The 53294-nt window shown below is 70.8% G+C and carries 45 protein-coding genes, 1 tRNA gene and 2 pseudogenes; 28 read left to right on the forward strand and 20 right to left on the reverse strand.

Annotation, left to right across the window (positions count from 1 at the left end):
* The first annotated feature begins 189 nt into the window (after positions 1–189).
* The 3 genes from ABT025_RS27505 (at position 190) to ABT025_RS27515 (ending at position 4624) form a co-directional block, all read left to right on the forward strand.
* On the forward strand, positions 190–1134 hold the full coding sequence (locus tag ABT025_RS27505; protein ID WP_350999905.1) for a Ppx/GppA phosphatase family protein: 945 nt from the start codon (positions 190–192) through the stop codon (positions 1132–1134).
* Positions 1135–1569: 435 nt separating this feature from the next.
* Entirely contained in the window at positions 1570–2955 is a 1386-nt protein-coding gene (locus ABT025_RS27510; protein WP_350999908.1) for an NAD(P)/FAD-dependent oxidoreductase, read from the forward strand.
* Between the two features lie 364 nt (positions 2956–3319).
* Positions 3320–4624 carry a class I SAM-dependent methyltransferase gene (locus tag ABT025_RS27515; RefSeq protein ID WP_350999910.1) on the forward strand — a complete coding sequence of 435 codons (1305 nt, stop codon included), beginning with the start codon at positions 3320–3322 and terminating at the stop codon, positions 4622–4624.
* A gap of 81 nt (positions 4625–4705) precedes the next feature.
* On the opposite strand, the gene ABT025_RS27520 is transcribed toward ABT025_RS27515, so the two are convergent.
* The 4 genes from ABT025_RS27520 to ABT025_RS27535 form a co-directional block, all read right to left on the reverse strand.
* Entirely contained in the window at positions 4706–7234 is a 2529-nt protein-coding gene (locus ABT025_RS27520) for an ABC transporter permease (protein WP_350999913.1), read from the reverse strand.
* 55 nt (positions 7235–7289) lie between these two features.
* A complete protein-coding gene (locus ABT025_RS27525; RefSeq protein ID WP_350999916.1) occupies positions 7290–8060 on the reverse strand; it encodes an ABC transporter ATP-binding protein in 771 nt (256 codons plus the stop codon).
* A gap of 259 nt (positions 8061–8319) precedes the next feature.
* Positions 8320–9153, reverse strand: a complete 834-nt coding sequence (locus ABT025_RS27530; RefSeq protein WP_350999919.1) for an SDR family oxidoreductase — start codon at positions 9151–9153, stop codon at positions 8320–8322.
* Positions 9154–9283: 130 nt separating this feature from the next.
* On the reverse strand, positions 9284–10303 hold the full coding sequence (locus ABT025_RS27535) for a LacI family DNA-binding transcriptional regulator (protein ID WP_350999923.1): 1020 nt from the start codon (positions 10301–10303) through the stop codon (positions 9284–9286).
* 222 nt (positions 10304–10525) lie between these two features.
* Here ABT025_RS27535 and ABT025_RS27540 point away from each other — a divergent pair, with 222 nt between their 5' ends.
* From ABT025_RS27540 to ABT025_RS27610, 15 genes are all read left to right on the forward strand, one after another.
* Positions 10526–12262: an ABC transporter substrate-binding protein gene (locus ABT025_RS27540; RefSeq protein WP_350999926.1), complete on the forward strand. Its 1737-nt coding sequence runs from the start codon at positions 10526–10528 to the stop codon at positions 12260–12262.
* A 155-nt stretch (positions 12263–12417) separates the two neighbouring features.
* Complete coding sequence (locus tag ABT025_RS27545) at positions 12418–13413, forward strand: ABC transporter permease (protein WP_350999929.1); 996 nt, start codon at positions 12418–12420, stop codon at positions 13411–13413.
* Positions 13410–14324, forward strand: a complete 915-nt coding sequence (locus tag ABT025_RS27550) for an ABC transporter permease (protein WP_350999931.1) — start codon at positions 13410–13412, stop codon at positions 14322–14324. Before ABT025_RS27545 ends, ABT025_RS27550 begins: the two co-directional genes overlap by 4 nt.
* Before the next feature lie 83 nt (positions 14325–14407).
* On the forward strand, positions 14408–15349 hold the full coding sequence (locus ABT025_RS27555; protein WP_350999934.1) for an ABC transporter ATP-binding protein: 942 nt from the start codon (positions 14408–14410) through the stop codon (positions 15347–15349).
* On the forward strand, positions 15334–16242 hold the full coding sequence (locus ABT025_RS27560) for an ATP-binding cassette domain-containing protein (RefSeq protein WP_350999936.1): 909 nt from the start codon (positions 15334–15336) through the stop codon (positions 16240–16242). The genes ABT025_RS27555 and ABT025_RS27560 overlap by 16 nt, the downstream gene beginning before the upstream one ends.
* On the forward strand, positions 16239–18647 hold the full coding sequence (locus tag ABT025_RS27565; RefSeq protein ID WP_350999939.1) for a glycoside hydrolase family 2 protein: 2409 nt from the start codon (positions 16239–16241) through the stop codon (positions 18645–18647). Before ABT025_RS27560 ends, ABT025_RS27565 begins: the two co-directional genes overlap by 4 nt.
* Positions 18648–18895: 248 nt before the next feature.
* A tRNA-Leu gene (locus tag ABT025_RS27570) sits at positions 18896–18981 on the forward strand.
* 256 nt (positions 18982–19237) lie between these two features.
* On the forward strand, positions 19238–20266 hold the full coding sequence (locus tag ABT025_RS27575) for a helix-turn-helix domain-containing protein (protein ID WP_350999942.1): 1029 nt from the start codon (positions 19238–19240) through the stop codon (positions 20264–20266).
* A 257-nt stretch (positions 20267–20523) separates the two neighbouring features.
* On the forward strand, positions 20524–23919 hold the full coding sequence (locus ABT025_RS27580) for a S8 family peptidase (protein WP_350999945.1): 3396 nt from the start codon (positions 20524–20526) through the stop codon (positions 23917–23919).
* Positions 23920–24151: 232 nt separating this feature from the next.
* The gene (locus tag ABT025_RS27585; RefSeq protein ID WP_350999948.1) at positions 24152–25297 is read left to right on the forward strand and encodes a PP2C family protein-serine/threonine phosphatase; all 1146 of its coding nucleotides are present in this window, start codon (positions 24152–24154) and stop codon (positions 25295–25297) included.
* Between the two features lie 212 nt (positions 25298–25509).
* Complete coding sequence (locus ABT025_RS27590; RefSeq protein ID WP_350999950.1) at positions 25510–27093, forward strand: hypothetical protein; 1584 nt, start codon at positions 25510–25512, stop codon at positions 27091–27093.
* A gap of 25 nt (positions 27094–27118) precedes the next feature.
* On the forward strand, positions 27119–27709 hold the full coding sequence (locus ABT025_RS27595) for a hypothetical protein (RefSeq protein WP_350999952.1): 591 nt from the start codon (positions 27119–27121) through the stop codon (positions 27707–27709).
* A 36-nt stretch (positions 27710–27745) separates the two neighbouring features.
* Positions 27746–28201 (forward strand): hypothetical protein, encoded by a 456-nt coding sequence (locus tag ABT025_RS27600; RefSeq protein WP_350999954.1) that lies wholly within the window; start codon positions 27746–27748, stop codon positions 28199–28201.
* A gap of 10 nt (positions 28202–28211) precedes the next feature.
* Positions 28212–28628: a DUF3592 domain-containing protein gene (locus ABT025_RS27605; protein WP_350999956.1), complete on the forward strand. Its 417-nt coding sequence runs from the start codon at positions 28212–28214 to the stop codon at positions 28626–28628.
* A 49-nt stretch (positions 28629–28677) separates the two neighbouring features.
* Positions 28678–29094: a DUF4259 domain-containing protein gene (locus ABT025_RS27610; RefSeq protein ID WP_502972037.1), complete on the forward strand. Its 417-nt coding sequence runs from the start codon at positions 28678–28680 to the stop codon at positions 29092–29094.
* Between the two features lie 47 nt (positions 29095–29141).
* Here the strand turns inward: ABT025_RS27610 and ABT025_RS27615 are convergent.
* Both ABT025_RS27615 and ABT025_RS27620 read right to left on the reverse strand, forming a co-directional pair.
* Positions 29142–29488 (reverse strand): annotated as a pseudogene (locus tag ABT025_RS27615) (MerR family transcriptional regulator).
* 358 nt (positions 29489–29846) lie between these two features.
* Complete coding sequence (locus ABT025_RS27620; RefSeq protein ID WP_350999958.1) at positions 29847–30389, reverse strand: GNAT family N-acetyltransferase; 543 nt, start codon at positions 30387–30389, stop codon at positions 29847–29849.
* A gap of 129 nt (positions 30390–30518) precedes the next feature.
* Between ABT025_RS27620 and ABT025_RS27625 the strand changes: the two genes are divergently transcribed.
* The gene (locus ABT025_RS27625; protein WP_350999961.1) at positions 30519–31115 is read left to right on the forward strand and encodes a DinB family protein; all 597 of its coding nucleotides are present in this window, start codon (positions 30519–30521) and stop codon (positions 31113–31115) included.
* A 108-nt stretch (positions 31116–31223) separates the two neighbouring features.
* Here ABT025_RS27625 and ABT025_RS27630 read toward each other — a convergent pair whose 3' ends face one another.
* Entirely contained in the window at positions 31224–32873 is a 1650-nt protein-coding gene (locus ABT025_RS27630; protein WP_350999963.1) for a subtype B tannase, read from the reverse strand.
* A 326-nt stretch (positions 32874–33199) separates the two neighbouring features.
* Between ABT025_RS27630 and ABT025_RS27635 the strand changes: the two genes are divergently transcribed.
* Positions 33200–34087 (forward strand): Bax inhibitor-1/YccA family protein, encoded by an 888-nt coding sequence (locus tag ABT025_RS27635; RefSeq protein ID WP_350999965.1) that lies wholly within the window; start codon positions 33200–33202, stop codon positions 34085–34087.
* A 121-nt stretch (positions 34088–34208) separates the two neighbouring features.
* The gene (locus ABT025_RS27640; protein WP_350999967.1) at positions 34209–34526 is read left to right on the forward strand and encodes a hypothetical protein; all 318 of its coding nucleotides are present in this window, start codon (positions 34209–34211) and stop codon (positions 34524–34526) included.
* Between the two features lie 212 nt (positions 34527–34738).
* Here ABT025_RS27640 and ABT025_RS27645 read toward each other — a convergent pair whose 3' ends face one another.
* From ABT025_RS27645 to ABT025_RS27655, 3 genes are all read right to left on the reverse strand, one after another.
* Positions 34739–35608 carry a hypothetical protein gene (locus tag ABT025_RS27645; protein ID WP_350999969.1) on the reverse strand — a complete coding sequence of 290 codons (870 nt, stop codon included), beginning with the start codon at positions 35606–35608 and terminating at the stop codon, positions 34739–34741.
* 386 nt (positions 35609–35994) lie between these two features.
* On the reverse strand, positions 35995–37215 hold the full coding sequence (locus ABT025_RS27650; protein WP_350999972.1) for an acetyl-CoA C-acetyltransferase: 1221 nt from the start codon (positions 37213–37215) through the stop codon (positions 35995–35997).
* Positions 37216–37437: 222 nt separating this feature from the next.
* Positions 37438–38493 (reverse strand): SGNH/GDSL hydrolase family protein, encoded by a 1056-nt coding sequence (locus ABT025_RS27655; RefSeq protein ID WP_351000007.1) that lies wholly within the window; start codon positions 38491–38493, stop codon positions 37438–37440.
* A 210-nt stretch (positions 38494–38703) separates the two neighbouring features.
* On the opposite strand from ABT025_RS27655, the gene ABT025_RS27660 reads away from it, so the two are divergent.
* Positions 38704–40116 carry a cystathionine beta-synthase gene (locus tag ABT025_RS27660; RefSeq protein WP_350999974.1) on the forward strand — a complete coding sequence of 471 codons (1413 nt, stop codon included), beginning with the start codon at positions 38704–38706 and terminating at the stop codon, positions 40114–40116.
* 271 nt (positions 40117–40387) lie between these two features.
* Here the strand turns inward: ABT025_RS27660 and ABT025_RS27665 are convergent, their stop codons facing one another.
* A complete protein-coding gene (locus ABT025_RS27665; protein WP_350999976.1) occupies positions 40388–41263 on the reverse strand; it encodes a helix-turn-helix transcriptional regulator in 876 nt (291 codons plus the stop codon).
* A gap of 148 nt (positions 41264–41411) precedes the next feature.
* On the opposite strand from ABT025_RS27665, the gene ABT025_RS27670 reads away from it, so the two are divergent.
* Positions 41412–42173 (forward strand): SDR family oxidoreductase, encoded by a 762-nt coding sequence (locus ABT025_RS27670; protein ID WP_350999977.1) that lies wholly within the window; start codon positions 41412–41414, stop codon positions 42171–42173.
* A gap of 22 nt (positions 42174–42195) precedes the next feature.
* Here the strand turns inward: ABT025_RS27670 and ABT025_RS27675 are convergent, their stop codons facing one another.
* Entirely contained in the window at positions 42196–42624 is a 429-nt protein-coding gene (locus ABT025_RS27675) for a hypothetical protein (protein ID WP_350999979.1), read from the reverse strand.
* Between the two features lie 166 nt (positions 42625–42790).
* Between ABT025_RS27675 and ABT025_RS27680 the strand changes: the two genes are divergently transcribed.
* The 4 genes from ABT025_RS27680 (at position 42791) to ABT025_RS27695 (ending at position 45683) form a co-directional block, all read left to right on the forward strand.
* Positions 42791–43318, forward strand: coding sequence for a SigE family RNA polymerase sigma factor (locus ABT025_RS27680; protein WP_350999981.1), 528 nt, complete (start codon positions 42791–42793; stop codon positions 43316–43318).
* Entirely contained in the window at positions 43311–43994 is a 684-nt protein-coding gene (locus ABT025_RS27685; protein WP_350999983.1) for a hypothetical protein, read from the forward strand. Before ABT025_RS27680 ends, ABT025_RS27685 begins: the two co-directional genes overlap by 8 nt.
* Positions 43995–44165: 171 nt before the next feature.
* Positions 44166–45011 carry a MurR/RpiR family transcriptional regulator gene (locus ABT025_RS27690; protein WP_350999985.1) on the forward strand — a complete coding sequence of 282 codons (846 nt, stop codon included), beginning with the start codon at positions 44166–44168 and terminating at the stop codon, positions 45009–45011.
* A gap of 135 nt (positions 45012–45146) precedes the next feature.
* Complete coding sequence (locus ABT025_RS27695) at positions 45147–45683, forward strand: hypothetical protein (protein WP_350999987.1); 537 nt, start codon at positions 45147–45149, stop codon at positions 45681–45683.
* 37 nt (positions 45684–45720) lie between these two features.
* Here ABT025_RS27695 and ABT025_RS27700 read toward each other — a convergent pair whose 3' ends face one another.
* From ABT025_RS27700 to ABT025_RS27715, 4 genes are all read right to left on the reverse strand, one after another.
* A complete protein-coding gene (locus ABT025_RS27700) occupies positions 45721–46095 on the reverse strand; it encodes a hypothetical protein (protein ID WP_350999989.1) in 375 nt (124 codons plus the stop codon).
* 73 nt (positions 46096–46168) lie between these two features.
* Entirely contained in the window at positions 46169–46639 is a 471-nt protein-coding gene (locus tag ABT025_RS27705) for a roadblock/LC7 domain-containing protein (RefSeq protein WP_350999991.1), read from the reverse strand.
* Between the two features lie 38 nt (positions 46640–46677).
* Positions 46678–47457, reverse strand: coding sequence for a transcriptional regulator (locus tag ABT025_RS27710; RefSeq protein ID WP_350999993.1), 780 nt, complete (start codon positions 47455–47457; stop codon positions 46678–46680).
* Entirely contained in the window at positions 47454–47873 is a 420-nt protein-coding gene (locus ABT025_RS27715) for a hypothetical protein (protein WP_350999995.1), read from the reverse strand. The genes ABT025_RS27710 and ABT025_RS27715 overlap by 4 nt, the downstream gene beginning before the upstream one ends.
* Before the next feature lie 800 nt (positions 47874–48673).
* On the opposite strand from ABT025_RS27715, the gene ABT025_RS27720 reads away from it, so the two are divergent.
* A complete protein-coding gene (locus ABT025_RS27720) occupies positions 48674–49366 on the forward strand; it encodes an AfsR/SARP family transcriptional regulator (protein WP_350999997.1) in 693 nt (230 codons plus the stop codon).
* 216 nt (positions 49367–49582) lie between these two features.
* Here the strand turns inward: ABT025_RS27720 and ABT025_RS27725 are convergent.
* The 4 genes and pseudogenes from ABT025_RS27725 to ABT025_RS27740 form a co-directional block, all read right to left on the reverse strand.
* Positions 49583–50332 (reverse strand): annotated as a pseudogene (locus tag ABT025_RS27725) (sirohydrochlorin chelatase); the annotation flags it as partial.
* Entirely contained in the window at positions 50329–51249 is a 921-nt protein-coding gene (locus ABT025_RS27730; protein WP_350999999.1) for an ABC transporter permease, read from the reverse strand. The pseudogene ABT025_RS27725 and the gene ABT025_RS27730, both read right to left, overlap by 4 nt.
* On the reverse strand, positions 51236–52033 hold the full coding sequence (locus ABT025_RS27735) for an ABC transporter ATP-binding protein (protein ID WP_351000002.1): 798 nt from the start codon (positions 52031–52033) through the stop codon (positions 51236–51238). Before ABT025_RS27735 ends, ABT025_RS27730 begins: the two co-directional genes overlap by 14 nt.
* A 33-nt stretch (positions 52034–52066) precedes the next feature.
* Positions 52067–53134 (reverse strand): ABC transporter substrate-binding protein, encoded by a 1068-nt coding sequence (locus tag ABT025_RS27740; RefSeq protein ID WP_351000009.1) that lies wholly within the window; start codon positions 53132–53134, stop codon positions 52067–52069.
* Positions 53135–53294: the final 160 nt, after the last annotated feature.

The following is a 53294-nucleotide window of genomic DNA, read 5'->3' on the forward strand; positions in this document are numbered from 1 at the left end:
TGGCAGCAAATCCTTCGGGAGGAGCTACTACGACAGCAGTTCCTCCTCCACCTCCGGCAGCGTCGGTTACCGCCGACCCTCCCCTCGTTTCGGCAGCGCCCCCGGACCCCCGCTCCTCGATCACTGGAGGGGCTTGAAGGCACGTGCGCCGGATGGGCTTGAAGACATGCGCCGGAGAGGCTTGAAGACATGACACGTGTGGCCGCCATCGACTGCGGTACCAACTCGATCCGTCTGCTGGTCGCGGACGCCGACCCCGCCACCGGGGAGCTCGTCGAGCTCGACCGGCGGATGGAGATCGTCCGGCTGGGGCAGGGTGTCGACCGGACCGGCCGACTCGCTCCCGAGGCGCTGGAGCGGACCTTCGCCGCCTGCCGGCAGTACGCGGCGGTGATCAAGGAGCTCGGAGCGGAGAAGGTCCGTTTCGTCGCGACCTCCGCCTCCCGGGACGCGGAGAACAGGGACGACTTCGTCCGCGGGGTGCTGGACATCCTGGGCGTCGAGCCCGAGGTGATCACGGGTGGCCAGGAGGCCGAGTTCTCGTTCGACGGGGCGACCAAGGAGCTCGTCGGGCGTGACGACCTGGCGAAGCCGTACCTCGTCGTGGACATCGGCGGCGGCTCCACCGAGTTCGTCGTGGGCGACGACCGGGTCCGGGCCGCCCGGTCCGTGGACATCGGCTGCGTCCGGATGACCGAGCGCCACCTCGTGCGGGACGGCGTCGTCGGCGACCCGCCCGCGCCGGCCGCGGTCGACGCCATCCGGGCGGATGTCGAGGCCGCCCTGGACCTTGCCGAGGAGACGGTCCCGCTCACCTCGGCGGCGACGCTCGTCGGCCTCGCCGGAACGGTCACCACGATGGCGGCCATCGCGCTGGGGCTCGACGCGTACGACCCCGAGGCGATCCACCACTCCCGTATCTCTCTGGAGCAGGTCCGGGAGATCACCGGGAGGCTCCTCGTCTCGACCCACGCCGAGCGTGCGGCGATCGGTGCGATGCACCCGGGGCGGGTCGATGTGATCACCTCGGGGGCGCTGATCCTGCTGGCGGTGATGGAGCGGACCGGGGCGCGCGAGGTCGTCGTGAGCGAACACGACATTCTCGACGGCATCGCCTTCTACGCGGCTCGCTGAGACCGGCCCCGCGGCCGGTCGCGAAGGCCGCTCATCAGCACTCCGGCCTGCACTTTTGAGCCGTTGGGGCCCCTCTGCGGGCGCCTTCGGAGACGCGGCGCGACGAAGTTCGTGAACTTCTTCACAAGGAATTCGGCCCCTTGGGGCGGACTTCTGCTCCGAACGGGTCCACGGGAGGGTGTACGGGGTCGCTCGCGCCTCGTACGGGACGGTTCCGGGCGCGTTGCGGGAGTGTGAATCAGGGGGGGTGGTTCACCCTGCTCGGCGGCTCAAGGGCCAGCTCACAAGCGGTGAACAACGTTCGCCAGGGTGTTGTGGTTCCCCGGCTGGGCCATGACCTGGGTCACGTGGGCGGCGAAGTGTAGCAGAGGGTGGGGCATACCTTGTGAAGGGGCTCACGAGCGTGCCCCCCGAGGGGGGTGGATACTCGATGGCATGAGCACCACGGAGCGTCCCAGGATCCTCGTAGTAGGCGGTGGGTACGTAGGCCTGTACGCAGCTCGGCGCATCCTGAAGAAGATGCGCTACGGCGAGGCGACCGTCACGGTCGTCGACCCCCGGTCGTACATGACCTACCAGCCCTTCCTCCCCGAAGCTGCTGCCGGCAGCATCTCGCCTCGGCATGTCGTCGTCCCGCTGCGACGCGTGCTGCCCAAGGCCGAGGTCCTCACCGGCCGCGTCACGACCATCGACCAGGACCGCAAGGTCGCCACGGTTGCGCCGCTCGTCGGCGAGGCCTACGAGCTGCCCTTCGACTACCTGGTCATCGCGATGGGCGCCGTCTCCCGTACCTTCCCGATCCCCGGCCTGGCCGAACAGGGCATCGGTATGAAGGGCATCGAGGAGGCCATCGGCCTGCGCAACCACGTCCTCGAGCAGCTGGACAAGGCTGACTCGACGACCGACGAGGACGTCCGCCGCAGGGCGCTGACGTTCGTCTTCGTGGGCGGCGGTTTCGCCGGTGCGGAGACCATCGGCGAGGTCGAGGACATGGCCCGCGACGCGGCGAAGTACTACACGAACGTGAAGCGCGAGGACATGCGCTTCATCCTCGTCGACGCCGCCGACAAGATCCTTCCCGAGGTCGGCCCGAAGCTGGGCACCTGGGGCCGGGAGCACCTGGAGTCCCGCGGTGTCGAGGTCTTCCTCTCGACCTCCATGGACTCCTGCGTCGACGGTCACGTGGTGCTGAAGAACGGCCTGGAGGTCGACTCCAACACCATCGTGTGGACCGCCGGTGTGAAGCCGAACCCGGCGCTGGCCCGCTTCGGTCTGCCGCTCGGCCCGCGCGGCCACGTGGACACCTCCGAGAAGCTCCAGGTGCAGGGCACCGACTACATCTGGGCCGCGGGCGACAACGCCCAGGTTCCGGACCTGATCGGCCGCAAGGCCGGCAACCCGAACGCCTGGTGCCCGCCGAACGCCCAGCACGCGCTGCGTCAGGCCAAGGTCCTCGGTGACAACGTCATCTCCGGGATGCGCGGCTTCCCGCAGGGCGACTACAGCCACGCCAACAAGGGTGCGGTCGCCGGTCTGGGCCTGCACAAGGGCGTCGCGATGATCGTCATGGGCAAGGTGAAGATCAAGCTCAAGGGCCGTCTCGCCTGGTACATGCACCGTGGCTACCACGGCATGGCGATGCCGACCTGGAACCGCAAGATCCGGATCTTCGCCGACTGGACCCTGGCGATGTTCCTCAAGCGCGAGGTCGTCTCGCTCGGCGCCATGGAGACTCCGCGCGAGGAGTTCTACGAGGCCGCCAAGCCGGCGCCGGCCCCCGCCGCCGCCAAGCCCGTGGGCGAGAAGGCCAAGGCCTCCTAGTTCCCGCACCCGGACGGGAGGGCCCCGGCCCTCCGGACCGGTCCGCGGATCTCCGTATCCGCGACAGACAGTCGCACGACGCCCGAAGGGGCCGTCCGCCATCCGTGGTGCGGGCGGCCCCTTCGGCGTATCGGCGCAGGCCGGCGCGGCGGCCGTCGCAGGAGCGCGGGGGCCAGTGCCCCGGCGGATGCATGTGCGGTACAGGTATTTTGCCGTTCCATTGCGCAGTAGCGGGATGGCCGGGCCGCCGGAAACTGTTGAGGGGGTGTACCGCGCTGTGGCGCCAAGGGTGCCGGGGCGTGGTCCGAGACATGTGTGGGCATGTCTGGGCACGTCGGGAAACACCATCACGGAGGTGTGCGCCATGGCAGACGCCGCGTTGCGGCTGACCGCTCTCGCCCAGGAGTTGCTGGGAGAACCCCTACCGGTCCGCATCCGGGCCTGGGACGGCAGTGAGTCCGGACCCCCCGGTGCCCCTGCCCTCGTCATCAGGAACCGCCGTGCCCTGCGCCGCCTGCTGTGGAAACCGGGCGAACTGGGCCTGGCCCGCGCCTGGGTGGCCGGCGAGCTCGACATCGAAGGCGACCTGTACGCAGCCCTGGACCTGATGGCCGGGCTGCTCTGGGAGCGCGGCGGGGACACGAAGGACAGCATCCACCCGGTCCGCGACCCGAAGCTGCGTGCCGCAGCCAAGGGACTGCTGCAACTGGCCGGCCCCTGGCCCCCGCCCCCGCCTCCGCCCGAGGAGGTACGCCGCCGCTCCGGCACGCTGCACACCAAGCGCCGCGACAAGGAGGCCATCAGCCACCACTACGACGTGGGCAATGACTTCTACGAACTGGTCCTCGGCCCGTCCATGGTCTACTCCTGCGCCTACTGGGAGGACGGCGGGAACCTCGAGGACGCCCAGCGCGACAAGCTCGACCTGGTCTGCCGCAAGCTCGCGCTGAAGGAGGGCGACCGCCTCCTGGACGTCGGCTGCGGCTGGGGCTCCATGGCCATCCACGCCGCCCGTGAGTACGGCGCCCGCGTCACCGGGGTGACCCTCTCTGTCGAACAGGCCGCCTTCGCCAGGAAGCGCATCGCCGAGGAGGGGCTGACGGACCGCATCGAGATCCGGGTCCAGGACTACCGGGACGTCAGGGACGGCCCCTACGACGCCATCTCCTCGATCGGCATGGCCGAACACGTCGGCTCGGTCCGCTACCGCGAGTACGCCGACGACCTCTACGCACTCCTCAAGCCCGGCGGGCGTCTCCTCAACCACCAGATCGCCCGCCGCCCGGAGAAGGACGAGTCCGCGTACCACGTGGACGAGTTCATCGACGCCTATGTCTTCCCGGACGGCGAACTGGCCCCGGTGGGCCGGACCGTCGCGACGCTCGAAGAGGCCGGTTTCGAGACGCGCGACGTCGAGTCGCTCCGCGAGCACTACGCCCTGACCCTGCGCCGCTGGGTCGCCAACCTGGAGCGGGACTGGGACAGGGCGGTGCGGATGACCACACCCGGCCGGGCCAGGGTCTGGCGCCTCTACATGGCCGCATCCGCGCTCTCCTTCGAGCACAACAAGATCGGCGTGAACCAGATTCTCGCGGTCCGCCCGGCCGAGGGCGGGAGCGCCCGCATGCCGCTGCGTGCCCGCGACTGGAAGGCGTCCGCGACCGGCTGAGCCGGGACACGGACGTGACGGAGGGCCGGTACCCGCTGGATGCGGGGACCGGCCCTCCGTCAGTTCTGCCGCGCTCGCGTACTACTCCGTCTTGATCGCCGTCAGCATGTTCAGCTTCGCGGCGCTGCGGGCCGGCCACATCGCGGCCAGTACTCCGACCAGTCCGGCCAGCAGCAGGAAGACCGCGATCCGGCCCCACGGCACGACCAGGACGTACTGCGGGATCTCGGCCGCCACCGTCCGGCCGATCGCCCAGCCGAGGAACAGGCCGAGCGCGATGCCGACCACCGCGCCGAACAGCGAGATGACGACGGCCTCCAGCCGGATCATCCGCTTGACCTTGCGTCGGTCCAGGCCGATCGCCCGCAGCATGCCGATCTCCTGCTGCCGTTCGAAGACCGACATGGCCAGGGTGTTGACGACCCCGAGCACCGCGATGATCAGGGCCATCGCCAGCAGGCCGTACATGATGTTCATCGCGAGGTTGATGGAGCCGCCGAACATGTCGCGGATGTCGTCGCGGTCCATGATGCTCATGCCGGGGTTGTCACCCAGCGCGTCCACCAGCGCCTGCTCGTTTGCCGTGCTCGCGCCGCCGTCCGTCTTCACCCAGATCTCGCGGATGTCCGCTCGGCCCTCGTGCGGGGCCACGACATCGCGGGGGATCAGGACGGGCGACAGGAACTCGTTGTCCTTGTAGAGCGCGCCGATCTTCAGGCTGCCCTTCTTGTCGTCGCCGTACGTGACGGGAACGTTGTCCCCGGTCGTCCAGCCCTGCGACTTCGCGGTCTTGTCCGACACGGCGATCTCGCCCTTGCCGAGGGAGTCCAGCGAGCCCGAACGGGTTTCGACGGCGAGGACCTGCTGCACGTCGCCGGGGGTGACACCGGACGCCGAGAGCGAGGTGTCGCCGATGTCCAGCCAGACGGACTGCTGGGGCGAGACGGCGGTGACGCCGTCGGCCTTCTCCAGCGCGGTGAGCGCCGACTCGTCGAGCGCGTCGCCACTCGCCATCGAGACCATGTAGTCGGCCTTGATGTTGTCCGTCGTCATCTTGTCGACCGCCTGGCCGAGGGTGACGCCGAGCACCGAGATGCCGGTGACGAGGGTGAGCCCGATGGCCAGGGCGGAGGCGGTGGCGCCGGTACGCCGGGGGTTGCGGACCGCGTTCTGCGCGGCCAGCTTGCCGGAGACCCCGAACAGCCGTCGCAGCAGCGGGCGCACCAGGGCGATCGCCGGGCGGGACAGCAGCGGGATCAGGATGATGACGCCGATCAGCGCCAGGAAGGCGCCGGCCGCGATGGAGACCTGGGCGTTCGTTCCGGACTGCGCCGCTCCGGCCACGACCGCCGCCCCGCCGAGCAGGGTGATGACCGCACCGAGCGAGTTGCGCAGCACCAGGGACTTCACCGTGGCCGCCGCGTACAGGCTGTTCATCGCCGCGACCGGCGGGATCTTCGCGGCCCGGCGGGCGGGCAGCCAGGCGGCGAGCACGGTGATCAGGACGCCGACGCCGAAGGCGGCGGCGACGGTGAGCGGCGCGACCACGAGGGGTCCGGCGGGGATCTTCCCGCCGATCAGGCTCATCGCGGAGCGCAGCCCGGTCGCGAGGCCGAGGCCCAGGGCGAAGCCGATGACGGAGGCGATCAGGCCGACCACGGCCGCTTCGAGCAGCACCGAGCGCTTGACCTGGCGGCGCGAGGCGCCGACGGCGCGCAGCAGCGCCAGCTCCTTGGTGCGCTGGGCGACCAGCATGGTGAAGGTGTTGGCGATCAGGAAGATGCCGACGAAGAGAGCGATGCCCGCGAAGGCGAGCAGCAGCTTGTTGAGGCTGCTCAGGCCGGACTCGATCTGCTCGGCCTGTTCGTCGGCGAGCGCCTTGCCGGTCTTGGCCTCGGCGTCCTCGGGCAGCAGCGGCTTCACCGCGGTCAGGAGCTGCTGGTCGGAGGCGCCCGGCGCGGCGGTGACGGAGACGTTCCGGAACTCGCCGGGGCGCAGGAAGAGCTGCTGGGCTACGGGGGTGTCGAAGAGGACCAGGCTGCCGCCGGCGTTGACCGCGCCGTCCTCGGTGGTGAAGACCCCGGACAGGGTGTACTCCTTCACCGGCCCGTTGGTGGCGACCCGTACCTTGTCGCCGACCTTGTACTCGCCCTTCTTCGCGGTGTCCTTGTCCAGGGCGACGCTCCCTGCCGCGGTGGGCCCGGTGCCGTCGGTGAAGGTGTACTGGGAGTCCTTGCCGTCCTTGCCGGGGGCGAAGTTGGCGCCGGTGTTGGACCAGCCGTTGCCGATCAGCTTGCCGTCGGGGTCGGCGACCCCGGCGAAGCCGTCGACGCGCCCGGCGGCGGTGCCGACGCCGTCCAGCGCCTCGATCTTCTTCAGGGTGGCGGCGTCGATGCCGCGGGACTTCGGGTCGCGCTGGTCGGCGTGGGTGGTGACCGCGACGGCGACGTCGTCGTAGTTCTTCGCCGACTGGTTGCGGAAGGCGTTGCCGAGGGTGTCGGTGAAGACCAGGGTGCCGGAGACGAAGGCCACGCCGAGCATCACGGCGAGGACGGTCATCAGCAGCCTGGCCTTGTGCGAGAGCACATTGCGCAGGGCGGTACGGAACATGTCTGTCAGTCCTGGGGGAGGGGGGCCGGAAGGGGGGCGCGGGAGGAGCCGGGGCTCAGCTGGTGCGGCCCTTGGCGTCGAACGCCTTCATCCGGTCCAGCACCCCGTCCGCGGTGGGGTGCGTCATCTGGTCGACGATCGCCCCGTCCGCGAGGAAGATCACCCGGTCCGCGTAGGAGGCGGCGGCCGGGTCGTGGGTCACCATCACCACGGTCTGGCCGAGCTCGCGCACCGAGTTGCGCAGGAAGCCGAGGACCTCGGCGCCGGAGCGGGAGTCCAGGTTTCCGGTGGGCTCGTCACCGAAGATGATCTCGGGCTGCGAGGCCAGGGCGCGGGCCACCGCGACGCGCTGCTGCTGGCCGCCGGAGAGTTCGGTGGGCCGGTGCTTCAGCCGGTCGGCGAGGCCGACCATGTCGATGACCTTGCGCAGCCAGTCCTGGTCGGGCCTGCGACCCGCGATGTCCATCGGCAGCGTGATGTTCTCCAGCGCCGTCAGCGTCGGCAGCAGGTTGAACGCCTGGAAGATGAAGCCGATCTTGTCCCGGCGCAGCTGGGTGAGCTGCTTGTCCTTGAGGGTCCCCAGCTCCGTCTCGCCGATGCGCACCGAGCCGCTGCTGAAGCTGTCGAGGCCGGCCACGCAGTGCATCAGAGTGGACTTGCCGGATCCCGACGGGCCCATGATCGCCGTGAACTCGCCCTGCGGGAAGTCGACGGTGACCCGGTCCAGGGCGGTCACCTTGGTCTCGCCCTCTCCGTAGACCTTGGAGAGTTCCGTGGCGCGGGCGGCCACCGCGGTGGCGCGGTGAGCGGTGGACATGGTGGTCACGGGAGACTCCAGGGTCGGGTTCGTACGCGGGACGGGGGCCCGCCCGACGGCCCCGCCGGGCGGCGGGAGCCCGGGGGAGGGGCACATCTCCATCGTCTCCGCCGATCCGCCGCCGGGCGTCACTCCCGGTGCCCGTTCCGGGGGCCGCCTTGAGTCGCACCACAGGGTCCCGGCGTACTCCTGCGGTATGACACCCAGGGTGGGAGAGCCGTTCATCCGGTCTGCCGGCGTCCACCTGCGTGTGCCGGGGCCGGACGGTTCAGCGGAAGGCGGCGGCGTTCTCCGCGACCCACTGCCGGAACGGCCTGGCGGGGGAGCCGGTGACCCGCGAAACCGTGTCGCGCACCATCAGTATCCCTTCGTTGACGTCCCCGCCCGTGATGTCGAGCACCGCGTCCGCGGCTTCGTCCCCGAAGACCGCGGCCATCCGTGCGTGGGCCTCCTGCCGGCCGGTCCCGGCGAAGGGCACCTCCCGCTCCAGTACCGCGGCGATGGCCGAGACCTGCTGCCGGGCCGTCACGCGCTCCGGACCGGTCAGGGCGTACGTCCGCCCGTGGTGGCCGGGTTCCGTCAGTGCCACCCGTGCCACCGACGCGATGTCCGAGGGGTGGATCGTGGGGAGTCCGGTGTCCGCGTAGGGCACGCGGACCGTCTCGTGTGCACGGATCGACGCCGCCCACATCAAGGTGTTCGAGGCGAACTGCGTCGGCCGCAGGACCGTCCACGCCATGCCGCTGTCCTTGAGGAGCTGCTCGACCGCCAGGTTCTCGCCCGCGGGGCCGAGGTGCGGATGGGTCTGGACGGTGATGGACGACACGAGCACCACGTGTTCCACCCTGGCCCGCCGGGCGGCCTCGATGATGTCGGCGTCCGGGCCCAGACGCGACACGAGGAACAGCGAGCGCACCCCGTCCAAAGCGCGCTCCAGCGAAGCCGTGTCCGCGAAGTCGCCTTCGACGGCCTCGACGCCTTCGGGGAACACGGCCCTCGCGGCGTCACGGGTGAGTCCTCTCAGCGGACCGGCACCGCTCGCGTGCAGCTCGGCGAGCAGCGCGCTTCCGATGTTCCCGGTGGCTCCTGTCACGAGAATCATGAGTACCAGCTCCTGTCGTCGGACGGTCGACCGGAGGAGACGTTAGAAGCTCGATCGCGCTTCAGGTCAAGGCCGTTGCGGTCCCTTCGCCGACCGCCTCGGCGACCTGTCCGCAGGGCGGCTCCGCCCGCTACCGCGGCGGGGCCGTCGACCCGCGCGGGACCAGCCGGGCCGCCGCGTCCTCGAAGTCCGCCGCCGTGCCGTCGGTGACCAGGGACAGGAGGGTGCGCGCGGCATGGCCTCCGTACGCCGGGATGTCGCGGCTCAGCGCGGTCAGCGGCGGGCGGACCACCCGGGAGAGCTGGGAGTCGTCCCAGGCGACGAGGGAGAGGTCGGCCGGCACGTCGAGCCCCATCTCCTGGGCGACCGAAAGGCCGGCCACGGCCATGATGTCGTTGTCGTAGATGACGGCGGTGGGGCGTTGCGGGGAACTGATCAACCGCCGGGTCGCATGCGCGCCGTCCTGTCCCGAGTAGTCCGTGTGGACGATGACCGGTGCGCCCAGGCCGAGTTCGGCGCAGATCTCGCGCTGGGCCCGGTCGCGCAACTGCGTGTGGTTGAGGCCGGGCAGTCCCGCGACGCGGGCGACCGACCGGTGGCCCAGTGCGGTCAGATACGCGAGGGTGTCCCGGAGCGCCGCGTGTTCGTCCGACCATACGGAGGGGAGCGGGCCGGCCGCCGAGGGGCGGCCGATCACCACGGCCGGCAGCCCCATCGCGGCGACGCCGTCGATCCGCGGGTCCGGGCTGCGCAGGTCGGCGAGGAACACGCCGTCCACTCTGCCCTCGCCCCACCAGCGGCGGCAGACCTCCAGTTCCTGCGCCGGATCGGTGACGACCTGGAGCAGCAGGGCGCAGCCGCGCGGCGAGAGTTCGCTCTCGATCCCGCTGATCAGCTCCATGAAGAAGGGCTCAATGCCGAGCAGCCGGGCGGGCCTGCACAGGGCGAGGCCGACCGCGTCGGCGCGGGCGCGGGTGAGGGCGCGGGCTGCGCTGTTGGGCTGCCAGCCGATCTCCTGTGCGATGGCCTTGATGGTGGCGCGGGTGGTGGGTGAGACGCCCGGCCGGTCGTTCAGGGCGTAGGACACCGCGACCTTGGAGACCCCGGCGCGGCGCGCTATGTCGGCGATCGTGGGGCGGTGTCTGGGCAATGTGACCTCGCTTAACCGGTTCGTATGATGCGAGCGTCCTGGTCGCCGGTCCTCTCGCTTGTGGCTTCTCTCCAGGAAGGATGATCGCTCAACTCCCCATGAAAATAAAGGGATGGGAGCGCTCCCGCACTATTGACATGCCCTCCCGGCGGCCTTAGCTTCACGGCACTTACCCGGTTCAGTAACTCCGCTCGGCAGGGACGGCGGGGAGAAGGAGGGACGATGGGCTCGGGATTCCGGGGACGGACCGCGGCCACGCTCGCCGTGATCGCACTCGCCGCCACCGCGTGCACGGGGGGCGGCTCCTCGGCGGGCGGCTCGGGCGGCTCCGGCGGCGGGAGCGGCGGTGCGCTTCCGCGCAACGAGACGCTCTACACCACCGGTACGCAATGGGGGCCGCCGGCCAACTACAACCCGCTGCACAACTGGGACCACGCGACCGGCACCAAGGGGCTGGTCTACGAGACGCTGTTCCACTTCGACCCCGACGCGGGCAAGCTGACGCCCTGGCTGGCGGAGTCGGGCGGCTGGACCGGCGACAAGACGTACGAGGTGAAGCTCCGTCCGGGCATCACCTGGTCGGACGGGAAACCGCTGACCGCCAAGGACGTCGCGTACTCCTACGGGCTCGGCAAGATCGAGGCCTCGTCCTTCCACACCCTGTGGAGCTGGCTCTCGGACGCGAAGGCGGTGGACGCCACGACGGTCCGCTTCACCTTCAAGGAGGCCCGATACCAGGAGTGGGACTTCACCCTCTACGGACAGCCGGTCGTCCCGGAGCACATCTGGAGCAAGCGCCCCGAGAAGGAGATCCTCGACGGCGTCAACGACAAGCCGGTCGGCACCGGCGCGTACACGCTCAAGAGCCACTCCCAGGACCGGGTCGTGTGGCAGCGGCGCGACGACTGGTGGGGCGTCAAGGCGCTCGGCATGAAGCCCGCGCCCCGGTACATCGTCGACGTCTCCAACCCCAGCAACGAGGTCGTCATCGGCCAGCTGGGCCAAGGCCAGCTGGACCTCAGCAACAACTTCCTGCCCGGGGCCTCCTCGCTGATCAAGAGCAAGAAGGTCGTGTCGTACTACGACAAGCCGCCCTACATGCTCTCCGCCAACACGGCCTGGCTGGTGCCCAACACCACGAGGAAGCCGATGAACGACGCGGCCTTCCGCCGGGCACTCGCCGCCTCGGTCGACACGGAGAAGATCGTCAAGGGCGTGTACGGGGAGCTGGTCAAGCCCGCCAACCCGACGGGTCTGCTCCCGCAGTGGGACAAGTTCGTCGACCAGGACCTGGTCTCCCGCGAGGGCTTCTCCTTCGACACCGACAAGGCCAAGCAGATCCTCGCGGACGCCGGCTACAAGGACACCGACGGCGACGGCCTCGTGGAGAACAAGGACGGCTCCAAGATCAGTCTCAAGCTGGCCGTGCCCACGGGCTGGACCGACTGGATGGAGGCAGCCAAGGTCATCGCCTCGTCCGCCAAGGACGCGGGCATCGGCATCACCACCGAGTTCCCCGACGCGAACGCCCTCAACGAGACGCGCGGCAAGGGCAACTTCGACCTCGTCGTCAACAACGAACGCCAGCTCTCCAGCACCCCGTGGACGTACTACGAGTACATGTTCCAGCTGCCCGTCCAGAAGCAGCAGAACACGGTCAACTTCGGCCGGTACGAGAACGAGGAGGCCTGGAAGCTCGTCCAGGAGCTCGGCGGGGTGAAGACGGACGACACCGAGGGCATGAAGAAGGTCATCTCGAAGATCCAGGAGATCCAGCTCAAGGAGATGCCGGTCATTCCGCTCTGGTACAACGGCCTCTGGGCCCAGTCCACCACCGGAAGCTGGACGAACTGGCCGTCGGATGCCGCGGGTGCGCCCAAGTACGCACCGGCGCTGTGGCGCAACTGGCTGGAGATGGGCGGCTTTGAAGCCCTCACCCAGATCAAGCCCGTCAAGTGACACGGCTGTTCTGAGGGAGCGGCCGGCCCTGCACCGGCTGTTCCGGGAGAGCGGCCGGCCCCCGTGCCGGCCGCTCTCGATTCCATGACCGCCCCGCCGTGCGCATGCTGCCCTGACCGCCGCCCGCACGGCGGGGCTCTCTCCGGGGAGTCCCCTTGCGCCGCTACTTCGCCCGCAAACTTCTGATCTACGCACTGACCTTCGTCGTCGCCGTCACCGTCAACTGGATGATCCCGCGCTTCATGCCCGGCGACCCCGTGGCCGCCATGGTGGCCAGGGCCAGGGTCTCGCAGCCCGAGGCCGTCGAGGCCATGCGCGCCTACTACAACAACCTCTTCGGCTTCGACGAGCCCGTCTGGCAGCAGTACCTGCACTTCTGGGGCGCCCTGCTGCAGGGCGACTTCGGGCTGTCCATCTGGGTGTTCCCCAAGCCTGTCGCCGACGTGCTGCTCGACGCACTCCCGTACACGCTGGGGCTGATGATCCCGTCCGTCCTGCTGAGCTGGTTCGTCGGCAACTGGGCCGGGGCGCTCGCCGCCCGCCGCAAGGTGCTCGACAACACCGTGCTGCCCGCCGGGTACCTGCTGACCGCGATGCCCTACATGTGGATCGCCGTCATCCTCGCCTGGGCGCTCGGCTCCAAGGCGGGGTGGTTCCCGCTCTCGGGCGGCTACAGCCTCGACATCCAGCCGAACTGGTCCACCGCCTTCGCCGTGGACCTGCTCCAGCACTGGGTGCTGCCGTTCCTCTCGCTCTTCCTGGTCGCGCTCGGCGGCTGGGCCATCGGCATGCGCAACATGATCATCTACGAGCTGGAGTCCGACTACTCCTCGTATCTGTCGGCCCTCGGCGCACCGCAGCGGCTCATCCGCCGCTACGCCTTCCGCAACGCCGTCCTGCCCCAGATCACCGGACTCGCCCTCCAGCTGGGCGTCCTGGTGGCAGGGGCCCTCGTCACCGAGATCGTGTTCGCCTATCCCGGGCTCGGCTCGCTGATCCTGGCCGCCATCCAGAACCAGGACTTCTTCCTGCTCCAGGGCGCGTTCCTGTTCATCGTCATCGGCGTACTGATCGCCAACTTCCTCATCGACATCGTGTACGTGGTCGTCGACCCCCGGACCCGTACCGGCATGGCAGGAGGCCAGTCATGAGCACCGTGCCCGAACCGGCCACCGACACCGGACCCGCGGCCGGCCCCGCGGCGGCCGCTGCCAAGCCGGCCCGCGAAACGCTCCACTACGCCGTGCGCAACCCCAAGCTCGTCATCGGGTTCACCGTCGTCGTGCTGCTCCTGCTCGTCGGCATCATCGGCCCGCCGTTGCTCGACAACGCCGACCCCAACGAGTACGTGGGCCCGCAGGCCGCGCCGCCCGACGGCACGTACTGGATGGGGACCACCACCTTCGGCCAGGACGTGTACGCCCAGTTCGTGCACGGGCTGCGCGCCACGTTCCTGGTCGGCGTCGTCGGCGGGGCCATCGCCGCCGTCATCGCCATGCTCGTCGGCTTCCTGGCCGGCTACCGGGGCGGAGCGGTCGACGAGATCCTCAACATGATCACCAACGTGGTCCTGGTGCTGCCCGCCCTCGCCGTGCTGCTGATCATCAACGCCTACCTCGGGGTCCGGTCGGTCGCCGTGCAGGGCCTGTTCATCGGGCTCACCTCCTGGCCCTGGGCGGCGCGCGCGATCCGGGCGCAGACCTTCTCGCTGCGCACCCGGGAGTTCGTGGACCTGGCCCGGCTCAGCGGCAGCGGCACCTGGCGGATCGTCTTCCGCGAGATCGCGCCCAACATGAGCTCGTACCTCTTCATGATGTTCATCCTGCTCTTCGGCGGCTCCATCCTGATCGCCTCCTCACTCGACTTCATCGGGCTCGGCCCCACCGAGGGCGTCTCGCTGGGGCTGATGCTGCAGAGCGCCCAGCAGTGGAGCGCACTCCAACTGGGCATGTGGTGGTGGTTCGTTCCGCCGGGCGCCGGGATCACCGCGATCGTCGGCGCGCTCTACGTCGCCAACGTCGGCCTCGACGAGGTCTTCAACCCGAAGCTCCGGGAGGCCTGAGACATGACTTCCATCGTGACCGATCCCGGGGAGACCGGAGCCCATGATCCATACCGCGACCGATCCCGGGGAGGCCTGAGCACATGACCCTGACCGTGACCGACCTCCGGGTCCACTACCGCACCCTGCGGGGCGAGGTCCGGGCCCTGGACGGCGTCTCCTTCGACCTGGCCGACGGGGAGATCCTGGGCCTGGCGGGCGAGTCCGGCTGCGGCAAGACGACGCTCGGCAAGTCGCTGATCCGCCTCGACGGCCGGATGCGGCACGCGGGCGGAACCGTCACCCTCGACGGCGACGACGTACCCGTAGCCGACGACCGGGCGATGAACGCCTTCCGCTTCCACCGGATATCGCTCGTCCCGCAGTACTCCATGAGCGCCCTCAACCCGACCCGCCGCATCGGACGCATGATCCGCGAGCTGCTCGCCTCGCGCGGCGTCAGCGTGGACACCGCCGAACTGCACCGCCGCCTCGACCTGGTGGGCCTGGACCACGACATCCTGAACCGCTATCCGATCGAGCTCTCCGGCGGCATGAAACAGCGCACCGTCATGGTGATCTCGACCCTCCTCGACCCGTCCGTCCTCATCGCGGACGAGGTCACCTCCGCCCTCGACGTCTCCACCCAGCGGGCCGTCGTCGGCGCGCTCACCGGGCTGCGCGACAAGGGCCTGGTCACCAGCATGATCTTCGTGACGCACGACCTCGGCCTCACCTCGCACATCGCCGACTCGATCATGGTGATGTACGCGGGCAAGCTCGCCGAGAAGGCGCCCACGAAGGTCCTGACGACAGCGCCCCGCCACCCGTACACCAAGCTCCTGCTCGGCTCGCTCCCCGAGGTCGGCGCCCGGTACGCCGACAAGCCCCTCAAGGGCATCGCGGGCGCCCCGCCCTCCCTCCTGAACCCCCCGGCCGGCTGCCGCTTCCGCGACCGCTGCCCCATCGCCGACGACCGGTGCGCCGAGGAACCCCCGGTCGTGGAGATCGCCCCCCGTCACTCCGTCGCATGCTGGAAGGCCTGATGCTGACCCTCGACCACGTCACCAAGACCTACCGCGCCGGAGCGTTCGGCAGCGGCTCCGTCACCGCCGTGGACCGGGTGTCCTTCACGGCCGCGCCCGGCGAGGTCGTCTCCCTCATCGGCGAGAGCGGCAGCGGGAAGTCCACCATCGGCCGGATGATCCTCGGGCTGACCGGTGTCAGCTCCGGCAGCCTCACCCTGGACGGCCGGCCCGTCCGTCCCGGAAAGGACTTCTACCGCCGCGTCCAGGGCGTCTTCCAGGACCCCTTCTCCTGCTACAACCCGGTCTTCCGGGCCGACCGCGTCTTCTCCCTGGTCCGCCGCGCCTACCACCCGGGCGTGCCCGACAAGGAGTGGGCCGACCGCGTCGAGAAGGCCGTACGGGACGTGCGCCTGGACCCCGGACAGGTGCTGGGGCGCTACCCGCACCAGCTCAGCGGCGGCCAGCTGCAACGCCTCCTCATCGCCCGCGCCCTCCTGCTCGACCTGAGCTTCCTGGTCGCCGACGAGATCACCAGCATGCTCGACGCCTCCACCCGCATCGACGTCCTCAACCTCCTGGCCGCACTCAAGGAACGCGGCCTCGGCGTCCTCTACATCACCCATGACCTGGCGCTCGGCACGTATCTGGCCGAGAGGACCGTGGTGCTGCGCCGTGGCAGAGTCGTCGAACGCGGCGACACCCAGAAGGTGTTCGGCAACCCGCTCCACCCCTACACCCGCACTCTCCTGGCCGCCGTGCCCCGGCTCAACACCCCGTGGGACCCGGCGGAGCCCGTGGAGAACTGCGCCTTCCACGAGGCGGGTTCGCCGGACACCGACCTGTACGAGACCGAGCCGGACCACTTCGTCGCCTGCGCCCAGCTCCCCGACTGCGGAAGGACCTCCGCGTGACCCTTCGTCACCTGCCCCTGCACGACGGCTGGACGCTCACCGCGGACAGCCCCGTACCCGTGGGGCTCCCCGCGGGGGGAGTCCCCGCCACCGTGCCCGGCTGCGTCCACACGGACCTGCTCGCGGCGGGGCTGATCGACGACCCGTACCTGGACGACAACGAGAACCGGCTCGGCTGGATCGGCCGCACCGACTGGACGTACCGCACCACGTTCGACCGGACGCCGGACGGGCACGACCACGCCGACCTGTGCTTCGACGGCCTCGACACCGTCGCCACCGTCCTGCTCAACGGCATCGAGGTGGGCCGGACCGCCAACCAGCACCGTAGCTACCGCTTCCCCGTCCGCCAGCTGCTCGTCGAGGGCACCAACACCCTCGCCGTGCGGTTCACCGCCCCGTACACCTACGCCGAGGAGCTGCGCGAGCGGCTCGGTGACCGGCCCGGCGCCTATGCGGAGCCGTACGCCTTCATCCGCAAGATGGCGTGCAACTTCGGCTGGGACTGGGGGCCCACGCTCGTCACGTCCGGCATCTGGCGGCCGGTCGCCCTGGAGACGTGGAGCGGTCCGCGGATCGCCTCGGTGAAGCTGCTTCCCGATCTGGACGACGCCGGAGTGCCGCGTCTGACCGTCACGCTCGACGTCGACCGGTCCGGCCGGGAGGCCCTCGAAGCGGTGGTGGAGGTGGCGGGCGAGCGCGTCCCGTTCACCGTCCTCGCCGGTGAGGACCGCGCCACCGCCACCCTGTCCGTCCCTGGCGCCGCGCCCTGGTGGCCGCGCAGCCACGGCGAGCAGCCCCTGTACGACGTCACGGTCCGCCTCGGCGGGCGGACCTGGCAGGGCAGGACCGGATTCCGTGGCGTCACGCTGGAGCGCGAGGCGTTCCGCATCGTCGTCAACGGCGAACCCGTCTTCGTGCGCGGCGTCAACTGGATCCCCGAGGACTGCTTCCCCTCCCGCCTCACCCGGCAACGGATCTCCGACCGGCTCGACCAGGCGGTCGCCGCCGGGGTCAACCTGGTCCGGATCTGGGGCGGCGGCCTCTACGAGAGCGAGGACTTCTACGAACTGGCGGACGAGAAAGGCCTGTTGGTCTGGCAGGACTTCCCGTTCGCCTGCGCCGCCTACCCGGAGGAGCAGCCCCTGTGGGACGAGGTTGCGGCCGAGGCCCGGGAGAACGTCACCCGCCTCGCCCCGCACCCGTCCCTCGTCCTGTGGTGCGGCAACAACGAGAACCTGGAGGGCCACGCCGACTGGGACTGGCAGAAGGAACTGGGCGACCGGACCTGGGGGTACGGCTACTACCACGAGCTGCTCCCCGCGATCGTCGCCGAGACCGACCCGACCCGCCCCTACTGGCCCGGTTCGCCCTACTCCGGAACCCCGGAGGCTCATCCACAGGACCCGGCCCGGGGCACGATCCACATCTGGGACGTGTGGAACCGGGCCGACTACCGCGCCTACGCGGACCGGGTGCCGCGCTTCGTCGCCGAGTTCGGCTTCCAGGGCCCGCCCGCGTACGCCACCCTGCGCCGCGCCGTCAGCGGCCCCCTGGCCCCCGACGCCCCGCTCCTGGCCCACCACCAGAAGGCCGAGGACGGCGACGCCAAGCTGCTCCGGGGCCTGGGCGACCACCTGCCGCAGCCGGGCACGGACTTCGACGACTGGCACTGGCTCACCCAGCTCAACCAGGCCCGGGCCGTGACGTTCGGCATCCGCCACTTCCGCTCCCACACCCCGTACTGCATGGGCACGATCGTGTGGCAGCTCAACGACTGCTGGCCGGTCGTCTCCTGGGCGGCCGTCGACGGCGACGGCCGCCGCAAGCCGCTCTGGTACGCCCTGCGGGCCGTGTACGCGGACCGGCTGATCGCCGTACGCGACGGGGCCGTGCACCTGGTCAACGACGCCTCCACGCCCTGGGCGGGCACACTGCGGCTGACCCGGCAGGGGCTGGACGGGGCGGTGCTGGCCGAGGAGGACGTGGTGGTGAGCACGGCCGCGCGCTCGGTCGGCCGGGTCCCGCTGCCGCCGTCGGTCGCCGAACCGGCCGACCGGACCCGCGAGGTCCTGGTCGCGCGGATCGGCGGGACCCGGGCGGTGGAGTTCTACGAGGAGGACACCCGCCTCGCGCTGCCGCCGGCCCGGTACGACGTCACGGTGACGGAGATCGGGGGCGAGACGCCCGGCTACCGCGTCGAGGTGACGGCCCGCACCCTTCTGCGGGACCTCGCGCTCTTCCCCGACCGGCTGGACCCGGCGGCCGAGGTGGACGAGATGCTCGTCACGCTGCTGCCCGGGGAGAGCGCGGTGTTCATGATCACAGGAGCGGTCCTGGCGGACCCGGAGGCCCTGGGCGCGCGCCCGGTCCTGCGCTGCGTGAACGACTCCGTCAACCGGTAGGGGTGGCGCGACCCTGGCGATCCATGGCGCGCGCCTGGCGAATCGGCTGTGCGGGTGCGGCGACTTTCCGTCAATTCGGATACGGTGCCGCCGCACCCGTCATCCGGCCCAGGCGTGTGACTATGCCGCCTGCCTGTGCTGACGGACACTCAAGAGATCAATAAAATAGGACAACATCGAGCCACTGTCCGTCTGCTCGGGGGGAGCCCCCGGATAGGGTCATGTGCCAACGCGGAGCCGCGCGCCAAGCCCGGATGGTGGAATGCAGACACGGCGAGCTTAAACCTCGCTGCCCCTCGGGGGCGTGCCGGTTCGAGTCCGGCTCCGGGCACCATCGCGCGGTTCGTCCCGGAGAAGTCTGCCGGACGGCGACGGCCTGCCGTCCGATGACCGTGACGTCGTACCTGCCGTGGCTCCCGCCCCCTTCCGGCCCGGGACGCGCCACCGGCGAGCTGCCCTCCTTCATCCCGTGGAACGGGCGCCGTCCGGGTCCGGGAGTGGGGGATAGGGTTCCGAGCGAGAGGAATCCGCTCGGTGCGCACGAGCTGCGCCAGGGCCGGACACGGGTGCGTCGCCCGGGGAGGAGCCGGATGCTGCAGGCGCTGGGGCTGAGCCCGTCCGAAGAGGCCGTCTACACGGCGCTGTTGGTCCGCCCGTCCGCCTCCGCCCGGGATCTCGCCCTGCAGGCCGGGCTCGGGGAGGCCGAGAGCGACAGGATCCTGCTCGATCTCGCCGCCCGCGGTCTGGTCGCCGTCGCCCGCGAGACGGCGGGCGCCGCACCGGACCCGGCCGACGGCGCCGACGGGCCGCGGCCCACCCGCTACCGGCTCACACCCCCGTCGGTGGCACTGGCCCCGCTCCTTGCCGAGCAGCGCAACGCCCTGCACCTGGCCGAGACCGCGTTCTCCAAGCTGACCGAGCAGTACCGCACTACGGCCGCGCGCACGGCCGGCGGCGTCGTGGAGGTGGTCGTGGGCGTGGAGCAGGTTGCTCACCGGTTCCTCCAGCTCCAGCTCGGGGCCCAGCGGGAACTGCTCGTCTTCCTGGTCGGCGAGCCCACCGCCGTGCCGCGCGAGGACACCGACACGTCGGAGAGCTCGGCGCTCGGCCGGGGGGTCGACTTCCGGGTCGTGGCCGCCAAGAGCTACCTCGCAGGCCACGAGGTGGTGCGGGACGTGCGGGAGGCCGTGGCGTCCGGCCTCGAACTCCGGCTGACCGACTCGCTCCCGTTGAAGATGGTCATATCGGACCGTGAGCGTGCCATGGTGCCGCTGGACATGACGGAGTCCGGGGGCGAGCCGAGTGCGATCGTGGTTCATCCCAGCGGCCTGCTGACGGCCCTGGTCCATCTCTTCGAGAGGGAATGGGCCCAGGGCCGGCCGATGTTCACCACCGGCTCGGGGGTGGGCGAGGAGCCGCCGGGTGATCAGCAGCCGACCGCGGAGGAGCTGGAGGTCCTCGCCCTCCTGCTGGCAGGGATCTCCGACCGGCGGGCAGCCTCCGAACTGGGACTGTCCATCCGCACGGTGGAGCGACGGGTGCGCCGTCTGATGGATCTCTCCGGTGTGGAGTCGCGGCTCCAGCTGGGCTGGCACGCGGCGCGCGTCGGCTGGGTCTGAGCCACCCCGCCCGCCCTTCCGGGAGCCGCCGGGTCCTGGCGGGACCGAGGTGAGGGATCAGGACGTGCCGGCGCCCTCGAATGCGGCCGACTCCCGTCCGGCGTACGGAATTTGAGCGTCCGACACTCAAATTATGGCTGGATGTCGGACTTCCGCCACGTGGGTAACCCGCCATGCGCACCACCCCTGAGCGGCCCTTATCCCTGCCAGGATGCAGCCGCAGCACGGCATGTTCATGGATCCGAGCAGGGAGAATCATGCATCCAATAGGGCGAATAGCCTTGGGCGCGGCGACCGCCGCCGTCCTGGCCATGACCACGGTCACGCCTTCCGGGGCGGCGGGTACACCCACCGACGGCGCCTCGGGGAAGAAGCCCGTCGTCGGCAGTGGAAGCGCGGCTTCCGGCGGCAAGCAGGTGACGGTCACCCTCGTCACCGGTGACAGGGTGCTGGTGACCACGGACCCGTCGGGCCGCAGCTCGGCAGCCGTCCTGCCGCGCAAGGACGGGTCGCAGCCGATCGTGCAGACCTACCAGCTGGGCAAGGACCTCTACGTCTTCCCGGAGGACGCCTCGCAGGCGATCGCCGAGGGCCGGGTCGACGAGCAGCTGTTCAACGTCAGCGGGCTCATCCGCCAGGGGTACGACGACGCCCACTCCGACGAGCTGCCCCTCATCGCCACGTACGAGAACCGGGTCGACGTCGCCGCCACCGCACCGGCGGCCCCCCGTGGGGCCGAGCGGGGCCTGAGCCTCCCGGCGGTGAACGGCGTCGCGCTCAAGGCCGGCAAGGACGGCGCCGCCGCCTTCTGGCAGGACGTCAGCGCCCCTCGCTCACGTGCGGCCGCTCCATTGAGGAAGCTGTGGCTGGACGGCAAGGTCGAGGCCACGCTGGACCGTTCCACCAAGCAGGTGCACGCGCCGGAGGCCTGGGCCGAGGGCTACGACGGCAAGGGCACCAAGGTCGCCGTCCTGGACACGGGCGTGGACGCCGAGCACCCCGACCTGGTGAACCGGGTCGCGGCGGCGAAGAACTTCACGGACTCCGCCGACACCGCAGACCGGCAGGGCCACGGCACCCACACCGCCTCCACCGTCGGCGGTTCCGGGGCGGCCAGCGAGGGCCGCAGGAAGGGCGTCGCGCCCGGATCCGACCTGCTCATCGGCAAGGTCCTCAACGACGGCGGCTCCGGTCTGAGCTCCTGGATCATCGCCGGTATGCAGTGGGCCGTCGACCAGAAGGCCGATGTCGTCTCCATGAGCCTGGGCAACTCCACCATCGGTGACTGTGCCGATCCCCTGTCGCAGGCCGCGGAGGAGCTCTCGAAGAACACGCACAGCCTGTTCGTCATCGCCGCGGGCAACACCGGACCGGGCACCGAGACGGTCTCCTCGCCCGGCTGCGCACCCGGTGTGCTGACCGTCGGCGCCGTCGACCGTGACGACACCACCGCGCCGTTCTCCAGCCGCGGTCCGGTGGCCGTCACCCACACCCTCAAGCCCGAGATCGCCGCCCCCGGCGTCGACATCTCGGCGGCCGCAGCGGGCGGGCGTGGTGTCTACGCGTACCGGACGATGTCGGGCACCTCCATGGCCACCCCGCACGTCGCGGGCGCGGCAGCAGTCGTCCGGCAGGCCCACCCCGACTGGACGGCGCAGCAGGTCAAGGCGGCCCTGGTCTCCTCCGCCCGTACCGGCGGCAAGGTCGCGGGCGCCGATCAGACCGGCGCCGGCGTCCTCGACGTGTACGCGGCCGTGCACCAGAAGGTGCTCTCCGCGCCCGCTGTCCAGGGCGGCAGCTACAACTGGCCGCAGGACGCCTCGGACCGCACCACCGTGCAGGTGCCCTTCACCAACACCAACACCAGCGGCCGCGCCCTGACGCTGCGGCTGAAGGTCAGCGGTGTGCACGGCAACGACGGCAGCGACGTCGGTTCCGCCGTCATCAAGCCGGCGCAGGACAAGGTGACCGTTCCCGCGGGCGCCACGGTCCAGGTGCCGGTGCGGATCGACCCCGTCGCCCGCCTCAAGGCCTCCCAGTACGGTGCCGTCACGGGCCGGATCCTGGCGTCCGGCGGCGGTACTCACCTCTCCGTGCCGGTCACGCTCTACGTCCAGCCGGAGACGGTCACCCTCCGCGTCAAGGTCATCGACCGCAACGGCAAGCCCGCGGCCGGCGCCTCGTCGCTGGACCTGGCCGACCTCGACACCGACAAGGGCGAGCGCCGCAGCAACGCGGGCGCGCCCGAGCAGACCTACCGTGTGCGCCCGGGCGACTACGCCATCAGCAGCTTCGTGGCGACGTCCGACGCGAGCAACGCGCCCGCATCGGTCAGCTACCTCGCCCACCCGCAGATGCGGATCACCAAGGACACCACCGTCGTCCTCGACGCCCGCAAGGCCCACCGGCTGAGCCTGCACACCGACCGCCCCTCGACGCTGAAGGGCACCACGCTGAACTACACCCGCGGGTGGGACGACACCTGGCAGCTCAGCGGGACGCTCACGGCCGGCGGCGCCGTGCAGAACTTCTACGCGGACATCGACGGGCGCGCTCGCAAGGGCACCTTCGAGTTCCGGCCCACCTGGCGCGCGACCGGCTCGCAGGACGGCTCGTCCTACGTCTACAACCTGTCGTTCCCGACCGAGGGCCCGCTGCACTCCGACCGGACCTACCGGCCGGACGACTCCCGGCTGGCCCAGGTCACCGAGACGTGGCACGCCATGGGCAAGGAGGCCGACTACACCGACGCGCTGTTCCTCCTTCCCTCCGGGAGCGGCGACACCCGGATCCCCGTGAGCCTGTTCCAGACGGTCCACGTGCCCGTCACCCGCACCGCCTACTACACGACCGGCGACGAGGCCTGGTACCACGGCGCGATGACCAGCTTCCCGTTCGCCGCGTTCATGGGTGACCAGGACCGCACCTACAAGGCCGGGCAGCGGAGCGCCGAGGAGTGGTACGGCGGTCCCCTGCGGCCGGGCGCCGCGCGCGACGCCGACGGCAAGCTGATGCTGGCCGCCGAGCGCCAGGGCGACCTGATGGGCATCCAGAACGCGCTCTGGGTCGACGGCTCCGGCGACCACTGGACCTACGGCGGGTCCTTCGGCGACCTCGGCAAGATGTCGCTGAAGCGCAACGGTGAGGAGATCGGCAGACTGGTCGATCCGTACGGCGTGTTCAAGGTGCCGGACGAGGACTCCGCGTACGAGCTCACCCAGACCCTGGGGAAGATCTACACCGGCGACCCCAACTGGCTGCGCTCCACCGCCGCCGTCACCACCTGGAGCTTCCGCTCCCACCGGGAGCCGGACGTCTACTCCCGCGGCCTGCCGATCCTCCACCCGGCTTACGACCTGCCGGTGGACGGCATGAACACCCTGCCCGCGCGCAGCGGCATCAAGCTCGGCCTGTCGGCCGAGGGCCACGCCGGGTACACCGCGGGCGCGATCACCGCGGCCTCGCTGTCCTACTCCTACGACGGCGGCACCACCTGGACCGAGGCGCCGACCGAGCAGCAGGACGGCAAGTGGACGGCCGTCGTCGACCACACCGGCGCCACCGGTGAGCAGGTCATGCTGAAGGTCGGCCTCACCGACTCCCACCACAACGCGGTCACACAGACCATCACCCGCGCCTACGACGTGCGGTAGCCGCACCGCATCGCACCGCACCCGGCCGGGCGGTCTCCCACGACAGGGGGACCGCCCGGCCTTCCGCGTGCGAACGGAGAGGGCCCGGCGCCACTCGTACGGGGGTACTTCGGCGGGGTGGCGGCCAGCCTCCCCACGACTCCTCGACGGGAATGGATGATCGACGCCTCCTGGTCCGCTGCCACGTCCGGCACGCGCACGCGCGACCACATCGCCGCTGGAGGATGCCCGCATGTTCCGTCCGCTGCGTGCAGCGCTGTCCCCGGCACACAGTTCGACGGACAACGACGACATCAACGCCATCCGCACGCCCGCCACCCGTAGCGTCGTCCTGGCGACCCTGGCAACGACGGCCGTGGTGGTCGTCTTCGGTCTGCTGACCGGGACCGCGGTGCTTCTGCTGGGTCTGCTGGTGTTCCTGCCGGCGTTCGCGGCCGCGCTGTGCAGCCCTCGCCAGACGGCGCTGGTGTCCGCCTGGGTGATCCTCGTCGTCATCGCGCCGGTGATCTTCCAGCCCGGGGAACGGATCCTGGACCGGGTGATTCTGACGCTGTTCGCCGTCGGCTTCGGCACGCTGGCCGTCTACGGGGCCCGGGTGCGCATCCTGCGCGAGGGTGCCCTGGTGCGGCTGCGGTCGACCGCAGCGGCGATGCAGCGGCAGATCCTGCGCCCGCTGCCGCTCCTCACCGACGACGTGCTGGTGGACGGTGTGTACGAGCCCCTGCAGGAGGACAAGCTCGTCGGGGGCGACATCTACGACGTGGTGGCCACGCCCTGGGGCACCCGGGTCCTGATCGGCGATGTCCAGGGCAAGGGGCTTGCCGCCATCGGGATGGCCATCGACGTGGTGGGAGCGTTCCGGGAGGCCGCGCACCGCGAGCCGACCGTGACCGCTCTCGTCGACGCGCTGGAGGCGGCGGTGGTCCGGCACAACGAGTACGCCGGACAGCGCGGCGAGCCCGAACGGTTCGTCACCGCGCTGGTCCTGGGGGTGGACATGGGCACCGACATCCAGGTCGTCGGTTGCGGCCACATCCCGCCCTACCTCCTGCACGAGGGCGCCGTGACCGCCGTCGGCGAGGGGGAGGAACACGTGCCGCTGGGCCTGGCGAGCCTGGTCGACGAACCGCGCACGGTGGCGTGGTTCGCCTTTCCCACCGGGTCCACGCTGCTGCTGTGCACCGACGGCCTGACCGAAGCCCGTTCGCCGCAGGGCGACTTCTACCCGCTGGAGGCGCGCCTCGGCGGCCGCGTCGACATCACCGCAGGCCGGATGATCGGTTCGCTCGTCGACGACGTGCGGGAGTTCACCGCCGGTGTGCAACAGGATGACCTGGCGGTCCTCGCGGTACGCCGCGCACCGCACCGGGCTCCGTAGGCCGGAGCCCGTAGCGGAATTGGAGTGAGGGGGCCGCCCCGCCACGGACCGTCTCCACGGCGTCTTCGCGGGACCGGCGGACCCACTGGGCCCACTGCCGGTTCGGTCGTACGTCCGGATTGAGGCCCCGTATTTGGGCCCACGGGCCCGTGCCGGAAGGGGTGCGGCTCTCGTAACCTCCGACCCCTAAGGCCATCGGGGAGGACACAGACATGCCGCGAACGAGGTATCGGGGGCTCATATCCTCGCGCAGTGCATGGGACGACCGGGGTGGAACCGCCCTGGAGTACGTCGGCATGGTCATGGTCGCCGTGGCCATCGTGGGCGCCCTGCTGGTGACCGGTCTCGCCGGGCAGATCAGTGAGCGGTTCTCGTGCGCGATCTCCTCCGTCACGGGCGGCGGGGGATGCAGCGGCGGCGGCGGGACCGAGGCCGGCGGCGACCCCAACGCCGAGTTCGAGCCCCTCACCTGCGCCACGGTGACCAAGTCCGGAACGCAGGGCGGCAAGTTCGGGGTGTCGTTCGAGACGCTCGGCGTCGAGTTCGGCGGCGAGTTCGGTTTCGAGGAGACGACGACCAGGGCGAAGACGGACGTCAACAAAGACGGCAAGATCGACGACAACGACGAGCAGGTCTCGCTCACCTTCACCGACGCCGGCTCGGTCAAGGGCACGGAGAAGCCCAAGGGCCGTATCAAGATCGGCGACGTGGGCAAGGACAAGGTGGAGATAGCCGCCGGTCTCACCGTCACCACGGGCGACACCTGGGTCTTCGACAGCCAGGAGGAGGCGGACCAGTTCCGCAAGGACCTCCAGGAGTACAAGAAGCTCAGCCGGCTGAACAAGCTCTCCAACCTCAGCCCGATCGTGGGCGGTTCCACCGAGATAGCCAGCTGGTTCGGCAAGGGGCCGAAGGCCGAGGAGAGCCGCCTCAAGCAGAACATCGAGGACAAGCTCGGCAACAAGCACATCACCACGCAGAAGATCAGCCTCGAAGTCGCCGCCCAGGCCGGGTTCCAGTTCGGCGCGGGCATGAACGCCCCCGACACGACGAACGCCGACGGCACGACCACCCCGGCCCCCAAGCCCGGTGCCACCGTCGAGGCCGGCCTCAAGATCTCCGAGGCCCAGGAAGTCACGCTGACGCAGAACCACATCAACAACACCGACGCGTACACCTACCAGGCCAAGGCCACCGGCGGTGCGTACGCGAAGGGCGAGGCCGGCCCGGTCAAGGCGGGCGCGGAGGCCGCCGGTTCGGCGGCGGGCGCCATCACGGTCACGGTCGACAGCAAGACCGGCAAGGTGAAGAGCATCACGATGACGCGGACCCTGGAGGGCAAGGCGGAGGCGAGTGCCGGCCTCAAGGGCGACGTCAACGGCAACGCGAAGGGCGGCGGTACGACCACCCAGGTCATCACCACCACCGTCCCCCTGGACGACAAGAACATGTCCAAGGCCGAGTCCGACGCCATCAAGGCCCAGATGTTCTCCGGCCAGGGCATGAACAGCGCCTTCAACTACCTGTTCACCGGCACACCGGTACCGACCTCGGACCCCGGCCCGGGTGACCCGTTCGGTCACTACGCGTTCAACCACGGCCAGGTCAGCAAGCAGGAGTACGACGGTTCCTCCTCGTCCGAGGAGATCGGCCTCGACATCAACCTGGAGATCGCCGGCATCAACGGCGCCTACACCAGCTCCGAGTCGCAGAAGAGCCTGACGAAGGCCGAATTCCTGGGAGCTCCCTCCGGTGGCCAGCGCTCGTTCTTCCCGTACAGCTACTGTGCCAAGTGATTCACCGGTACAAGGAGACGTGATCATGACCAAGCTTTCCGTCCGGCGGACGGTGCGGGCTGTCGCCGTCACCACCGCTGTACTCACCGCCGGTCTGATGCTCACCGCGTGCGGCGGCGAGGAGGCCTCGGACAAGGCCGCGCCCGCCACACCGAGCGGCTGGAAGAAGCTCGCAGGACCGACGGTGTCGCTCGCCTACCCGGCCGGCCTCACCGAGCTGGGCAAGGCCGAGCGCGGCAAGCTCAACGACGCCGCGGCCCTGCGGAACGAGGGCGACCGTCCGACGGTGAAGGTGTCGATCCAGAGCGGCTTCGCCGACGCCTCGACCGGGGACGACGCGGCCTCGGTCGGCAGGGCCCTCCTCATGGCGAGCACCGAGGTGAAGAGCACGAAGGACGCGGACATCAAGGGTGCGAAGGATGCCAAGCGCATCGACTTCACCTACACCGGTACGGGCGTGCCGCAGTCGCCCCCGAAGGGCGCGACGGTCGACGGCGTGGTCATCACGGGCGTCGACTCCGAGGGCCGGATCTACTCCGTCCGCATCGACGCCCAGGAGGGCAAGCTCAGCGACGCGGACCGGACGAAGATCGTCGACAGCATCCAGGTGAAGTAGCGCCCGAACGCCGGGCGACGACGAAGAGGCAGCCGAATGTCCCGATACGACGTACACCGCGGGTACGCCCCCGCCCACGCGCCCGTCCACGACCGGCCGCGGCTGCTGAACTTCATGCTGCCCTGGGCCGCGGGCATCGTGGTGATGCTGGCGACGCAACTGGCCCTCGCCATCCTTGTCTGGGACGTCATCACGGGCGACGACGTCTCCACCATGGACTCACCGGTCCGCACCGTCCTGCTGCTCCACCTGCCGTCCGCGGCCTGCGTCGCCCTGGGCACCTGGGCCGCGGCGGCCGTGCACCAGGGGGCGTCCCGGGAGTCGCGGGTACGGCACTACGTCGCGGCGTTCACCCCGGCCGTCGCCCTGCAGCTGGTGATCTTCTTCTCGCAGGGGGGCGACCTCACCGTCCTCACGTTCCTGGTGCAGCTGGTCGTCCTGGTGGCCGGCTGCGCGGTGGGCTTCCTCGTCGACAGGCTGCGCAACGACTAGAGGGTTCTCCATGGACAACACGTCGCTCGTCGTCACCGGAGCGGTCGCGCTGGCGGCGATCAGGTCCCTGGGCCGGACGGCCCGGCAACTGCGCGGCGCCCGCTCCGGCGTGACCGCGCCGGCGCGGTGCGTCCGGGTGTACGAGCGGGACTCGGCGACGGGCTCGACGGGCGACCGGCGGGCCTGGTACGTGTTCGCGTTCACCGCGCAGAACGGGGAGTGGGTCGAGTTCCGCGACGGCGGCAACAAGCGCTTCCCCGAAGGAGCGCGGGTCACGGTCCGCTACGACCCCGCCGACCCGGGCAGGACGGCCACCCTGGCGGGCAGCCCACGTGCCGCGCTGACCGAGGGAGCCGTCTCCCTGCTGCTGATGGCACTGGTGCTGCTGATGATCCTCACGGACTTCCCGGAGAACCTGTTCGGCTGACCGGCTGTCCGCCGGTTGTCAGTGCCCTCTGCTGTGATGGCGTACGGAAGTGACGACGGGCGACGACGCACAGCGCGGAGGCGGAACAGTGGGCACGTGGGGCGCGGGCAACTTCGACAGTGACACGGCGGCGGACCATCTCGGGGACCTGGTGGGCCGGTTGGTGGCCGAGGTGACGGAGGCGATGGCCGGTGATCCGGTGGAGCTCGAACCGGACGAGTACTGGGGCGTGACCGTCCCCTGCAACCTGGAACTGCTGCTCGTCCTGGACCGGCAGGGCTGGGTGGGCGTGACCCTTCCGCAGCCCGAGGTGATCCGGTCGTGGCAGAAGACGTTCCTGGCGGTGTGGGAGGCGACGATCGACGGCCTGGAGCCGGACGCGTCATACAAGGACGAGCGCCGGAAGGTGCTCAACGAGACGTTCGAGCGCCTGGCCGAGGCGTCGGCGGCGGCAGCGGCGCAGTAGCGGCTGCCCCCACCGACGGCACCGCAGGGGAGTGCGGCACCCGGGCCTCAGCTGTAGTAGTCGATCTTGCCGTCGAGGACCTTCATGGCCCGGTGCAGCGCTGCCACCCGCTGCTCAAGGACGGTACGGCGCTCGCGCAGGAAGGCGACCCGCTCCTGCGGGGCGTGTTCGGCCCGCAGGACGGCGACGAAGCCCCGCAGGTCCGCGATGCCGAGCCCGGCATCGCGGAAGCACGTGACGAGACCGATCCAGAAGATGTCGTCCTCGGTGCACTCCCTGCGTCCGCCTCCCGAGCGCCGGATCGGGCCGATGAGCCCTTCACGCTCGTAGTACCGCAGTGTGTCGATGGAGACACCGTGCGGCCGGCGGCAACCGCAGGGGTGAGGGTCGTCATGGGGCTCCTTCTGCCACTGCCGCTACCGCGGGTTCTCTGGTATCCATGCCGCCATCCTCGGATCTGGTACGCGCTCCAGGTCAAGCGATGGTGACGAGGAGCCCGCGACCCGGTCGCGTTCACGTCCTGACGGGTGACGGTCCGGGCCCGTCCAATCGGGCCGGCCGCCGGTGCAGTTCACGTTTCCCGGGGTCGGGCGACCGGCGTGCGGCGCAATGCGGGGAACGGGTGCGGGCGCCCGGGCGGGCCCCGGGCTGATCCGTACGGACCGCCGGAGACCGTCGGCACGCCCGGCCGGACAGGCACGGCCCCGGCGGATGCTCCGCCGGGACCCGTCCGTACGGGCCCCGACGGGCGGCTACGCCTTCGAGTCCGGCTTCCAGTCGGCGGTGAGGAGCCCGAGCACCACCTGGTCCATGAACTCGCCCAACACCCAGGCCGAGGAGCGCAGTACGCCCTCGCGGGCGAAGCCGTTGCGCTCGGCGGAGCGCAGCATCGCGGTGTTGTCCGACAGCGTCTCGATCTGCAGCCGCTGGAGGCCGCGCACGACGAAACCGTAGTGGCACAGCACCGCGACCACGTCGGTGCCGTAGCCCTTGCCGCGGCAGGACGGCAGCAGCCCCAGCCCGACGTGCGCCGACCGGTTGTGGTTGTCGATGCCCCACAGCGTCGCGGCACCTATCAGGGTGTTGCCTTCGAGCTCCACCACGGAGAAGGGGACGTGCCCCTGTTCCTTGTCGTTCACCACGAGCCGCGGGTCGTCCGTGCCGGGGGTGATCGGCCGCCACGGCGCGCCTTCGGCCCGCGAGGCGTTGACCACGTCGTCGAAGAGCTCGGACCGCAGGACCGGGATGTCGTCATCGTGCCGGGCCCTGAGCCCGACCTTGTTACCGCTGAGCATGCAAGCTTCCTATCCGACCGGGTGGCGGGCGGCAAACCGATGAGGCACATCGGTGCTCAACCTTCACCGAGCGGGCCGCCCGGCGGGAAAGCCGTTGGACACGGATCGGTTGTCCGGCAGAGTGACTTCATGACTGGGACAGGGCAAGAGGCCGGCTACAAGAAGGACCTGCACGTGTACCTGCAGGACGCCCGTGACACGTTCCTGTGGAAGCTGGAGGACCTGTCGGAGTACGACATCCGGCGGCCCCTGACCTCCACCGGCACCAACCTGCTGGGCCTCGTCAAACACGTCACCGGCGCCGAGGCCTTCTACTTCGGCGATACCTTCGGGCGGCCGGTCGATGCGCCGGATCTCTGGATCGCCGGTGACGCCGAGCCGAACGCGGACCTGTGGGCGACGGCCGACGAGACGCGTGACGGGATCGTCGCGCAGTACCGCCGGGTGTGGGCCCACTCCGACGCGACGATCGACGCGCTGGACCTCGACGCGACCGGCCTGCTTCCCGGGGGAGAGGGGAAGGAGCTGACCCTTCACCGGGTACTCGTCCACATGGTCGCCGAGACCCAGCGCCATGCCGGGCACGCCGACGTCGTGAGGGAGTTGATCGACGGGGCGACCGGGCAGCGGAAGGAGGGCCGCAACGTGGCACCCGGCGAAGCGACTTGGTGGGCGGGCCACCGGGACCGGGTGGAGCGCGCGGCACGGGAGGCTGCGGAGGGATGAGGCGGCCGGATCTTCGGGGAGTCGGGAGTGAAGTGGGCGCGGGAGGTGCGGCCTCGGGCGCGTGGGCGGACGCCCACATCACTCCCAACTCCGGGGTGGGGGAGGGGGCTACCGCCTGGAGCCGGTGACCTTGGCGATCCAGGCGATGAAGTCGCCGGGGTCGGCGTTGGTGGCGTGGCCCTGGTCCCAGTAGAACGAGTGGTTGACGTCGTCGCCGAGGTTGTCCAGTGCGGCGGCGAGGTTGGCGGAGATGACGTGCGAGGTGTCGGTGTCGCCGGTGCCCAGGCGGATCCACCAGTGCTTCGACCGGTTCGGGTTGCGCTTCTTGACGAGGTGGTACATCGGGTTCATCAGGTCGAGCTTCTCGGGGATGTCGCTGTCGAGCCTCTTGCCGGTGAGCCCGGTCGTGTCGTTCCTGAGGCTGTACGCGGTGAAGTGGCGGGACTCGACGGTGCCCTCGCCGAACTCGTTGTTCTCGCCGGCGGACAGGTCGAAGGCGTCGAAGGCCGGGGTGGTCTTCTTCCTGGTGCCGATGTGGGTGACGTAGTCGGCCCAGGTGAAGGTGGCCTTGGAGCGGGACCAGGTGATGAACGGGTTCTCGGCCAGGTAGGCGGTGCGCTCGGAGTCCGGCAGCGCCGCCAGGTACTTCGTGGCGGACGGCCGGATGTACGTCGTGAGCAGGTAGTCGTCGTAGTTGCGGGCCGTCAGGGCTCCGTAGCCGTTCAGGCCGCGCAGCTTCAGGGAGGCCTGGTACTCGGCGAACTGCGCCTGCAGCGCCTTGGAGACGGTCTGGTCGACGACCTTGCCGGTGGACTGGGCGACGAGGGCGCCCCAGTTCCATTCGTAGGCGCCGTCGGCGTGTTCCAGGTCGGTGATCGGGCACCAGGCACCGGTCGCGAAGACCGCGTCCGAGGCCGGGGCCGCGCCCGCCTTCTTCAGGTACGTGTCGTAGATGGGGCTGTCGCCGGACGCACCCAGCAACGCGGACGTGGCACCGCCTGCGCTGGTCCCGGTGGACACGATCCGGTCGGTGTCGCCCGGGATGCGGCCCTTGTTGAAGCGTACGTAGCGCACCGCGGCCTTCAGGTCCACGATGACCGCCGGAGCCGTGCCGTAGACCGTGCCGTCCGATGCGGTCAGGCTGCGGCCGCGGGTGCCGGGCTCCACGGCGACGTAGCCGGCGACCAGCGCGAGCCTCGCCAGGTTGACCATCCCGTTGACGCCTCCCGTGCCGCCCCCGCCCGGGCCGCCCGAAGGCATACCGCTTGGCATACCGGACGGCGTGCCGCCGGGCGCCCCTGAGGGCGCACCGCCGGTCCCGCCGCCCATGGAGCCCATCTCCAGCGCGGCCTGGCCCACACCGGTGGCCGTCGCGACGCTGGACGGCATGTAGGCGCCCACCGCGTTCGCCAGGACGACGGGAGCGCGGGAGGCGTCGACCGCCTTGCCGTCGATCGTGACGGGGACGCTGACCACCAGGCTCTGGTGGGTGTCGTCGCTCGGTGCGGTGACGTAGTTGCGCGGCTTGAAGAAGTGGTACGTCACCACGTGATCGGTGCCGGCGGCATCCTTGATCGTCTCCGTCAGCTCCGTGTAGTCGTCCGGGTCGAAGACCAGGGCCGCCGAGGGCGCCGTGGAGTCCCCCTTCCCGGCGGCTGACGCCTGCGCGTTCACGGCGATGCCGCCGGCCGCGACGACCCCTGCCGTCGCGCCGATTCCCATGACGACGGTCCTTCGCTTCACTGCCCTGTGCTGCACGGTGGTCTCCTCGTCGCGGCAGGTTCCCCCGCCGCTTCTGCCGCTCGTCCGGTTTTCGAACGTAGTGAGCACCCGAAGAGATCGTCAACAATTCCGTGAACTTTATGGGTGATACTCAGCTGCGCCCGGAAACGCACAGGGATTTCTCAGGCCCGTGGCCCGGGGGGTGCGGACCGCGGGTCGCGGGCCACGGGGGCGGGCGGCTGACAGTGCGCGGCGGGCCGCGTTGCGATCGCGGAAAGATCCTCCCCTGGCACTAGGGAGATTGTTTTGCCTACCCATTACTCTTGTGGGAAGGCCACGCTGGGTGGCCATGAAGGAGTGAGATGAGGAGCAGCAACCCGGTCTTCTCGCGACGGGGCTTCAGCCGCGACAACGGTCACGCGGGCTTCAACGCGTCACCGCAGGCCGGGGCCCCCGCAGCGGGTGCCAACCCGTACGCGCAGGGCACCGCCCCGAACCCGTACGCCACGAACCCCTACGCCCAGCAGGACACCCGGTACGGCGCCCCGCAGGCGCCGCCGCGCTCCGGTGTGATGACGATCGACGACGTCGTCACCCGCACGGCGCTGACGCTGGGCACGGTAGTGCTCGGCGCCGCGGCCGCCTGGGCCCTGCTGCCGGTCGACGAGGCCAACCTGGGCAAGTCGTACGGCATCGCGATCGGCGCCGCGATCATCGCCTTCGTGCTGTCGCTCGTCCAGTCCTTCAAGCGCAAGCCCGTCCCCGCGCTGATCATCTCGTACGCGGCCTTCGAGGGCGTGTTCCTCGGGGTCATCTCCAGCGCGGTCAGCACCTACATCGGACCGGGCGTCGTGATGCAGGCGGTGATGGGCACCATGTGTGTCTTCGCCGGCGTGCTGCTCGCGTACAAGATGCGCTGGATCCGTGTCACCCGCCGGTTCTACGGCTTCGTGATGGCCGCCGCCATGGGCTTCATGCTCCTGATGATGGTCAACCTGCTGTTCGCCGTGTTCGGCGGCGGTGACGGCCTGGGCTTCCGCAGCGGCGGCCTCGGCATCCTCTTCGGCGTCATCGGCATCATCCTCGGCGCGTGCTTCCTGGCTCTGGACTTCAAGCAGGTCGAGGACGGCATCGCGTACGGCGCCCCGCGCGAGGAGTCCTGGCTGGCGGCCTTCGGCCTCACCATGACCCTGGTGTGGATCTACCTGGAGATGCTGCGCCTGCTCTCCATCCTCAGCGGCGACGACTAGTCACCACGCCGACACCTGATCGCGGGAACGGCCCGCAGGCTCCGGACGACGGAGCCTGCGGGCCGTTTTCCGTTGCCTCAGCCGTTGGCGACAGCCCGGGAGGGGCGCGTAGGGTCGCGGGGTGCTTGATACGACGCCCCTGATCACCGCCGTGGACCGATTCGCCGACCGGCTGCGCGCCGCCCCGCAGAGCAGGCTGCAGCGGGGAGTGGCGGCCGAGGGGCTGGCCGTGGCCCGGGAGCTGTCGGTGCGGGCGCAGCGCGTCGAGACGCCGGGGCGGGAGCCGCGGATCATGCCGGACGCCGGGATCTTCGCCATCGGTGACCAGCTCGCCGTCGCCGGGCGGGACCTGGCCGTGGCACTGGAAATGGCCCCGTCCGTGGAGCTGGACGAGGCCGTGCAGTTCGTCGAGGCAGCGGCCGTGCGGGCGTTCGCCTGAGTGGTGCGCGCGGGCCTTCGCGCGAATGGTGTGCGCGGGCGTTCGCGTAAGTGATGTGTGCGGGCGTTCGCCGGGAGTGGTGCGTTCGCCCTGAAGGGGTGCGAGGGGCTTCGCCCCGGGGGGTGCGCGCAGGGTGACCGCGCGCGCCGGGCTGCTGCAGCGGCCGGCGAGGGCCGCTGTACCTGGGGTGGGGCCGGAGACCGGTCCGCGGGCTAGAAGCTCGCGATGACGCGGTCGGCCAGTATGTAGACGTTGTCCTTGCCGCACGAGAACGTCAGCGCGTACGCGCCGGAGACACCGGAGCCGCCCAGGAGCACCGGGTGCTCGCCCGCCCGCAGCGACGCGGCCAGCTGCTCGGCCGTCTCGCGGTGGCCGGGGGTCATGCAGAGCGTGGTGCCGTCGGCGAAGACGTACACGTCGAGCGTGCCGAGCGGGCCGGGCCGCACGTCGGAGAGCTCCGTCCGGCTGTCGGCCAGCTCCTCCAGGCGGTTCACCGTGCGCTCGTGGTCGGTGACGACGGGGGTCTGCACCGGCACGAAGTCCGGGTGCGAGGGGTGGCGGCGGCGCGCGGCGGCCAGCTCGGGGGAGTCCTCGGCGAACTCGGCCGTCTCCGGGAGCTCGGCCATGTCGGCCAGTTCCGTCAGCTCGGCCAGTTCCGTCAGTTCCTCGAACGCCTCGGTGGCGTCGAGGTCCATCGCCTCCAGACCGGCGAAGTCGCTCTGGCGCGGGACGAAGAACGGGGCGTCCTCGCCCAGCCCGGCCAGGCCGCCCAGCAGGGAGGGGGCGTCGGCGGCGTCGCGTGCCTCCTGCGTGGCCCAGAAGGCACGGGCCTCGGCGAGCTCGCGCTCCCGTTCCTCGGCCAGTGCCTCGGCGACCGCAGCGCGTATTTCCGCGGCCGGGGTGGCTTCGTTACGGCTCTGAGCGGGTACGGCTGCACTGCGGGCGCGGCCGTCGGCCAGCTCTCTGCGCAGGGCGGATACCTGCTGACGCAGCCCGTGAGCGGCGTGCAGAGCGGCGGTGCCCACGGCCGTGGCAGCGGCGGTGGTCAGCAACAGGGCAAGAGGCATGGCGCTCACTGACATACTCCCGGTTTCAATCGATCCCCCGACTTCCTACATCAGCTTGTCCTGTACCGACACCATGTGTCAGTGCATTACGTCACGAATTGGACAGGTCTTTGGGCCTGGGGTTTAACCCTGATGCGGGTGTGACCTGCGGGAATGAGTCTCCCCCAGGAGATAGGTCACATCCTGGGGGAGATTCGGTCACGGTCGGGGCTCGGAACCGGCCACTTCGTCCGGCTGAAGGGCCCGCAGGGCGGTGTGGGCCCGGCGGACGCCGATGGCCGGTGATCCGGCGGATCCGGAGCGTCACGGAAAAGTGGCGGTCACGGGGCGGGCCGAGGCGTCTACCCGCCCCTGCCCGCCCCGCGACGGCGCGGCCCGGCCGCCCGTCTCCTTCGGCCGGCTCAGCTCAGCCGCTCGATGACCATCGCCATGCCCTGGCCGCCGCCCACGCACATGGTCTCCAGGCCGAACTGCTTGTCGTGGAACTGCAGGCTGTTGATCAGCGTGCCGGTGATCCGCGCGCCGGTCATGCCGAAGGGGTGCCCGACGGCGATGGCGCCGCCGTTGACGTTGACCTTGTCCAGCGGCAGGCCCAGGTCGCGGTAGGACGGGATCACCTGGGCGGCGAACGCCTCGTTGATCTCGGCCAGGTCGATGTCGTCGATCGTCAGTCCGGCCCGCTTCAGCGCCTGCTTGCTCGCCTCGACCGGTCCGTAGCCCATGATCTCGGGGGAGAGGCCCGAGACGCCGGTGGAGACGATCCGCGCCAGCGGGGTCAGGCCCAGCTCGCGCGCCTTGGTGTCGGACATGATCACGAGCGCCGCGGCACCGTCGTTGAGCGGGCAGCAGTTGGCGGCCGTGACCAGACCGTCGGGGCGGAAGACCGGCTTCAGGCCCTGCACGCCCTCCAGGGAGACCCCCGCACGCGGGCCGTCGTCCTTGGAGACCACCGTGCCGTCCGGGGTCGTCACCGGGGTGATCTCGCGCTCCCAGAAGCCGTTCTTCAGGGCTTCCTCGGCGAGGTTCTGCGAGCGGACGCCGAACTCGTCCATGTCCTGACGGGTGATGCCCTTGGTCCGGGCCAGGTTCTCCGCCGTCTGCCCCATCGAGATGTACGCGTCCGGGACCAGGCCGTCCTCGCGCGGGTCGTGCCAGCTCGCGCCGGACTCCGCGGCGCGGGCCTCGGTGCGGGCCTCGGCGTCGGCGAAGAACGGGTTGTGGGTGTCCGGCCAGCTGTCGGAGTTGCCCTTCGCGAAGCGGGACACCATCTCGACACCGGCGGAGATGAAGACGTCGCCCTCGCCCGCCTTGATGGCGTGCAGCGCCATGCGGCTCGTCTGCAGCGAGGACGAGCAGTAGCGCGTGACCGTACAGCCGGGAAGGTGGTCCATCCCCATCTGTACGGCGATGATGCGGCCCAGGTTGTTGCCCTGCTCGCCGCCGGGGAGGCCGCAGCCGAGCATCAGGTCGTCGATGTCCCGCGGGTCCAGCTCCGGGACCTTGGCGAGGGCGGTCTGGATGATCGTGGCGGTCAGGTCGTCCGCGCGCAGGTCCTTCAGCGAACCCTTGAAGGCCCGGCCGATGGGCGAACGGGCAGCAGAGACGATCACGGCTTCGGGCATCACGCGGCTCCATGAGGGCTGGAAGGCTGTCTGGCAGGACTGCTCTGGAAGTTACCCGGACGTACTGCTGAGGTCACCTGACCGGGCATGTGATGCGGGCCTCTTTTCTAAGCAACCGCTCAGTCCGCCGGTGGCGAGGCCGGGGTCCGCCCTCGCGGGGGCTGCGTCCTCGGCTGCGGCTCCGGCGGCGGCTTCGCTGTCGTGGAGCCCCTGCGGGCGCCCTCAGGCATGCCGGGACGACGTGCCCGTGTCGGTGCCCGGACGCGGCTCCACCCTGGTGGAGCCGCCCGCTTCTCCGTGCATCTCCGGATGCGGGTGCGGCTCCGTGGCCGCGGGCAGACGCCGCCGCCTGCGGTGCTTGAGGAGTGCCCAGGGCGCCCGGGCACCGGTGACCTCCGTACCGGCCTCCCTGGCCGCCTGGGAGGCCGCCTTGGCCACCGGCAGCATGTCCTCGCGCCGTGCCCCGTCCAGCCGGTCGGTCTCCGGCCACAGCCCGAGCACCGCGCAGAGCGTCGGCAGGACCGCCATCGCCGCCGTCGCGTAGCCCTCCGCCGACGGGTGGTAGTTGTCCGGGCCGAACAGCTCCCGCGGGTTCGCCTCGAACTCCGGCCCCAGCAGGTCGCCCAGCGACACCGTGCGCCCGCCCTGCTCCACCGAACCGATCGTCTGGGCCGCCGCCAGCTGCCGGCTCACCCGCCGGGCCAGCCACCGCAGGGGCTGGTAGACCGGTTCGATCGTGCCCAGGTCCGGGCAGGTGCCCACGACGACCTCGGCCCCCGCCGTACGCAGTCTGCGCACCGCCGTCGTCAGACAGCGCACCGACTGGGTGGCGGGCATCCGGTGCGTCACGTCGTTCGCACCGATCATGATCACGCAGACGTCCGGCGTGCGGGACGGATCCGCGAGCAGCAGCGAGACCTGCCGCTCCAGATCGTCCGACCGGGCGCCCGGCTGCGCGACGTTGCGCAGATCCACGGGCCGCTCCGACACCGCGGCCAGCCCCGAGGCGAGCAGCGCCCCCGGCGTCTGCCCGGCCCGGCGCACCCCCTGACCGGCCGCCGTGGAGTCCCCGAGCAGCCCGAACCGCAGCGGGTCCGCAGGGCCGGCGAACGCCACCCCGTACCGCCCGTCTGCGCTCGGCGGGACCGGTGCGGTGCCGCCTCCCACCTGCCGCTTCGCCAGCTGGACCTCCGCCAGCAGGACACCCACTGCCGCGGCGCCCACCAGCCCGACGCTGCCACCGCCGTAGGCCGCGCCCGCCGCGATCCGCCGTGCCACCCTTGCCCTCGACACAGTCCGGTCCACCTCCTCGTTGCCTTACGGCATCGCCCGCGACCGTCGGCGGAGTCCGTCGCGATCGAGGGTGAGGCCGTCACCGCCGTACACAGAGCTAACTGCCCCCAAGGGGCCGTCGTTCAATCGCTTCGCCCAATCTCGTGCCCGTACGCATACTCTTGCGGCACCATCTCGGAGACCCCGGAGTACACGGTGCAATTCCACGATTCGATGATCAGCCTCGTAGGCAATACCCCGCTGGTGAGGCTGCGCAGTGTCACGGCAGGCATCCAGGCGACGGTCCTGGCCAAGGTCGAGTACTTCAACCCCGGCGGATCGGTCAAGGACCGGATCGCCCTGCGGATGATCGAGGCCGCCGAACAGAGCGGCGAGCTGCAGCCCGGCGGCACGATCGTCGAGCCGACGAGCGGCAACACGGGCGTCGGCCTGGCGATCGTCGCGCAGCAGAAGGGCTACAAGTGCATCTTCGTCTGCCCGGACAAGGTGTCCACGGACAAGATCAATGTGCTGCGAGCCTACGGAGCCGAGGTCGTCGTCTGTCCGACGGCGGTCGACCCCGAGCACCCGGACTCGTACTACAACGTCTCCGACCGGCTGGTCCGTGAGACGCCGGGAGCCTGGAAGCCCGACCAGTACTCCAACCCGAACAACCCGCGCTCCCACTACGAGACCACCGGTCCCGAGCTGTGGGAGCAGACGGACGGGAAGATCACCCACTTCGTGGCGGGGGTCGGCACCGGCGGCACGATCAGCGGCACCGGCCGCTATCTGAAGGAGGCCAGCGGCGGCGCCGTCAAGGTCATCGGCGCGGACCCGGAGGGCTCGGTCTACTCCGGCGGCTCCGGGCGGCCGTACCTGGTCGAGGGCGTCGGCGAGGACTTCTGGCCGTCGGCGTACGACCGGACCGTCACCGACGAGATCGTCGCCGTGTCCGACAAGGACTCCTTCCAGATGACCCGCCGCCTCGCCAAGGAGGAGGGGCTGCTGGTCGGCGGTTCCTGCGGCATGGCGGTCGTCGGAGCCCTGGAGGTCGCGAAGCGGCTCGGGCCCGACGACGTGGTCGTCGTCCTGCTGCCGGACAGCGGCCGCGGCTACCTGAGCAAGATCTTCAACGACGAGTGGATGGCCGACTACGGCTTCCTGGAGGACACCGGTCCGTCCGCCCGCGTCGCCGACGTCCTCGACTACAAGGCGGGCCCGATTCCGACGCTCGTCCACATGCACCCGGAGGAGACCGTCGGCGAGGCGATCGACGTGCTGCGCGAGTACGGCGTCTCGCAGATGCCGATCGTGAAGCCCGGCGCCGGGCACCCGGACGTGATGGCCGCCGAGGTCATCGGCTCGGTCGTCGAGCGGGAGCTGCTGAACGCGCTCTTCGCCCAGCAGGCCTCGCTCACCGATCCGCTGGAGAAGCACATGTCGCCGCCGCTGCCGCAGGTCGGCTCGGGCGAGGCGGTCGCGGAGCTGATGGCGGTGCTCGGCGGTACGGGCGCGGCGGACGCCGCGATCGTGCTGGTGGAGGGCAAGCCGAAGGGCGTGGTCAGCCGGCAGGACCTGCTGGCGTTCCTCGCCAAGGACGCGACGGCCACGCCCGCCAAGCCGTAGGCCGTCGGCCGGCCGGAACACGGGCTTCGCGAAAACGGTACGAGCGCGACACGTGGCCGCAGCACCGGCTTAACACGGCTCGGGCAGATTAGTGGGTGTCGGCAGGGAAACCCGCCGGCACCGATACGGCGACACGGACTACGGAGCGGCTCCCGGACCTCCACCGTCGCCCGGATGCGAGACCGGCCCTGACCCGGAACGCGTCCTTCGCGGGGACCGCCGTCGTCCCGCCCCCTGGGAAACCGGGGGTGCGGCGGTCCCCGCGACACATCTATGCGCGGAGACCGCGCGCCCCCTCCCCGTCCTCGTCACCCTCCCGCGCTCGCGGCGCGGCCGCCCAGCTCGCCAGCAGCGCGATGCGTTCCGCAGTCCGCGAACCGGGCTCCGGTGTGTAGACCACCAGGGACTGGCCGGGATCGCCGGGCACGCCGAGCGTCTCGTAAGGGAGCGTCAGCCCGCCCACGACCGGGTGGTCGATCCGCTTCACGCCGTACGTCTTCGCCTTCACCTGGTGGTCCGCCCACAGCCGGCGGAATTCCTCGCTCCTCAGCGACAACTCACCGACCAGGGTGGCGAGCTGTTTGTCATCGGGGTGCAGGCCCGCGTCCAGCCGCAGATGGGCGACCGTCTCCGCCGCGACGGCCGGCCAGTCCGGGTACAGCTCGCGTGCCGCAGGCTCGAGAAACGTCTGGCGCGGCATGTTGCGTGCGGCGGGGGCCATCCGGGAGAAGTCGACGACCGCGTCGCCGAGCGCGTTCCACGCCAGCACGTCCATCCGGCGGCCCAGGACGAAGGCGGGAGCCCGGTCGAGCGTGTCCAGCAGCAGCCGCAGCCCCGGGCGTACCCGCTGCCCGGCGGCCGGCGTCGTCGTGCGTGGCCCCGGGCGGGCCACCGTGCGCAGGTAGGCGTGTTCCGTCCCGTCCAGCCGGAGCACCCGGGCTATCGCGTCGAGCACGGCGTCCGACACGCTGGGACCGCGCCCCTGTTCCAGCCGGATGTAGTAGTCGACGCTCACCCCGGCGAGCTGGGCGACCTCCTCACGCCGCAGCCCGGGGACGCGCCTTCTGCCGTAGGAGTTCAGCCCCACGTCCTCGGGCTGGATACGGGCACGTCGTGAGCGGAGGAAGTCTCCGAGGTCGCCGTCCATGCCGCCGATCGTAGAAGACCGGCCGTCTCCCAGCCTGGTACTGCCGGACCCAGGAAAGACGCATCCCTGGGTACGCGCCGCGCGCCGTCACAGAGTGGGGACCGGCCGGGGAGGACTCCCCGGCGGAATCACCTCAAGGAGTACGGACATGTCGTACGCAACGCTCGCAGGCCGCACCGCCGTCATCACCGGAGCCGCCAGCGGCATGGGGAACGCGACCGCTCGGCTGCTCGCCGCACAAGGAGTCCGGGTGGCGCTGCTGGCCCGCCGCGCGGAGCGGCTGGACGAGCTCGCCGCCAGGATCACCGCCGACGGCGGCCGGGCGCTCGCCGTGGCCGCCGACGTCACCGCCCAGGCGTCCGTGGACGCCGCCGCCGAGCGGGTGCACGCGGAGTTCGGCCGGGTGGACCTGGTGGTCAACGCGGCCGGAGTGATGCTGCCGAACCCGGTCGACGCGGGCCGCGCCGACGAGTGGCAGCGGATGATCGACACCAACGTGACCGGCGTCCTGCGCATCATCCGGGCCTTCACGGCCGACCTGGTCGCTGCCGCGGCCGAGGGCCGTACCGCGGACCTGGTCAACATCTCGTCGATCGGTGCGCACATCACGTTCCCCGACTACGCGGTGTACGGCGCCACGAAGGCCGCGCTCACCCACCTGTCGGCCTCGCTGCGCACCGAACTCGGGCCGCGCGACGTCCGCGTCACGAACATCGAGCCCGGCCTCACCGACTCCGAACTGGCCGGACACGTCGACAACGCGGAACTCGGCGGACAGCTCGACGGCATGTTCGACGCGCTCGGCGGGCTGTCGAGCGACGAGATCGCCGACCTGATCGCCTACACGACCAGCCGGGCCCGCCACGTCAACCTGCGCCAGCTCGTCGTGCTGCCGACCCGCCAGGCATGACTGCGTCGTGGGAGCGTGCCGCTCAGTCCTCCCAGTCGGACGCCGTCCGCCGCTCCTTCTCCCGGCGCCTGAACAGCCGTCCGCCGTGGACCGCCTGGAAGGCGTTGACGCCGACGATGCCGAGCCAGGCCACGACGAGCCCGTCGATACCCGCGTTCGCGACACCGATGGCGGACAGCGGGATCGCCAGGACCAGCGAGATGATCCCGAACCCGTAGCGCTCACCGAAGTGCCCCAGCGGCGGCTCCGGAGCGCGCGCCCCTCGGGCCACGACGATCTGCTGCTCCGCGAGATGCCGCCGGACCCGGCGGTCGAGCGTGCCGTCGAGCCGCTGCTCGACCTTCTCCAGAAACGACTCGACGAGCGCGGACTCGTACTCGGCCCCCAGCTCGCTGCGGGCCTGCAGGGTGGCCTTGAGCTCCTTCTTGAGCTCGGTGTCGGGTGCGTCCATGGTTCCACGGTACGAAGAGGGGGCGTCCGGGTCAGTGGGGCTAACCCCCCTGTTTCCCACCGCTCCGGCGTCCGGCCCGGAAAGTGGTGCGTAACATCCGGCCCCGCCGGCGCGTGTACAGGGAAGAAGCAGTTCTCGTGAATACGCGAAGAGACGGACGGGGGCCATGACAGCAGGATCCGAGGATGCGGACGCGTTCGACGCGTTCTACGCGGCGACCGCCAAGCGCCTGATCGCGACGGTCTATGCGGTGACGGGGGACCTGGGTGAGGCGGAGGACGCGGTACAGGAGGCGTTCGTGCGGGCGTGGCAGCGCTGGGACAAGGTGACCGCGGAGGGAGACCCGCTGCCCTGGGTGCGGACGGTGGCCGTACGACTGGGGATCAGTACCTGGCGCAGGACGCGCAACCGGGTGCGGGCGCACTTCCGGCACGGTGCGGCCACCGACGTGCCGGGGCTCTCGGAGGACCGGGTGGCGCTGGTCGAGGCGCTGAGGAAGCTGAGCGGTGACCAGCGGCAGGCCGTGGTCCTGCACCACCTGCTGGACCTCCCGGTGGAGGAAGTGGCCCGGGAGACGGGCATGTCGAGCGGTGCGGTACGGACCCGGCTCCACCGGGCCCGCAGGATTCTCGGCGAACGGCTCGCCGACACGATGCTCGGTGCCGAGCGGGAGGGGAGTGTCCACCATGGCTGATGTGGAGGAGCTGCTGGAGGGCGTCGCGGTGCGGCTGCCCGCCGCCGAGGAGATCCGCACGCAGGGCCGGCGGAGGCGGACCCGCCGCCGTGCGGCCCGGGCGCTGGCGGGAGCGGCCGTGCTGGTGACTGCCGGGGTGTGCGCCGTCGTTCTGCCGGAGTCCCCGGTCACGGGCCACGGCACGGTCGCCGTCGCCCCGCAGAACCCCTTCCTGACGGATGGTGTGGTCCAGATGCGGGAGGCGGACGAACTGCCCGGGTACGCGCAGTGGCACTGGAAGGCGAACGAGGGTCTGCCGACCGACGCGGGACCGCAGGGCGGCCCGCTGCCGCAGGTGGGCCTCGACCAGGCGTGCCCCGCTTCGTTCGCCGCGACGGACGAGCCGGATCAGAAGCGGTACAGCTTGCAGTACCGGGGCCGTGACGACGCCCTGGCCCAGCACCGCCTGGTCACGTACGACGACGCGGCCACGGCGCGCGAACAGCTGACCCGGCTGCGCGGTGCGATGACGGCGTGCGGTCTGACGTCCGCGCCACCGACCGCGGACGAAGAGGGGACGGGAAGCAGCGCGTGGTCCGGCACGGTGAAGGACGGCCGCACGATGCGGGTCACCGTCCGGCGCTGGAACGCCTGGGTGTCGGTCGTCGAGGTCCTGGACGGCAGAGCCGCCCGCTGACGGACCCGTCCGGTCCGCACCGTGCTGCCGGGGCCCAGGCCCTGCGGGCAGCCGGGTGGGTCGGGAACAAGCCGCACGAAGCCGTCTGCATATGGACATGCAGACGGCTTGCTGGCTGAATGGATCCGTCGGTGCCGGATCCCGGCGCGACGGATCTACCGAGGGGACAGGATGAGCGGGAGCAGCCCGGCGGCACGGTTGCAGCAGCTGTTCGAGGGGCGCAGGCTCACGCCCACGCAACGGCGCATCGCGCACTCGATGGTGCGCAGGGCCGGCGACGCCCCGTTCCTGTCCAGCGTCGAACTGGCCGAACTGGCCGGGGTCAGCCAGCCCTCCGTCACCCGGTTCGCCGTCGCCCTCGGGTTCGACGGCTATCCCGCGCTGCGCAAACACCTGCGTGAGGTCGCCCCGGGAGGAACTGCCGAGGACGGCGGGGAGGACACGTACAACGAGTACCAGCAGGCGGTACTCGGCGAGATCGAGAATCTGCGCCACCTCGCCGAGCTGCTCGCCGACCCGGGGCCGGTCGAACGGGCCGGAAAGCTGCTCGCCGCCTCGCGCCCGCTGCTCGTGCTCGGGCTGCGCGCCGCCTCCTCGCAGGCCCGCGGGTTCGGGTACTTCGCCGCCAAGGTGCACCCCGACGTCCGGGTGCTCGACGAGGGCGGCAGCATGCTGCACGACCGGATCGACACGGCCCGGCGGGCCGGTGCCGGTGCGCTGCTCTGCTTCGCGCTGCCCCGCCACCCCCGCGAGGTCGTGGACACGCTGGCCTACGCCCGGGAGCAGGGGCTGACCGTGGTGTCGGTCGCGGACTCCGCCTTCGCACCGGTGGCCGCGCACAGCGATCTGCTGATTCCCGCGGCCGTCGGAACCGGGCTCGCCTTCGACACCGCCTGTGCGCCCATGCTGCTCGGGCGGGTGCTGCTGGAGGCCATGTGCGACGACCTGCCCGACGCGCAGGCCAGGCTGGAGGAGTTCGACGCACGGGCGGCGGCGCGGAGCCTCTTCGTCGAGTGAACCGCGGCCCCGCGGGCATCCTGCCGTTTCTCAGACATCGCTCATGTACGGCATCTAATCTGCGCCCACGGAACGGGTGCAGGAGCTGTCGAGAGGGGCATGGACGTGGGGCGCGGATCGCAGTCGTTGGCGAGAGTGGCCGTGATCGTACGGGCCGGAGCAGCGCCCCTCTGGTGGCCGGGGCTGGTCGCGGCGGCCATCGGGTCACTGGTGCCGGGACTCACCGGCCGGCGCATCGGACTGCTGGCAGGGGCTGCACTGTTCCTGGTCACCATGGCCGTCGTGGCACTGGCGCGCGGCGGGCGGTACGCCTCGCTCGCCCGGGGCGCCACCCGGGCCGGCCGCACCGACTTCCTCCAGGACCGGGCCGTGACCGTCCGCAACTGGCGCCGGGGGCACCGCTGGTGGCTGCTCGGGGCGTTCCTCCTGGCGGTCGCCAGCGCGTTCGCCGTGCCCGGGGCGGGCGGGCTGGTGCTCGCCGGGGCCGGTGCCGGGCTCTGGGCGAAGGCCGTCCGGATCGGGCAGCGGGAGCGCCGGGACGACGTCCTGTACTGGGTCCGCACGGACTGGGTGGAGCACGGGCGGCCCGTCGGCAAGCAGGTCAGGGCGTACCGGACGACGGGGCCCGTGGCGGGGGACGCCGCGCCCGGTGGGGCGCGACGCTCCCGCTGACGCAGGGGGCTGCGCCGAGGCCTCGGAGGCAGAGGTCTCAGACCTCCAGGTCGGCCTCGATCTTCTTCAGCTGATGGCGGGCCATGGCCAGGTTGGCCCGGCTGGAGTCCAGCACCAGGTAGAGGAACAGGCCGTTGTTCCCACGGGTCTTGAGCAGCCGGATCAGGTGGTACTGGGTGCCCAGGGTGATCAGGATGTCCTCGATCTCGTCCTGGATGCCGAGGTGTTCCATGGTGCGGAGCTTGGCCCGTACGACGTCGGTGTTGCCCGCGGCCGCGACCTCCAGGTTGAAGTCCTTGCCGCCGCCGAGGGTGCCCAGCGCCATGCCGCTCGTGTAGTCGACGAGGGCGACACCGGTGGTGCCCTCGATGGACGACATCGCTTCCTTCAGTGACGCTTCGGTGTTCGCCATGAGTGCTCGTTTCCTTTCCCTGACCGGTCGGGACGACCGGTTCCGTTTCTGGGTCATGCCGGGCTCGTGCGGGTCATGTCGTGCGGTGCGGCAGGGGGCCGGGCTGCTGCGCGGCGCGGGGCGCCGGCCCCCGGCTGCCGGGTGCGGGCTGCGGGGCGCGCTCCAGGGCGGCGTCGACGAGCTCGCCGATCCGGGAACCGGACCTGCGGCCCTCGAGATGGAGCCGGCCGACGTTGATGCGGTCCTCGGCGAGCAGGGTCAGCACGGCGGAGGAGCCGGCGGCGTACGTCGCGATGTATCCCGTCTCGCCGCGTACGAGCAGTTCGCGGAAGCCGCCGCGGCCGGTCGCGTCCGTCATCCGGATGGAGACGCCCAGGGCGGCCGCGGTCAGGGCGGCGACGCCCTCCGCCTCCACTCCGGGGGTGTCATGGGCCAGGACGAGTCCGTCGGTGCTGGCCGCGAGTGCGCCGGAGAGGAGCGGAACCCGGGCCCGTAACCGCTGGAGCTCGGCCAGGACATCCTGGACTTCGACCTCGGGCACCATCAGCTGTCTCCTCCCGGCACGCTGTCTGAGCGCGCGTATCACAGGGCCTCCAATGCGTCTCGGAGCCGGCGCAACAGGGCGACGTCGGGGTCGGCCGTGACCTCGGGAAGCGTGATCCGGCCGGCAGCGGACGGGTCCGCCTTGTCCCGTGCCGCCGCGACCAGTCCGGCGGCCGCCAGCCGCCGCAGGTCGACCAGGGTGTGGAACGCCGACCTGCCCAGCTCCTGCGCGATGTCCGTCGCGGTACGCACTCCGTCCACGCGCTCCAGTACGCGGCGCTGGCGCGGCGGCACGGGGGAGTCGGCCGGACGGCCGGTCCGTACGAGGGGGGCGCTGTCGGTCACGGCCTCGGGCCAGATCCGCTCCAGCAGTTCCCGGCGCCGGAGGGTCTCGCGCTGCACGGCGTCCACGGGGACGGGGCGGACCGGGCCGATCCAGTGGGCCACCCCGTAGCGGAAGCGGGCCGGGGTCCTGGTCGGGGCGAGGGCGAAGAACGCCGCGTCGTACAGGGCGCCCAGGTGGCACAGCTCCAGGGCGCCGCCCGGCACCGTGCCGCTGTCCACGAGGTAGCGGCCCACCCGCTGCCCGGCACCGGCCCGGGCGACCGCGTCCCACCATCCCTCGCGGTGCAGCGATCCGCCCCGGGTGAGCAGGACGTCGATGCCGGGGGTGGCCGGGCTCTCGGCGTGCACCACCTTGCCGTCGGCCAGGTAGAGGGTGCCGCGGTCGCGCATCAGGGCACCGGTGGCCCGTTCGGTGGCGAGGCGCTGGAGCATGGGTGAGAGGACGGTGGCCGTGGCGGGGGCGGCGGCTCTCATGCGAGGACCAGCCGCTCGGCCATCTCGCCCAGCCGTATCCGGGCCAGGGCCAGATTGCCCTCCGCGCGGTCCAGCCACAGGTGGAGGAAGACGCTGCTGTCGAAGTCCGTCTCGACGAACCGGAGGATGTGGTAGCCGGCGCGGGTCGTCACGATGACGTCCTCGACGGGCGGGATTCCCGTGGCGTCCGTACCGGAAGCGGCGGTCGGCGCTTCCGGTAAGCCGGCCGCGAAGGCGGGCTGTTCGGCCGCCATCCGTGCCACCTCCGCCGTCTCCGCGGCGGTGGCCTCGTGATCGCCGTTGGGCGAGTCGCCGATGGTGCCGAGGGCGAGACCGCTCGTCCAGTCGACCACGGCGGCGCCACGGGCACCGGGCAGTCTCATGACGTCGAGCAGGCACTCGTCGATTCCGGGCACGCGGACTCCCCTCCGACGCTGCGTGCGGCTGTGACCCCGAGATTACGCAACGTGCTTACTCCAGGTGGGAGTTCTGGCATTTTCCATAGGTACATGCGCGCCGTACGGTACGGGGGTGTATGCGGGTGGCCGGATGTCTCCGGCCACGGATGGCGGATTCGGCCAACCGCCCACCGCTCGGCCTTCGGCGGTCCGGGGCGGTGGGGCGCCCTCCGGATCGCGCCGGGCGGGCGGCTGGGCTGCGGCGTTCCGGGAGGTGGGGCGCAGGAGGCGCCCGTGCCGGGAGGGGCGGGCGGACGGCATTACGCGCAGGTCGGCCGCGACCCCTAAAACGCAACTTCATGTATGCGGAATTGCGTCACAGTTCTTGAGCTGATTGACGCCCGCCGAGATGGCCTATTAGTATCGCACGAAGGTTCGGTTAGCCTTGCGCTCACCCCGGCGAATGAATTGGTCCAAGTAAGTGGTTTCGAGTTGGACTAAATGTGGGGGGCTCGGGGGTGCGGGCCGAAGAAGCGTTCTCGATCAATGGGGGATTCGGTGCGCAAGTTCTACGGTAAGGATCTCGTCGACATAAGAAGACCCTGGCGGGTATGGGCTGCCGGAGGTATTGGTAATTGTCCGGATACAGTGCTGTCCGAGGCAGATCTGAACGGTGTCCTCCTTCCCCTACCCGGGGGAGTCGCAGGGCACCTTTTTTCATGCACGGCATCCACGGGGGCGGAGCAGTGTACTTCTCAGTACTAGGGGTCATAGAGGTCTACGAGGGCCGGCAGTGCGTGCTGCGGCCCACTGGAGTGATGCAGCAGACGCTGCTGGCGGCGCTGCTCGTATCGGGGGGAGCTCTCGTCACGGTCGAGGCCCTGGTCCGGGAGCTGTGGGGGAACACGCCACCCGCCAAGGTGGAGAACGCCCTGCAGGCCCAGGTGAGCAGGGTGCGCCGCAGCCTGGGTGCGCTGGAGTCGACGGGTGCGGGGCCGCGCGTGGTCAGCAGCCCCTCGGGGTACCTGTTCCGGGCCGACCGCTCGGAAATCGACGCCTACGTTTTCCTGGATTCCATCGAGGATTTGCTCGAGAAAGAGGAATCCATCAATCCGCGAACCGGAATAGAGATACTCCGGGGAGCCCTTTCCCGTTGGCGCGGTCCGGTTTTCGGAGGGCTGGCCGGGGGGCCGATCTGTCAAGCGGCAACAGCCAAGTGCGTGGAATCCCGTCATTCGGCCCTCACGCTCCTCTACGAGCTGGAGCTCAAAGTGGGCAGGCATGCGCAGGTTCTTCCCGAGCTCGCGGAGCTCTACGCGCAGAACCCCACCCACGAGAAGTTCTGCATGCTGCTCATGCGGGCGCTCTACCGGACGGGCCGTCAGCGTGACGCACTCGATGTGTACCGTGCCTGCCGGCGGAACCTCGTGGAGAACCTCGGCATCGAGCCGACGCCTGCGTTGAGGCAGTACGAGAAGGCCATTCTCACGCATGACCCGTTGCTGACCTGAGGGCTGTCCCGTAATCCGTGGTGGATCGGCGCGCGGCGTCGGATGCGGTGCATCGCAAGGCGGAGGAGCATCCGCATACTGGATGTATTCGGACGTTCCGACAACGCGGCGAGGTGCCGTAGCTGTCGTCGCGCGCCCGCCAGGGAATACGGGACAGCCCTTAGCTTGATCTCCGACCTCGGGGTCCGAACGAGAGGCTCCGGCCCGAACCGGCCGGCCTGCCCGCGCCTCGTCGTAGCGGTGCAGGACGAGAGCGGCGATCTCCGGGGCGTCGCCCAGTACCGGAGCCAGCAGGTCCGCCGCCGACGCCTCGCGCGCCACCCGGTCGGCAAGCATTCCGGGTGCCACGAAGCAGGGGGAGACCACCACCTGACGGATGCCGTCCGCACGCAGGGAGCGGACGGCATCCGCCGTGCCGGGAGGGGCGGTGGAGGCGAACGCGGGCCGCACGGCGCACCAACCGGTGTGCCGCCACTCCCGCGCGATTGCTGCGACATCCGCGTTCGCCTCCGGATCGCAGCTGCCCGCGGTGGCGAGCACGATCCCGGTCTTCGAGCGGTCCCCGGCGGTGACCCCGGTCTGCGCGAGGCGGCGCTCCAGAGCCGCGATCAGCAGGGGGTGCGGGCCCAGCACCCGCGACTGCCGCAGGGACAGGTCCGGGCGGCGGACCGCGAACTCCCGCAGCAGGGCCGGACAGTCGGTCCCGGCATGGAACGCCTGGGTGATCAGCAGGGGCAGCACCACGGCCGAGCGCACTCCCTCGTCGTGCAGCCGCTCCAGCGTCCGGACGGCGCCGGGAGGACAGTGGTCGAGGAAGCCCGCGGCCACCCGCAGACCTGGACGCATCGCGCGTACCCGTCGGACGAGTGCGCGCACCGTCGCCCGGTGGCGCGGGTCGCGGCTGCCGTGTGCGATCACCGCCAGGGCGACCGGCGACCGCCGCGGCGCGGCACCCGCCCGGCTCATCGGGACCTCTCCAACAGCCCGCGGCCGCGCAGCACATGACGCTCGACCGGGGAGAACACGAGGAGTTCCACTCCGATGCCGACCCCGAGGATCAGCACGATGACGCCCAGTACCAGAGGCATGTCCTGGTAGGCCCGGCCGGTCTCCAGCAACTGGCCCAGACCCACACCCAGGTCGGGTGAGGAAGCGATGAGTTCGGCGGCCATCAGGGAGCGCCAGGAGAAGGCCCAGCCCTGCTTGAGACCGGCCACGTACCCGGGCAGTGCGGCGGGCAGCAGGACATGACGGATCCGGCTGAGGCCGTGTGCGCCGATGACCTGCCCCGCTCGCAGATAGAGGGGAGGCGTCCGGTCGATTCCGGCGATGAGCCCGTTGGCGATGGACGGGACGGCACCGAGCAGGACCACTGCGTAGATGGTGGTGTTGCCGAGGCCGAACCAGATGATCGCTGCCGGGACCCAGGCCACCGAGGGCAGGGACTGCAGCCCCGAGAGGATCGGCCCGATGGCCGTCCGCAGCCACGGTGTCTGCGAGACGAGCAGTCCGAGCGGAGTGCCGATGGCGAGGGAGACCGCGAAGCCCACCCCTCCGCGCGACACGCTCTGCCATACCACGTCGAGGATGGTCCCCCTGCGCCATTCCTTGGCGAGCGCATCCCAGACGTCGAGCGGCGGGGGAAGCTGGTAGGTCTCCTTGAGGTGCAGTGCGACGGCCAGTTGCCAGAGCAGCAGGACGAGCGCGACGGAGACGAGCGGCGGGAGCACCTTGCGCAGCAGGACGGTACGGAACGGCGTGCGCACCGTCTGCGGGCGGGCGTCCAGCGCGTCGAGTCCGGCCTCGAGACGGGCCAGTCCGTCCGTGCTGTCGTTCTCCTGGGCGGCGGCCCGGCCGGGGCCCGGGAGATCAGTGCCGGCCATGGCGGCGGATCTCCCTTCGCAGGTGGTCGGTGATCTCGGCGGACAGTTCCGCCACGGCGGTGTCCTCGATGCGGCGCGGGTGCTCGATGCCGACCGTCCACTCGCGGGCGATCCGGCCGGGCCGGGACGTGAGCAGCACGACCCGTTGGGCCAGGCGTACCGCCTCGCGCACGTTGTGGGTGACGAAGAGGACCGAGACCCCCGTCTCGCGCCAGATCCGGGTCAGCTCGTCGTGCAGCACGTCCCGGGTGATGGCGTCGAGCGCGGCGAACGGCTCGTCCATCAGCAGCAGCCGGCTCTCCTGAGCCAGCGCCCGAGCCAGTGCGACGCGCTGGCGCATCCCGCCGGACAGTTCGTGCACCCGCTTGCCGTGCGCCCCGTCCAGGCGGACGAGGGACAGCAGGCGGTCGGCCTTCTCCCGTCGCTCGCCGCGCGGCACTCCGCGCAGTTTCAGGGCGAGTTCGATGTTCTTGCCCGCGGTGAGCCACGGGAAGAGCGCGTGCTCCTGGAACATGAGGGCGGGACGGCCGTCCGGAACGCTGAGGGTGCCCGAGGTCGGCTCGTCGAGCCCGGCGACCAGATTCAGCAGGGTCGACTTCCCGCAGCCGGAGGCCCCGAGCAGGGTGACGAACTCGCCCGGTGCGACGTCCAGCGAGACGCCGTCGAGCACCGGCTGCGCAGGGGAGCGGCCGAAGGTTTTCGAGACGAGCGAGAGACGGGCCGCGTACGCCGTTGTCCCGGCGCTGCCGCCTGGGGCGGTGGACGTGGGCAGAGCAGTGATCATGAGTGGGTCTCCGTACGAGCTGCGGAAGGGGAGTTACTCGATGCCGAGCCCTGTGTCGTCGACGGGGTCGAGACCCCGGTCGCGCAGGACCCTGTTCAGCGGGCGCAGATCGTAGATCCCGTTCAGGTCCGGGGCCTCGGTCATCCCGGCCCGCACCGCGCGCTCGGTCTGGATCCGCAGCGTGGCGGCGAGGGGGTCGTAGAGCACGGCCACGTCGGCGAACGCGTGACGGAGCACCGGGGCGGGCAGCTTCCTGCCGGTGAGCCGTTCCAGCTGGGCGTTGACGGCGGCTCCGGCGCGGTCCGGGTGCCCTCGTATCCAGGCATTGGTTCTCACCGACCCCCTGAGCACGGCCTCCACCACGTCCGGGTGCTCGGTGAGGAACCGCTGGGACGCGATCACGTTCGTGACGGCGAACCGGCCGCCCCTCCACTGGTCCCGTTCGTGGAGGAGGACCTTTCCGCCGTCGGCGACCAGCCGGGCCGCGGTCGGCTCCGGGACCCAGGCACCGTCCACGCTCCCGCGCAGGAACGAGCCGGGAATCTCCTTGTTGTCCTGCCGGATGACGGTGACGTCGCCCCTGCCGGACCGGCCGTCAACGGACCATCCCTGGGCGGTGATCCAGTGGAGGAGGGCCACGTCCTGCGTGTTGCCGAGCTGCGGGGTCGCGATTCTCCGGCCCTTCACATCGGCGGCCGTGCCGATCTTCGCGGGATCGACCACGAGGGAGACGCCTCCCGACGCGGAGCCCGAGATGATGCGCAGGTTCCGGCCGCCGGACCTCGCGTATCCGTTGACGGCGGGGGAGGGGCCGATCCAGCCGATGTCGACCGAGCCGGCGTTGAGGGCCTCGATCTCGGCAGGACCGGCGTTGAACACCTGAGCGCGGATCCTGGTCCCGCCCAGCTCGGCGGCGAAGTGCCCCTCGCCGATGCCGACGAGCGCGGTGGCCTGTACGACGGTCCCGAAGTAGCCGATGCGGACCTCGCGGGCGGACAGTTCCTTCGCCCCGGGGCGTGGCGCCGGGCCGGAGACCGAACCCTTCGTGGCCTCGGAGCCGTAGCCGCAGGCGCCGAGGGCGGCGGCGGGGAGAGCCGCCATGAGCCGGAGCGCGGAGCGGCGTGTTCCGTCACGGGTCACGACCGGGCTTCCTCTTCCCCGGCGGTGAAGGAGGTGCCTGCCATGCCGGCGGTGAGGGTGGTGCCGTCGGTGGGGTCGATGAGGAGGAAGGAGCCGGTGCGGCGGGAGTCGGCGTAGGTGT

This window comes from Streptomyces sp. NPDC002809 (genome assembly GCF_040295435.1).
Lineage (GTDB): Bacteria > Actinomycetota > Actinomycetes > Streptomycetales > Streptomycetaceae > Streptomyces.

Bases quoted from the DNA above. Each gene is read 5' to 3' on its own strand.
- ABT025_RS27505 (WP_350999905.1), top strand. From the start codon at position 190: ATGACACGTGTGGCCGCCATCGACTGCGGTACCAACTCGATCCGTCTG.
- ABT025_RS27510 (WP_350999908.1), top strand. From the start codon at position 1,570: ATGAGCACCACGGAGCGTCCCAGGATCCTCGTAGTAGGCGGTGGGTAC.
- ABT025_RS27515 (WP_350999910.1), top strand. From the start codon at position 3,320: ATGGCAGACGCCGCGTTGCGGCTGACCGCTCTCGCCCAGGAGTTGCTG.
- ABT025_RS27520 (WP_350999913.1), bottom strand. From the start codon at position 7,234: ATGTTCCGTACCGCCCTGCGCAATGTGCTCTCGCACAAGGCCAGGCTG.
- ABT025_RS27530 (WP_350999919.1), bottom strand. From the start codon at position 9,153: ATGATTCTCGTGACAGGAGCCACCGGGAACATCGGAAGCGCGCTGCTC.
- ABT025_RS27540 (WP_350999926.1), top strand. From the start codon at position 10,526: ATGGGCTCGGGATTCCGGGGACGGACCGCGGCCACGCTCGCCGTGATC.
- ABT025_RS27550 (WP_350999931.1), top strand. From the start codon at position 13,410: ATGAGCACCGTGCCCGAACCGGCCACCGACACCGGACCCGCGGCCGGC.
- ABT025_RS27555 (WP_350999934.1), top strand. From the start codon at position 14,408: ATGACCCTGACCGTGACCGACCTCCGGGTCCACTACCGCACCCTGCGG.
- ABT025_RS27560 (WP_350999936.1), top strand. From the start codon at position 15,334: ATGCTGGAAGGCCTGATGCTGACCCTCGACCACGTCACCAAGACCTAC.
- ABT025_RS27575 (WP_350999942.1), top strand. From the start codon at position 19,238: ATGCTGCAGGCGCTGGGGCTGAGCCCGTCCGAAGAGGCCGTCTACACG.
- ABT025_RS27580 (WP_350999945.1), top strand. From the start codon at position 20,524: ATGCATCCAATAGGGCGAATAGCCTTGGGCGCGGCGACCGCCGCCGTC.
- ABT025_RS27585 (WP_350999948.1), top strand. From the start codon at position 24,152: ATGTTCCGTCCGCTGCGTGCAGCGCTGTCCCCGGCACACAGTTCGACG.
- ABT025_RS27590 (WP_350999950.1), top strand. From the start codon at position 25,510: ATGCCGCGAACGAGGTATCGGGGGCTCATATCCTCGCGCAGTGCATGG.
- ABT025_RS27595 (WP_350999952.1), top strand. From the start codon at position 27,119: ATGACCAAGCTTTCCGTCCGGCGGACGGTGCGGGCTGTCGCCGTCACC.
- ABT025_RS27600 (WP_350999954.1), top strand. From the start codon at position 27,746: ATGTCCCGATACGACGTACACCGCGGGTACGCCCCCGCCCACGCGCCC.
- ABT025_RS27605 (WP_350999956.1), top strand. From the start codon at position 28,212: ATGGACAACACGTCGCTCGTCGTCACCGGAGCGGTCGCGCTGGCGGCG.
- ABT025_RS27620 (WP_350999958.1), bottom strand. From the start codon at position 30,389: ATGCTCAGCGGTAACAAGGTCGGGCTCAGGGCCCGGCACGATGACGAC.
- ABT025_RS27625 (WP_350999961.1), top strand. From the start codon at position 30,519: ATGACTGGGACAGGGCAAGAGGCCGGCTACAAGAAGGACCTGCACGTG.
- ABT025_RS27635 (WP_350999965.1), top strand. From the start codon at position 33,200: ATGAGGAGCAGCAACCCGGTCTTCTCGCGACGGGGCTTCAGCCGCGAC.
- ABT025_RS27645 (WP_350999969.1), bottom strand. From the start codon at position 35,608: ATGTCAGTGAGCGCCATGCCTCTTGCCCTGTTGCTGACCACCGCCGCT.
- ABT025_RS27650 (WP_350999972.1), bottom strand. From the start codon at position 37,215: ATGCCCGAAGCCGTGATCGTCTCTGCTGCCCGTTCGCCCATCGGCCGG.
- ABT025_RS27665 (WP_350999976.1), bottom strand. From the start codon at position 41,263: ATGGACGGCGACCTCGGAGACTTCCTCCGCTCACGACGTGCCCGTATC.
- ABT025_RS27670 (WP_350999977.1), top strand. From the start codon at position 41,412: ATGTCGTACGCAACGCTCGCAGGCCGCACCGCCGTCATCACCGGAGCC.
- ABT025_RS27675 (WP_350999979.1), bottom strand. From the start codon at position 42,624: ATGGACGCACCCGACACCGAGCTCAAGAAGGAGCTCAAGGCCACCCTG.
- ABT025_RS27680 (WP_350999981.1), top strand. From the start codon at position 42,791: ATGACAGCAGGATCCGAGGATGCGGACGCGTTCGACGCGTTCTACGCG.
- ABT025_RS27685 (WP_350999983.1), top strand. From the start codon at position 43,311: ATGGCTGATGTGGAGGAGCTGCTGGAGGGCGTCGCGGTGCGGCTGCCC.
- ABT025_RS27690 (WP_350999985.1), top strand. From the start codon at position 44,166: ATGAGCGGGAGCAGCCCGGCGGCACGGTTGCAGCAGCTGTTCGAGGGG.
- ABT025_RS27700 (WP_350999989.1), bottom strand. From the start codon at position 46,095: ATGGCGAACACCGAAGCGTCACTGAAGGAAGCGATGTCGTCCATCGAG.
- ABT025_RS27705 (WP_350999991.1), bottom strand. From the start codon at position 46,639: ATGGTGCCCGAGGTCGAAGTCCAGGATGTCCTGGCCGAGCTCCAGCGG.
- ABT025_RS27710 (WP_350999993.1), bottom strand. From the start codon at position 47,457: ATGAGAGCCGCCGCCCCCGCCACGGCCACCGTCCTCTCACCCATGCTC.
- ABT025_RS27720 (WP_350999997.1), top strand. From the start codon at position 48,674: ATGCAGCAGACGCTGCTGGCGGCGCTGCTCGTATCGGGGGGAGCTCTC.
- ABT025_RS27730 (WP_350999999.1), bottom strand. From the start codon at position 51,249: ATGGCCGGCACTGATCTCCCGGGCCCCGGCCGGGCCGCCGCCCAGGAG.
- ABT025_RS27735 (WP_351000002.1), bottom strand. From the start codon at position 52,033: ATGATCACTGCTCTGCCCACGTCCACCGCCCCAGGCGGCAGCGCCGGG.
- ABT025_RS27740 (WP_351000009.1), bottom strand. From the start codon at position 53,134: ATGGCGGCTCTCCCCGCCGCCGCCCTCGGCGCCTGCGGCTACGGCTCC.